Source organism: Pseudomonas sp. B8(2017), assembly GCF_002113575.1.
In the GTDB taxonomy this organism is placed as follows: domain Bacteria; phylum Pseudomonadota; class Gammaproteobacteria; order Pseudomonadales; family Pseudomonadaceae; genus Aquipseudomonas; species Aquipseudomonas putida_Z.
Map to the genome: position 1 here is coordinate 56,538 of NZ_NEIO01000017.1, position 57,525 is coordinate 114,062.

The following is a 57,525-nucleotide window of genomic DNA, read 5'->3' on the forward strand; positions in this document are numbered from 1 at the left end:
GGTCATCCCGCTGCTGGGCCCGAGCACCGTGCGTGACGGCGTGGCCAAGTACCCGGATACCTACACCAAACCCTACCGCTACATCGACCATGTGCCGACGCGCAATTCGATCTTCGCCCTGGACATCATCGACACCCGCGCCGACCTGCTGTCGGCAGAGAAGCTGATCCAGGGTGACAAGTACATCTTCATTCGCAATGCCTACCTGCAGAACCGCGAGTTCAAGGTCAAGGATGGCGAGGTCGAAGACGACTTCTGATCCTGCGCGTGCTTGGTCCTGCGCAGTCCCCGTGTAGGAGCGGCCTTGTGTCGCGATAGGGCCGCAAAGCGGCCCCGGCAATTCATGCGGCGAAGCTGAATCCGGGGGTGCTGCGCAGCCCATGGCGACACAAGGCCGCTCCTGCAGGGGGGCCCAGCAGGCCCATCAATGCATCGCCAGAATCCGCAACCCGAACTTCTGCTGCCCGCCCGGCTGGTCGGCAATCCACACCACTTCGGTGCTGGCGTGCAGCCCCTTCAGCGCCGGGTGGTCGGACTCGATCCGTACCTCGATATGGTCTCCCACGTGGAAGCGCTGCGGTGCCTGCACCTGCATGCCGCCGCTGGACAGGTCCAGGCACACTGCCGCGATCACCTGGCCTTCGTGCAGCAGGCTGACCTCGGTGTCGATGCGCATGCGGATGAAATCGCGTTTCTCGCCATGGCTGGAGGGCGTGTGGGGCATGCTGCATCCTTCCCATCGGGTTGCGCTGGTCGACTTTCTTATAACTCCCGGTGATTTGCCCTGTAAAGTGCGGCGGGGTCGACCCTTGCATGCTTGAAACGCCTGCCGGATGGGAGTACCGTCTGCGCCTTACAAGGTAGCTCTCACAGTTGCCGGACAGTTGCCGGGCAGGTGATCTTGTCCTACAACTCAAAGTAGAGTGTGACCACAAAGAATTCCCGTAGCTGGCCGTCTGCCTTGCCGACACCGCTGCACCAACCTAAATCGGCGCCGTTCGCCCACATGCAGAAAACCAGTGCAACGCTGCTGATCATCGATGACGACGACGTGGTCCGTGCAAGCCTCGCCGCCTATCTTGAAGACAGTGGCTTCAGCGTCCTCCAGGCCGGCAATGGCCAGCAGGGGCTTCAGGTCTTCGAAGAACACCAGCCCGACCTCGTGATCTGCGATCTGCGCATGCCGCAGATGGGCGGCCTCGAACTGATCCGCCAGGTCAGCGAGCGCGCCCCGCAGTTGCCGGTGATCGTGGTGTCCGGTGCCGGCGTCATGAGCGATGCGGTGGAAGCGTTGCGCCTGGGCGCTGCCGACTACCTGATCAAGCCGCTGGAAGACTTGGCCGTGCTCGAGCATTCGGTGCGCCGCGCCCTCGACCGCTCGCGCCTGGTGCTGGAAAACCAGCGCTACCGCGACAAGCTCGAAGCCGCCAACCGCGAACTGGAGGCCAGCCTGCACCTGCTGCAGGAGGACCAGACCGCCGGTCGCCAGGTGCAGATGAACATGCTGCCGGAAAGCCCTTGGGTGGCCGGCGAGTTCGCCTTCGAGCACCAGATCATCCCGTCGCTATACCTGTCGGGTGATTTTGCCGATTACTTCCGGGTGGACGAACGGCGCATCGCTTTCTATCTCGCCGACGTCTCCGGGCATGGCGCGTCGTCAGCGTTCGTCACCGTGCTGCTGAAGTTCATGACCACGCGGCTGTTGTTCGAATTCAAGCGCGGCAGCAAGATGCGCGAGTTCAAACCCTCGCAGGTGCTCAGCCACATCAACCGCGGGCTGATCAACTGCAAGCTGGGCAAGCACGTGACCATGGTTGGCGGGGTGATCGATGAAGACACCGGCCTGCTGACTTACGCCGTTGGCGGCCATCTGCCGCTGCCGGTGCTGCACACCCCCGAGCACACCCGCTACCTGGAAGGCCGCGGCCTGCCGGTGGGGCTGTTCGACGAGGCCACCTACCAGGACCTGGTGGTGGAGCTGCCGCCGCAGTTCAGCCTCAGCCTGATGTCCGATGGCATTCTGGACCTTTTGCCGGGTGACACGCTCAAAGATAAAGAAACCGCCCTGCCGGAAATCGTCAGGGCAGCAGGTGGCAGCCTGGATGGGCTGCGTCAACGATTTGGATTGGCTACGCTTGGGGAGATGCCGGATGATATCGCCCTATTGGTGTTGAGCAGGAACCTTCAATGAGTACCGGTAGAATCCAGTTCGCCGAGCAGAGCGGTACCTTCGTCCTGAAATTCGTCGGTGAAGTGCGCCTGACCCTGTGTTCGGCGCTGGATGCGACGATCGAGAAGATTTTCACCGCGTTGAACTTCTCGGCGATTGTCATCGACCTGACCGAAACCGAGAGCATCGACAGCACTACCCTGGGCCTGCTGGCCAAGCTGTCGATCCTGTCGCGCCAGAAGGTGGGCCTGTTGCCGACCGTGGTCACCACCAACCCGGACATTTCCCGGTTGTTGCAGTCGATGGGCTTCGATCAGGTGTTCAACATCGTCGATCGGCCGATCCCGTGCCCGGAATGCCTGACCGACCTGCCGTCCCAGGACCAGAACGAAGACGTGGTGCGCTCGAAGGTGCTGGAGGCGCACAAGATCCTCATGGGCCTGAACGACTCTAACCGCGAAGCCTTCCATGACCTGGTCAATGCGCTGGAGCGGACCTGATCTTCAGCCTGTACCGGCCTCTTCGCGGGCACGTCCGCTCCTACAAGTACTGCGCTGCATTCGAAACCTGTGGTGATCCTGTGGGAGCGGGCATGCCCGCGAAGAGGCCGGCAAGGCCAACAAGCATTACCTGCCTGATCACCCCCGCCGCGCAAACTCGGTAGCCTCACCCCCACCCGCATCCAGCTGATACACCCGCGCCGGCCGTCCCTGTTCATCGAAGAACACCTGCCCCAACCCCGCGCCATTCCACAACCGCTCGCCAGCCTTGCTATGGCTGGGCGTACGCGGCACCACCTCCATTTCCCGCCGTTTGGTAAACCAGTTGAGCGGCGAGCGTGGCGCATACAGCCAGCGGTTGAGCCGGTCGAGCACATCCAGCAAGCGCCGCGGGAATTCGTTCTTGATCCCGCTGCTGGTCACCTGCCACAAGTGCGGGCTGCGCTGGCGGTGGCGGATCAGCACTTCATAGACGAACGAGTAATGCACGTCGCCGGACAGCACCACGTAGTGCCCCGGCGTGCGCGAGTGGCGGAAGATGTTGAGGATGACCTGCGCTGCACCGCGATGGGCCATCCAGTTCTCGGCATCCACCAGCAGCGGGTAGCCCAGCCAGCTGAACAGCTTCTGCACCGTCTCTATCAGCTTCACGCCAAAAATCGGCGCAGGCGACACGATGATCGCCGACGGGTGGTCCAGCAATGCTTGCTGCAACTCGCTCAGCGCCTCCCAGTCGAGCAGGCCGGACGGCTTGGCCAGGCTGCTTTCGCTGCGCCAGCGGCGGGTGCGGGTGTCCAGCACCAGCAAGGGTGGGTTGGTGGGCAGGCTGAACTGCCAGCCCTGGAAGCGCAGCAGTGCGCCGATCAGCTCATCCTGGGTCTGGCTGTTCAACGCCTGGCATTGCCCGACCAGGGGCTTGCAACCCTGCGGGTCGTTACCCCAGGCCTGGCACAGCAGGTAGCCGAGCAGGGCATTGCCGATGATGCGCCGCGAGAAGGGGTGGCCGTAGGCGGTTTCTTCCCACAGCGCCGAGAGGTTCCAGTCGTCGGTGATGTCGTGGTCGTCGAAGATCATCAGGCACGGCAGGTGGGCCATCACTCGCGCTACCTGGCCGAGGTTGTCGGCAAACGCCTGGATCAGCGGCAGCTCCTGCCGGTAACGGGCCTGGCGCGGTGCGGTGAGCCCGTTGGGCATGTCCAGGTTCACCAGTTGCCAGGGCACCGGTGACCACACCAGCAGGTACATGGCCATGACCTCGGCGAAGGTCACCAGATGGTTGTCGGCGTTGCTGGACGAGAAGATCGGCTTGCGCTTGCCGCCGAAAAAGCGCTCGCGCAGGGTTTCGTTGCGTTCCTGGGCCGGCAGCAGGTCGGCGCGGTGGTAATAGCAGGCCGGGTGCTGGTACAGCGCCTGGCTGTCGGGCACCACCGCGCCCTCCAGTTGCTCGTCGAACAGGCCCAGGCGCGCAATCAGGCTGTGGATGGCGCGCAGCATCGGGCCGGCGACGTCGTCGGCATAGACCTGGTCGCCGGTCATCAGCAGCACGGCGGGGCGGTCCGCGGGGCTTTCGCAGGCCTGCAGCAGGCGGTCGGCGCAGAGCAGGCCATCGGCGGCCGGAAAATGTGGCTTGCGGCAGGAGCCGTGCAGCAGGTGGTCGAGCCGATCGCGCAGCACCAGGCTTGGGCGCCGGGCGCCGGGGTAGAGCAGGTGCGGCGCCCAGCCGGCGATGCCCTGGCCGTTGATGAGCAGGTCATAGTCGAGCAGCTGGTTGCAGGGCAGCGGCTGGGCGAAGTGGATGTCCAGCAGATGGATGAAGGCGTGTTGGCCCACCGCCACCACCAGGCAATCGACCTGGGCCTCGCTTGCCGGGAAGATGAATTCGGGTTGCAGCGGTTGCGTGGCGACCAGCCAGATGGCCAGGCGCTGAGGTTCCAGGCGGCGCAGTACCGGGCCGGCGAGTACGAGGGGCAATGGGGTAGAGGAGGTCATCGACAGCTCTGAGGGCTAACCGGCCCTATCGCCGGCAAGCCAGCTCCCACAGGTACAGCGCTGATCTCGAAGGCTGTGCAGTAACTGTGGGAGCTGGCTTGCCGGCGATAGGGCCATTGAATTCAACAAACTGCTAAAGCCCGGCACTTGATGGGGGCCAGACGAAAAACGGGCGGAAAATGCTGAACACTTCCCGCCCGTCAGGCAATCCCGAAATGTATCAGGCCTTTTCAGCCATCAACTTCTCCAGCTTCTCCTGGTCCCGCGCGAACTGGCGAATGCCCTCGGCCAGTTTCTCGGTACCCATGGCATCTTCGTTCATGGCCCAGCGGAACTGGCTTTCGTTCAGCTGTTGCTTGGGCTCGCCGGCATTGCCCGGCTTCAGCACTTGCGGCAGGCTGCCCTGGTCGTCGCTGAGCTGCTGCAGCAGCTCTGGGCTGATGGTCAGGCGGTCGCAGCCGGCCAGCTGCTCGATCTGGCCGATATTGCGGAAGCTGGCGCCCATGACCACCGTGTTGTAGCCGTTGGCCTTGTAGTAGTTGTAGATGCGAGTGACCGACTGCACGCCCGGGTCTTCGGCACCCACGTATTCCTTGCCGGTGCTCTTCTTGTACCAGTCGTAGATACGGCCCACGAACGGCGAAATCAGGAACACCCCGGCATCGGCGCAGGCCTGGGCCTGGGCGAAGGAGAACAGCAGGGTGAGGTTGGTCTGGATGCCTTCCTTCTCCAGCTTTTCGGCGGCGCGGATGCCTTCCCAGGTGGAGGCCAGCTTGATCAGCACGCGGTCGCGGCCAATGCCAGCGGCTTCGTACAGCTCGATCAGCTTGCGTGCCTTGGCCAGCAGCGCGGGTTCATCGAACGACAGGCGGGCATCGACCTCGGTGGAGATACGCCCCGGGATGACCTTGAGGATGCCCGAGCCCACGGCCACTGCGAACTTGTCGCAGGCCAGGTCGACATTACCCTTGGCATCGGCCTTTACCTGCTTGAGCAGATCGGCGTAACCAGGGATGGCCGCAGCCTTGAGCAGCAGCGACGGGTTGGTGGTGGCATCGACCGGTTTCAGGCGGGTGATGGCGTCCAGGTCCCCGGTGTCGGCGACCACGGTGGTGAACTGCTTGAGTTGTTCCAGCTTGGAGGTCATGGGCGTGCTCTGTCCTGTGCAATGACTCGACATTACCCGAGCCCCGACGGCCACTCAAGGGCTCGCGAAGCGCGGTGCGAAAGGTGAGGTTTCGAGTCGCAAGCGGCCCCGAGGTTCCGTATGCACACGTCTGAAGCTGTCGCGACCCCTTGTAGGAGCGGCCTTGTGTCGCGAAAGGGCTGCAAAGCAGCCCCAGGGCTTCGCCGCTGATGCACAAATTGCCGGGGCTGCTTTGCAGCCCTTTCGCGACACAAGGCCGCTCCTACACCCGACCGCGTCAGATGCTCGGGCCGGGTTACCGCCCCTGCAACAACTCCACCGCCTGGTCGAACACCGCCAGCGGCTCCGCCGCCTTGTGGATATCCGCCGACAGCAACTGGCGGAAGCGCCGCGCCCCCTTGAACCCTTGGGCCAGCCCCAGAATATGCCGGGTAACGTGGTGCATCGCGCCACCACTTTCCATGTGCGCGACGATATAAGGCCGCAACTGCGCCAGCGCCTCGCTGCGGCTGACCACCGCCGCCTCGCTGCCGAACAGCTGCTGGTCCACCTCGGCCAACAGGTAAGGGTTGTGGTACGCCTCGCGCCCCAGCATCACCCCATCGAAGGTTTCAAGGTGTGCCTGGCACTCGTCCAGGGTCTTGATCCCGCCGTTGAGCACGATCTCCAGGTCCGGGAAGTCCGCCTTCAACTGCGCCGCCACGTCATAGCGCAGCGGCGGAATCTCACGGTTCTCCTTCGGCGACAAACCTTCCAGGATCGCGATGCGCGCATGCACGGTAAAGCTCCGGCAACCTGCCTCGCGCACCTGGCCGACGAAGTCGCATAGCTCGGCGTAGCTGTCGCGGCCATTGATGCCGATGCGGTGCTTGACCGTCACCGGGGTCGACACCGCGTCACGCATGGCTTTCACGCAATCGGCCACCAGCGCCGGGTGGGCCATCAGACAGGCGCCGATCATGTTGTTCTGCACCCGGTCGCTCGGGCAGCCGACGTTGAGGTTGACCTCGTCGTAGCCAGCCTCCTCGGCCAGGCGGGCACAGGCGGCCAGGTCGGCCGGCACACTGCCGCCCAGTTGCAGCGCCAGCGGGTGCTCGGAGACGTCGTGGCGCAGGAAACGGTGGGCGTCGTTGTGCAGCAGGGCACCGGTGGTGACCATTTCGGTGTACAGCAGGGTGTTTTTGGAAAACAGGCGCAGGAAGAAGCGACAGTGGCGGTCTGTCCAGTCCATCATAGGTGCAACGCTGAAGCGACGGGAAGGCTCAGGGCGCGTGGTTGCTGGGTTAGAGCCTGGGTTTGTGGTCATATCGTTCAACGTGTCTTGTACCAAATTCAGCAATTTCGAGGGTGTTTGTAGCAAACCGAGGGCGCGACGTAGCAAAAGTCGGCGGCAGGAGATCGGTGATTGCCAGGGCAGGCGGCTAGTTTACCAAGAGTGCAGGGCATGCGTCTGGACTCGATCTATACGCAGACCTGCAGCCTTCTGCCGGATCAACTTGACCCGCGTGACTGCGCGACGTTATAGCGGTTGATACGTTCATTGGTCATATCCATTGATCACCAGGTCTAGGGCCAGCTGGTTGAGGTAGACATCCATTGCCTCGTAGAACGATTACTTTCCGCACCTACCAACCCTCTCACGTTTATCGGGATCCTCTTGCTCCGACATTGACCGCAGCGTGATCTATCAGTTAACTGTATGTTTATACAGTTTGCCGAGCCGTCCATCATGTCCATCACATTTCTAGGAGCGCCAATCGGTGGCCCCACGCAGTTGCCGGTGTATTCGTTCCGCGTGCCTGCAGGCTTTCCTTCGCCGGCGGCGGATCACCTCGAGCGGCACATTTCCCTGGACGAGCTATTTGATCTCCGGGCGCCGCATAGGTACCTGGTGCAGGTTGAGGGCGATAGCATGCAGGGCGCCGGCATTTATTCCGGGGATTTACTGATCGTAGACCGTAGTCGCGATGCCGAGCACGGTGACATCGTAATCGCGGCCATCAATACAGAGCCGGTGTGTAAGCGGCTGTATCGGCGTAATGGTGTGGTGATCCTGCAGTCTGAAAACCCGGCCTATCCGCCGAGGTATGTTATGGAAGGTGATGACCTGGTGATCTGGGGCGTGGTCCGCTATAGCGTGCGTGACCATGCGCAGTGACCAGGTGTTCGCGTTGATCGATTGCAACGCATCCGGACCCTTACTAACCGTTAGTATTGATTTTATTCCTGTAATTCAATGTCTTACTGTTTGTAACTATTTATAGATTTTTCGAGCTCCGCATTCTACTGAATCCAGCCAATGGCAAGGATCTGCATGGCACCACACGAAATGCTGCTTCCTTAAGGCGACGATGGCTACTCACAGGCAGGATCAACGTAACGCAAGACCCCGAAAGCGGCATAGAAACCATTCATGCCCATTTTGAGGGGCATGGGCTAGCTTGCGGGGTGAGCGAGTGCAATGGCTCCCTTCTGCGGAGGGCCGTGGAATCGGTGTCCGAGTCAGCGTGGAATCCGCAATGAGGACGATGGATTTACTTCAGTTGGCTAAGCACTACACGCTGGATTTCCTCGACCCAAGGCTCGTTTCCAGCAGCCCTGCCAAGCAATTTTGCGCCTATGAGTGCGGTAAACAGGAGCAACACCTGATCTCGCGAACGGTCGAGCGAGGTCTCGCCGGCCGAAGCCTCCAGTAAGGTATCAAGCAGCAGCCTGGCACCCTGTTTATAAGCCTCGACTATTAAATTGTTATGGATAGTGGCTGCATCATGATTGAGGCCAACAATCGGACAGGTCGTTTCCTTGGCGGTTTCTGCGAGGTACCACTGCGCCAGATTTCGCAGCGCTGGAGCCGAATCTGGCGAGCTACCTGCCAGGACCGTGCTCCAGGTTTTCTGTGCCTTGAGAAAGGATCGGGCGCAGGCCTCCGCGGCCAAAGCCTCCTTCGACGAAAAGTGCTTGTAAAAGCCTCCTACAGTCAGCCCCACGGCAGCCATAACGTCGCCTACGCTCACACCTGAGTAGCCATGCTTGCGGAACAGGCTTGATGCCGTTTCGACAATCCTTTCTCGCGTAGCTTCAGCCTTGGTGCGGGTGGACAGCCTCATATGCTTATTTCCTCTTGGTATGGCCTTCCTGAGAAAATTGGCTCGCCTGTTAAAGGGGGCGCCCGGGCGGTTTGCACTGCAGCTGTTGAGCCAACAAAGCCAGGGCGGCCGCAACTCGTTTGTTTTTATCTAGATGCCACCTCGGTAGGATGAGGAGACCAACCCCCACCCAGTGCCTTGAACGCCGCGACGGCGGCACGGGCCGATTCGGTTTGCGCCTGGGCTCTCGTATCGGAGGCGCGCAGCAAGCTCTCATCCGCTTGTAGAACTTCGATCAGGCTGACGACGCCTTGCTGGTAGGAGGCAAAGGACGCCTGTCGTGCACGGGCGAGCGAATCCACACCTTGCTCAAGCAGGCCCGCCTGCTCTTCACGCTTGACCAGGGCTGAGAAGGCATTTTCCACGTCTTCGGTGGCACGCAGGGCGGCCAGTCGGTACGCCGCCAGGCTCTCGGCTTCCCGGCCCTTGGCCAGGTCGATCTGCGCGTCGATGCGGCCGAAGTCGAACAGCCGCCAACGCAGGCCTAGCACACCGGAGGCCTGGCTGGCGCCGCTGCCGAACAGGTTGCCGGACGACATCGAGGTCGCGCTGCCGATCAGCCCGCTCAGGGAGAGCTTGGGGTAATACTCGGCGATGGCGGCGCCAATCCGTGCGTTCGCAGCGACCAGGCGGCGTTCGGCCGCAATCAGGTCGGGCCGGCGTCTGAGCAGTTCGCCCGGCGATCCCACTGCTGCAATCTGCGGGGCGAGCGGAATGGCTTTCACCTTGGCAAGTTCTGCGCGGTGCGTGCCTGGCGTTGAGCCCAGTATCACATCCAATGTGTTCATCGCCGTGTCCAGGCCCGTTTCCAGCACGGGGACGGATGCCCGCACCTGGGCAAGCGCGCCCTCGACCTGATGCACCTGCAACTCGGCTGCCAGCCCCTGGTCATGCAGCAGGTGTACGGTCGCCAGCAGCTCTTCTTGCGTCTGTACCTGCCGACGTGCAACGGCGATGCGAGCTTGTAGCCCGCGGATGATGATGTAGATATCGGCAGTCTGCGCCGCCACTGCTAGTCGTGTGGCGGCAGCGCCTGCCTTCGAAGCCTGGTAATCGGCCAGTGCCGCTTCGCGCTCACGGCGCAGTCCACCGAACACATCCAGCTCCCAACTGGCGCCTAGATTAGCTTCATAGGTGTTGCCGTAGCGGTCAAAGTCAGGTGTCGAGTTCAGTACCTGGCCCAACGGGGTCTCCACCGACTGGTAGGCTCTGGCTGCTTGGCTGCCGACAGAGCCGGATGGCACTAATGCTGCTTTTGCGGCCTCTAATCCTGCACGAGCCTGAGACACGCGGGCAGTGGCTTGGGTGAGATCGAGGTTCTGCTCAAGCGCCAGGGTCACAAAGTGGGTCAGTTGCGGGTCGCCGAACCCCGCCCACCAGGCAGCAAAGTCGGCACTGGTGCTGGCCTGCCGTCGATCGACTGCCGCCTGGCCCTGGTACTGCTGCGGCAGCGGCGTGTCCGTTTGAGCGTAGTCGGGGCCGACGGTGCAGCCGGCCGAGAGGCTGGCGAGGACGAGCAGGGCAAGCGGGCGTTTGGGTGGCATGGTTTGTTCCCGGACAGGCGACGGAGAAGATATGTGACCATATTACAGTTTGGTCACTTATTGTCTATCACCGAATCGGCCTGTAGGCTATGCCCATGAACAAGACACCTTCCCCTAAAACGGCATCCCGTGGTCCGGTCGATCACGAGGTACGCAACCAGATCGTGGTCGCGGCTACCGAACACTTTAGCCTCTATGGCTACGAGAAGACGACGGTCTCCGATCTGGCCAAGGCTATCGGTTTTTCCAAAGCCTATATCTACAAGTTTTTCGAGTCCAAGCAGGCCATCGGCGAGGCAATCTGTTCGAACTGTCTGGGCCAGATCGAAGCCGAAGTCAGGGCCGCCGTCGATGAGGCCGAGCGCCCGCCGGAGAAGCTGCGGCGCATGTTCAAGGCGCTGGTCGAGTCGAGCCTGCGGCTGTTCTTCCAGGACCGTAAGCTCTACGAAATCGCCGCTTCTGCGGCGACCGAGCGCTGGTCGTCGGCACGCGCCTATGAGGGGCGCATCCAGCAGCTGATCCAAGACATCCTGCAGGAGGGACGGCAAAGCGGAGATTTCGAGCGCAAGACCCCTCTCGATGAAGCCGCGATGGCGATCCATCTGGTCATGCGCCCCTATCTCAATCCATTGCTCCTGCAGCACGGCCTCGACTACACCGACGGGGCTCCACAACTGCTGTCCAGCTTGATACTGCGTAGCCTGTCGCCCTGACAGTTGTGACTATTGACTAAATTGGTCACTAGATTCAAAGTGAGAGTCCCAACCCACTCGCCAATGGGACTCTCATGCTTTTGCGCCGCTTCACCTCATCCCTCGTCATCTGCGCATTGCCCCTTGCGCTAGTCGCCTGCGGCGAACAAGCGCCGTCCGATCCACGTACCGATGCGCCCTTGGTGCGAGTCGCCCTCGCTCAATCGGCGGCACCCGCGCCGCGCTCATTCACCGGCATCGTCGCAGCCAGGGTCCAAAGCGATCTGGGCTTTCGCGTAGCCGGCAAGGTGCTGGAGCGGCTGGTGGATACCGGACAATCGGTCAAGCGCGGCCAGGTTCTGCTGCGCCTCGACCCCGTCGACTTGAAGCTTGCCGCCCATGCGCAGCGCGAAGCGGTCGCCGCGGTGCGAGCGCGGGCGCAGCAGGCTATCGACGATGAAGCCCGCTATCGCGCGTTGCGCGGCACCGGCGCGGTATCGGCGTCGGCCTACGACCAGTACAAGGCTGCGGCGGATGCGGCGCGGGCCCAGCTCAGCGCGGCCGAGGCCCAGGCGGAAGTCGCCGGTAATGCGACACGCTACGCCGAGCTGTTGGCCGATGCCGATGGCATTGTCATGGAGACGCTGGTCGAGCCCGGTCAGGTCGTCAGTGCCGGCCAGCCCGTGGTGCGAGTGGCGCATGCCGGGCCTCGGGAAGCCGTTATCCAGCTACCGGAAACCCTGCGCCCTGCGGTCGGCTCTGTCGCCCAGGCCACACTCTTCGGCAAAGACAACATCAGCGTTGCGACCCATCTGCGCCAACTCTCGGATGTCGCCGACCGCCTGACCCGCACCTTCGAGGCGCGCTATGTGCTGGAAGGCGAACTCGCCAGAGCGCCCCTGGGTACCACCATCACCGTGCAGGTAGCGAACGGGCAGGCCGATCAGCAATTCAACCTGCAGGTACCGATCGGCGCCTTGTACGACGCGGGCAAGGGGCCGGGTGTGTGGGTCATCCGGGGAGAGCCCGCTCAGGTAGCCTGGCAGCCGGTCACTGTGCTGCACCTGGACGACGAGCATGCCCGCATCACTGGCCAGCTCAAGCAAGGCGAGCAGATCGTCGCGCTCGGGGCACACCTGCTGCGTGAAGGTCAGCACGTTCGGGTCGACGGTCAGCCAGCTGTTGCGGTGGCCGAAGGAGGCCGCCCATGAGCGACGGTCGGTTCAACCTCTCGGCGCTTGCCGTGCGCGAGCACTCCATCACCCTGTTCCTGGTCTGTCTGATCTCGCTGGCGGGGCTACTCGCCTTCTTCAAGCTGGGGCGGGCAGAGGATCCGGCCTTTACGGTCAAGGTGATGACCATAGTCACCGCCTGGCCCGGTGCCACGGCCCAGGAAATGCAGGATCAGGTCGCCGAGAAAATCGAAAAGCGCCTGCAGGAGCTGCGCTGGTACGACCGCAGCGAAACCTACACGAGACCCGGCCTGGCTTTCACCACCCTGTCGCTGCTCGATACCACGCCTCCCTCGCAAGTGCCGGAGGAGTTCTACCAAGCCCGCAAGAAGATCAGCGACGAGGCGAAGACGTTGCCGTCCGGCGTGATCGGGCCGCTGGTCAACGACGAATACTCGGACGTCACCTTCGCCCTGTTAGCGCTCAAGGCCAAGGGCGAGCCACAGCGCCTGCTGGTGCGCGACGCGGAGGCGCTGCGTCAGCGGCTGCTGCACGTGCCGGGAGTGAAGAAGGTCAACATCATCGGAGAGCAGGCCGAACGCATTTTCGTTGAGTTCTCCCATGAGCGCCTGGCAACGCTAGGGATCGGTCCGCAGGAGGTATTCGCCGCGCTCAATGCGCAGAATGCCCTGACGCCGGCCGGTTCCGTGGAGACCAAGGGGCCGCAGGTGTTCCTGCGCCTGGACGGCGCCTTCGATGAGCTGCAGAAGGTTCGCGACACGCCGGTGGTGGCCCAGGGGCGTACCCTGAAGCTGTCGGACGTCGCCACGGTCAGGCGCGGCTATGAGGACCCGGCGACCTTCCTGATTCGCAACGGTGGTGAACCGGCTTTGCTGCTGGGCATCGTCATGCGCGAAGGCTGGAACGGTCTCGACCTGGGCAAAGCCCTGAACGACGAAGTGAGTGCAATCAACGCCGAGCTGCCGCTGGGCATGAGCCTGAGCAAGGTCACCGACCAGGCCGTCAATATCAGCGCTTCGGTCGACGAGTTCATGATCAAGTTCTTCGTCGCGCTGCTAGTGGTCATGCTGGTGAGCTTTATCAGCATGGGCTGGCGGGTGGGCGTGGTGGTCGCGGTGGCCGTGCCGCTGACGCTGGCGATGGTCTTCGTGGTGATGGCGGCGACCGGCAAGAACTTCGACCGCATCACTCTGGGCTCGCTGATCCTGGCCCTGGGCCTATTGGTGGATGACGCCATCATCGCCATCGAGATGATGGTGGTAAAAATGGAAGAGGGCTACAGCCGGATCCAGGCCTCCGCCTACGCCTGGAGCCATACGGCGGCGCCGATGCTGTCTGGAACCCTGGTCACCGCTGTGGGCTTTATGCCCAACGGTTTTGCCCGCTCTACGGCCGGCGAATACACCAGCAACATGTTCTGGATCGTCGGCATCGCGCTGATCGCCTCGTGGCTGGTTGCGGTGATCTTCACGCCCTATTTCGGCGTCAAGCTGCTGCCCGAGATCAAAAAGATCGAGGGTGGGCATGAAGCCATCTACGATACCCCGCGCTACAACCGTTTTCGTCGTCTGCTGGGCCGCGTAATCGCACGCAAGTGGCTGGTCGCCGGTTCGGTGATCGGCCTTTTCGTCACGGCGATACTCGGCATGGGGTTGGTGAAGAAGCAGTTTTTCCCGATCTCCGACCGACCCGAGGTGCTGGTCGAGGTACAGATGCCCTACGGCACCTCGATCGCCCAGACCAGCGCCGCCACGGAGAAGGTCGAAGCCTGGCTGGCCCAGCAGGAAGAGGCCAAAATTGTCACGGCCTACATCGGCCAGGGCGCGCCACGCTTCTTCATGGCCATGGGGCCGGAGCTACCGGATCCGTCGTTCGCCAAGATAGTTATCCGTACCGACAATCAGGACGAGCGCGAAGCATTGAAGCATCGGCTGCGCCAGGCGATTGCCGAGGGTCTGGCCAGCGAGGCGCGGGTGCGCGTTACCCAGCTGGTGTTCGGCCCGTACTCGCCGTTCCCCGTTGCCTATCGGGTCACCGGCCCCAACCCGGACAAGCTGCGCGAAATCGCGGCGGCGGTACAGCAGGTGATGGACGCCAGCCCGATGATGCGCACGGTCAATACCGACTGGGGCACGCGCGTGCCGACGCTGCACTTCAGCCTGCAACAGGATCGCCTGCAGGCCGTGGGACTGACCTCCAGCGCCGTGGCCCAGCAACTGCAGTTTTTGCTCAGCGGTGTACCCATCACCGCCGTGCGCGAGGACATCCGCACAGTTCAGGTGATGGCACGTGCGGCTGGCGATATTCGTTTCGATCCGACCAAGGTTATGGACTTTACCCTGGCAGGTGCCAACGGGCAGCGTATCCCACTGTCGCAGGTCGGCGAGGTGGAGGTGCGTATGGAAGAGCCGATTATGCGCTGGCGCGACCGTATGCCGACTATCACCGTACGCGGCGATATCGCCGAGGGTCTGCAGCCGCCGGATGTGTCGACGGCCATTAGCCGACAATTGCAGCCCCTGATCGAGCAGCTGCCGAGCGGCTACCGTATCGAGCAGGCGGGCTCCATCGAGGAGTCGGGCAAAGCGAGCAAGGCGATGCTGCCGCTGTTCCCGATCATGCTGGCCGTCACGCTGATCATCATCATTCTGCAGGTGCGCTCGATCTCGGCGATGGTCATGGTGTTTCTGACCAGCCCATTGGGGCTGATCGGGGTGGTGCCCACGCTGATTCTGTTCCAGCAGCCATTTGGCATCAACGCACTGGTCGGGCTGATCGCGCTGTCGGGCATCCTGATGCGCAACACGCTGATCCTGATCGGGCAGATCCGCCACAACGAACAGGCAGGCCTGGACCCGTTCCGCGCGGTGGTCGAGGCTACCGTACAACGCGCCCGGCCGGTGATCCTCACCGCACTGGCGGCGATTTTGGCCTTCATCCCGCTGACCCACTCGGTGTTCTGGGGAACGCTCGCCTACACCCTAATCGGCGGCACCTTCGCCGGCACCGTGCTGACCCTGGTGTTCCTGCCGGCCATGTATTCGATCTGGTTCAAGATCAGGCCCGGCAACGGCAACGATGGCAGCCTGGCCGGCGTGGACAGGGTGCCCCCAGTGCGGCAGATGGCAGACCTTAAACTTCCCTGAACGAGAGAAACCACCATGGCGAACTCAAAAGTTGTGCTTGTTACCGGCGTGTCATCGGGTATCGGCCGCGCCGCCGCGGAGCGCTTTGCCCAACGCGGTTGCCGGGTATTCGGCAGCGTGCGCAACACTGCAAAGGCACAGCCCATAACCGGCGTCGAGCTAGTCGAGATGGATATCCGTGACGAGGCGTCGATCAGGCAGGGCGTTCAGCACATCATCGCCCAGGCCAGCCGCATCGACGTGCTGGTCAACAGCGCGGGGATGACCCTGCTCGGCGCGACGGAGGAGACTTCGATTGCTGAAGCCCAGGCGCTGTTCGACACCAACCTGTTCGGCATCCTGCGTACCACCCAGGCAGTACTGCCGCATATGCGCGAGCAAGGCGCCGGGCGCATCGTCAACGTCAGCTCGGTGCTGGGTTTCCTGCCGGCGCCGTACATGGGACTTTACTCGGCCTCCAAGCATGCCGTGGAAGGGCTGTCCGAGACCCTGGATCACGAGGTGCGCAAGTTCGGCATTCGTGTCGCCCTGGTCGAGCCGTCCTTCACCAAGACCAACCTGGACCTCAATGCGCCCCAGGCGGCTTCCAGGATCGCGGCCTACGACAGCGAGCGCGGCGTCGTTGCCCAGGCCATACAAAGGAATGTCCAGAAGGCGCCGCAGCCCGAGGGGGTCGCCTCGACCATGGTCGAGGCCGCCTTGGGGGCCTGGAAAATGCGCCATACGCCCAAGGGCGAGGCCGCCCTGCTGAGCAAGCTGCGCCGTTTCATGCCGACCGGCCCAGTCGCGAAGGGCCTGAGGAAAACGTTTGGCCTCGCCTGACATCCCGTCCGGGCGTCACATCGCATTTGAACAGACACGCATGTATTAAGCGAGAGACTCCATGAACGCCCCCGACAGCCAGACCATCATGCCCTCTCCTGCCAATAAGGCACAGGCAGCGCCGAGCACGCATACCAGCAACGCCTCACCTTGGCGGGTATTTGGGGTGGTCAGTTTGGCGGTGTTTCTGGTGTCGATGGACGGCACCATGCTGTTCGCGGCCTTCGGTTCCTTGCGAGAAGGTTTTCCTCTGGCAACTCCGGCGGATCTCTCCTGGGTGCTCAATGCTTACACGATGGTCTATGCCGCGATGCTGATCCCGTCCGGTGGCTTGGCCGACAAGCATGGGCGAAAAAAGGTGTTTCTCGGCGGCGTTGCGCTGTTCCTGGCGGCATCTACCGCCTGTGGTTTGGCAAACAACGTGGGATGGCTCGTTGCGGCAAGAGTACTGCAGGCTATCGGCGCTGCACTGCTGACACCCGCATCGCTCTCACTCGTACTGGCGGCGTTCCCGCAAAGCCAGCGCGCCGTGGCGGTCAGCCTATGGGGGGCCGTCGGTGGCCTGGCCGCGGCGGTGGGGCCCAGCCTGGGGTCGTTCGTGATCGCATCGGTCGGCTGGCAGTGGGCGTTCTACCTGAACCTGCCTGTGGGCCTGCTTGCACTGTGGCGCGGCGCAACGCTATTGACGGAAGCAACCCAGCAAGCCAGGCCCCGTCCACTGGATCTGCTGGGCATGGGCCTGCTGATTATCGGCATCGGTGCCCTGGCGCTGTCCATCGTGCAATCGGAGTCGCCTGCCTGGTCACGCCATGAACTGCTGAGCGTTGCAGGTATCGGCCTAATGGGCATCGTCGGATTTGTCGTCTGGGCACGGGTCGCCAGCGCGCCGCTGGTGGATTTGAGCTTGTTTCGCAACCCTACTTACCGCTACGTCAACCTCGCAAGCTTGAGTTTCAGCATCGCGTTTTCGATGATGTTTTTCGCTTTCTTCTTCTACATGAACTCGATTTGGCACTACTCGCTGCCACTGGCAGGCCTGGCAATTACACCTGGTCCACTGCTGGTGACTCCGGTCGCCGCTCTGTCCGGTCGGCTCGCGAGTAGGCATGGCCACCGCCCACTGCTGCTGGCGGGCTGTCTGGTCTACGCGGCCAGTGGACTGTGGTTTTTGCTGGTACCGGGAGCCGAGCCGGCGTACCTGACGCAGTGGCTGCCGGGCATGCTGCTCAGTGGGATTGGTGTGGGCATGGTAATGCCGTCGCTGTCGGGAGCTGCGGTCAGCCGCTTACCTGCGAACCAATACGCCGTGGGCGGCGCTATCAACCAGGCAATCCGGCAAATTGGTTCCGTCATGGGCGTCGTCCTCACCGTGCTGCTGCTCGGCAGTGCCGGTTTGCAACGCGTCGACTTCGATGCCGTTTACCTGTGCCATGTCGGCTTGGCGCTGTTGACCGCAGCCTTGTGCCTGCCCGTCAACACGCGGCCAGCAACCCTCGTCAAACCCAATGACTCGGACGCAAGCCGAGAAACTACCAGGTAAAAAATCTGTACCTGCCCTGTCGGAGAGATCTATGGACATCGAGCAGAAATCCTTTGTCTGGACAAGCCAGCAGTCGGACGCAATGCAGCGCATGCGCGAAGGCGGCGGCAAGCCGGGGCTCGCCCGGATGGAACAACTCGCCGGCAAGAGCGGCCGCGAAATTCTCGAAGCCATGATGTCCGGCGAGCTGCCGTACCCACCCATGAACGAGACCATGAACATGACGTTGTTGGCGGTGGAAAACGGCCGTGCCGTGTTCCAGGGCATCCCGCTGCCGCAACACTACAACCCGCTGGGCACGGTGCACGGCGGCTGGCTCGCCACATTGCTGGACTCAGCCCTGGGCTGCGCAGTGCAAACCACGCTGCCGGCCGGACGCTCCTACACCACGGCCGAACTCAGCATCAACATCGTGCGATCTGCCTCCCACAAGATCGGCCCGTTACGGGCGGTCGGCACGCTGATCCACGGCGGGCGGCAGATCGCCACGGCCGAGGCCCGTGTCGAAGACGAGACAGGCAAGCTCTATGCCCATGCGACCACTACCTGTTTCGTCTTCGACGTGCCGACGGCTTGACGGCGAAGTGCGCATGGCCGGAACCGAGCGTATAAGCGACTAGAAAGCAACCGGGCGGTGCGCGTTGCGAGGCGCCGACCCTGTGACAAGCGAGGTGAGATTATGAGTGTCCGCAATGCAGTTCGAATCGTGGTGACCGGCACAGGTGTGGTCAGCCCCCTGGGCTGCGGCACCGAGACTGTCTGGTCACGCCTGCTGGCAGGGCAGTCGGGCATTCGAGCGTTGCCCGCCAAGTTGAGCGAAGGTACTGGCTGCGCGGTGGGTGGCCGGGTCCCTACCGTGGAGGACGATCCGCATGCGGGTTTTGACCCTGAGCGAACCATCGCCACCAAGGAGCGCAAGAAGATGGATCGCTTTATCGAGTTCGCCCTGGTCGCCGCCGATGAAGCCCTGGCACAGGCTGGCTGGCAGCCGACAGACGAAGCGCAGCGACAACGAACTGCGACCATCATTGCCTCCGGTGTCGGCGGCTTCGGTGCCATCGCCGAGGCGGTTCGCACCACGGACGAACGCGGCCCGCGACGACTGTCGCCATTCACCGCACCTTCCTTTCTGGGCAACATGGCCGCCGGGCAGGTTTCCATCCGCCATGGCTTCAGCGGCCCGCTCGGGGCTCCGGTGACTGCCTGCGCGGCCGGCGCGCAAGCCATCGGCGATGCGGCCCGGCTGATCCGCAGTGGCGAAGCGGATATCGCCGTATGCGGCGGAACCGAAGCCGCGATCCATCGCGTCACGCTCGGCAGCTTCGCGGCGGCGCGTGCCCTGTCCAGCGGATTCAACGACCGGCCTCGGGAAGCATCGCGCCCGTTCGACCGCGACCGGGATGGCTTCGTCATGGCCGAGGGCGCCGGCCTGCTGGTGATCGAATCGCTGGAGCATGCCCTGGCCCGCGGCGCCCAGCCGCTGGCGGAACTGGTCGGCTACGGCACCAGCGCCGATGCCTATCACCTGACCGCCGGCCCGGAGGACGGCGACGGCGCCCGCCGGGCCATGCAGCAGGCGTTACGCCAGGCCGATATCGCGCCAAGCGAGGTGCAGCACATCAACGCCCATGCGACCTCCACGCCGGTGGGCGACCGCGGCGAACTGGCCGCCATCCGCTCGGTGTTCGGCAGCGAATCGGGCGTGGCGATCACCTCGACCAAGTCCAGTACCGGCCACCTACTGGGTGCCGCCGGTGGCGTCGAGGCCATCTTTACCGTCCTGGCGCTACGCGATCAGGTCGTCCCGCCCACGCTCAATCTCATCCATCCCGACGAAGCGGCTGAGGGGCTAGACCTGGTCGCCCTGAATGCCCGGCACATGACGATCCGTCATGCGCTGTCGAACGGTTTCGGCTTCGGCGGCGTCAACGCCAGCCTGTTGTTTCGCCGCTGGGAGTCTTGAGCATGAGCCACCTCACGCAGAAGGACAGGCGCCGTGATAAACGTCGGCGCGAGATACTGGGGGCGGCGAGCGATGTGTTCACCGCATTCGGCTACGACCTGGCGAACATGCAAGCCATTGCCGACTCCGCCGGGGTGACTAAGGCCACCCTGTATGCGCACTTCGGCGACAAGGAGCAGCTGTTCCGAGCCGTCATCGATCACTGGTTGGAGGAGCTGCCGGAGCCGAAGCTGCCGTGTCAGGCAACGGGCGGGTTGCGCGCCTGTCTGCAGGAAGCCGCAGGTGAACTGCTACAGCAAAGCACGCATCCGGCCTTTCATGCTCTCACTCATATACTGCTGCGATCCAACCGAATTCCGCAGAAGCGCTGGCGCCAACGCCATCGCCCCTACCAGGCCTATCTTGAAAGGGCTTTGTCCCAGTCCAGACGCTGCAACGATCCCAGGCAGGCCTCCATCCAGTTTCTTCTGCTGGCGGTCGGAAGCATCGATTGCAACAACCTTATGGCGGTGAACGAATCGCGCGTTAGCGCCGCAGTGGAACTGTTCGTCCAAGCCTATGCGTGAGGCAAAGATCACCCGATCCGTTGGCATTGAACGCAGCGCGTAAGGTTGCTTTAGGTAACTACCAGAGCAACCTCAAGCTGGGTAGAGATCCTAGCTAGCGATGATGATCGACTGCTTTTGGCCGATTTCTGCCCGAACTGGAAGCACCAGGTCGTTCCCTGCCAGTTTAGGATCATGAAGCATGCCGGTCAGATTCGATGCAAATGACTGGTCAGATCGAGTGCTAATGGCTGGGCAAAGGCTGTGCAACTACTCAATCTGGATCGTCGGAAAGCGCATAAATGGCGGTGCTATGGGAGCATTATCAGTAGCGGGTTTAGAGAATGACTGCTATCGGGGTTACGTCAGAATATGCACGGGGGCAGGTCGATCACCTTGGAGTCGCTCTGCTTCGCCTGTAGAAGTCGGTTCTCGGCTAGCAAAACCTCGTTGATGGAGGCAAGGCTGGCTACCTTGGCGCGCAGTCCCTCTATCTCCCGGCGAAGCGCGCGATTCTTCTCACGCTCCGCACAGAGATCTTGGTGTTTCACGTCGCGTTGGGCGCGACTGGAACGCCCTTGAGCATCGCGGATCGCCTCAGCGATTATGGGGTAGTGGTTGTGAATCAGCGCCGTCGAAACGCCCGCCTCGCGCGCCACAGAGGCGATAGTGACCTTGGATTCTCCGGTATGTGCCCGGCCACGCTGGATGCGGGCGAGCGCGAGTTGCAAATCCCGCTCACGAGCGTCCGAGGGCTTGCGTTTGGTCGTCATGCTAGGTTCATCTCCGGGGCGTATCCAAGCTGCACGAGCACGTCACGGCAACGCTGCAGGTCGCGCACGATGCGCTGGCGGCCACCGTCCCCAATGTCGTTACAATCCAGCAATCCCTTCAGGTTGTCGTAGAGACGCTGGTATACGCCAATGTGGCTGCGCCCAATTACTGCGTTGTGGCAGTCGCCGCAGCGAGTCCGCTCTAATGTGTTGCCGATGCAACGGTCGTCGCTGGCGGTGCACCAGGCGTGGCCATTGCTGCGGATCGCGGTGCTCTCGGAAATTGAGGTCACCATCGATGCATGACTCTCGAAGATGGCGAGGTTCGCCGGATCGCGCCGCCAGCGCTTGATCGAGCGACCGTAGCCTCCGGCCAGCGGTTCGTCCTCCATCCAGGTGTCAACGACGCCGAACTTGATGTCTTCGAGTTCTGCCTGGATGTCGCTGTACAACTCGATGTCGAGGTGCTGACCCCAGTCCTCGTCCATGGAGTAGCCCAGCGTCATGTCCATGGACCAGTGTGCGAAGTGCTCGCGCATGTAGCGCAAGTCGCCGAATTGGCTGTGCGCCGCGTAGTTGGCGAATTTGCGGCGGAATTGATGGCTGGCGAGGTTCCAGTCCACCCCACAGCCCTGCACGAACGCTTTGAGGGCATGGTTCCATGTAATGCCCGACAGGGTGCGAACTAAATTGCCCTTTGCAGGGCACACCCCGAGAAAGAGTGCATGGTGATGCTTATGCGCCGTGGCGATTTCTGGGTCGCGCAGATTGACCCTTCGTCGCTCGGCAATCTCGGCGGCGATCATAGCCTGATACGGCTCGGCCCAACGCTCCATCATGCGCAACACGCGCACGGCGACTTCGGGGATCATCCAGTCGTGTACCCCAGTGTCGGTCTTATCCGACCTGGAGCGCATCCAGTGATAGATCGTTCCCTCGTCGTCCTCTGTGCAGCGGTGCGCGCCCGACTGGATGTTGGCCAGTTCGTGGTTGCGGCAACCGGAGGTGCTGGCCAGCACGATGTAGCAGGCAGTCCGTAGATCAAGGATCGCCTGATTAAATGCCCCCAAGCCGCCATCCCAGCCCAAAGTGGCGAGGTGGCGGTTTTTAGCCTCTATGACTGTTCTGGTAACCTGCCTTCTCCGTTGTGCTGCGACGGCATTGAGGGCATCGCGTAAATCGAGTAGCGCCTTGCCGTGCTGAACCTGTTGATAGGCTCTCTCGAACAGGGCGCAGAACACCTCATCCGGCATCAGCGGTGTTTTGCCACCCTGTTTACGAGCCGTGCCGCTGCCGGCCAGCGCATTCGCGGAAGTATCAGGCCAGGGATGCAGAGGGATCGGATCGTGGGTGTACTGGCTCAATTCATGAAGCGCCTCGACTGCCATGAAGCGGCGCTCAAGGGCGCTCTGAGACAGCGGCTTACCCTGGTTCCGGCTCGTCTGCTTGTACGCCCGACACTCGGCAACGTAGTTCGCGCAGACCATGGGTGTCACCGCGCCGAAGTGATTGAGCTTGAGCGCGTTTAGAAACCGTAGGAAGGGCAGCGCATTCTCAAAAAAATTTCGCAAAGTGCTCGCTTTGGGGCGCTTCTGCCCCGCGCGACCGCGCCGCAGGTAGCGGTACAGCAGAGCCTTCATCACGTCCTTAAACGCACGGGGCACGCGGCTGAAGTCCTGGCGCCGCAAGTTGTCTGGCACGTTGCTGGTAAAGCCGTCCAGCTGCCAAATATCGTCGCCGTAGCGGCTGAGGATGACCCAGTGCCCCTCGACCTGGATGGCGCTCACGATGAGTGCGTCGCGATCGCTCTTGGGTAGGTCGCATATTTCCCCCGGCTGGGACTCGATGTTCGCCCAAGATAGCGTGACTAGGTTATTGCCGCTCATGCAAAGATCTCCAGCTTTTCCACCACATCGGACGACCAGAACGGGTGCGGCTCGCGGCGCGCACGCTCGCGGGCGGCTTCGACGGCCGCCGGCTTGAAAGTCCCGCGCCGCAGCCCCTCAGCTACAATGTAGTCGTCAATCAATCGAGGAATGTGCGCGTATTCCTGTGTCCAACGCCGCTTGTCTATGCGTGTGCGCTCCGTGAATACACGGAAGTAGAAGCTGAATAGGCGGTGCAGATCTTCCTCCGTCACTGCGTAATGCTTGCAGCGCAGACAGTTGAGGAACGAAAAACACGCTGCCCCTTCACGTTTCGGTGCGTACTGGCCATTCATCGGGTCGCCGCAGCGCCCCATCGGGGTGGTCTGGTAGGTCGCGCCGATGGTGCGGGTCAGTAATTCTTGAACAAGTATCTCGCCCATAAATTTCCAGTTGCGCCTCGCGTCCCCGCTAGGTGCCAAATAATTTCGCCCGGCCACCTGTGGCGTGTTGCCAAGCGCGATGGCCGTAGTCACCAGGTCGCCCCCTAGTAACTCGAAAATTCGGTTGGCGAACGTTTTGCGGAGGCGAGAGATGTTGATGCGCAGCGGTTGGCCGTCGATATCGGTAAGCCCGTGGTCGGCCACGAGTTTTTTGATCGCCAGTTTCAACGTCCCGTCAGTCAGTGCAATGACCCGGCCGGGGCCTGGGCCGCGATGCACGCGATACAGCCACACGCGATCCTTGAGTTCGTCTGGGGCCTCCGCGCACAGCGGCTCGCTGTGGGCAAGGATGCGTCGTATCAGGCGCTCGACATTGGTCTTGACGGTTGGCGTGGATTCCAACAGATGTGCAGTCGTGTTCTCGGCGCGCAGCGCCACCTTGTGGCTGGTGTGGCCGCGGCGCTTCCAAAGGACCAGGAATACGCTGTTGTCCTTGGGATGGGCGCGCAGGCAATTGCGCTCCATCTCCAGCAGCGGCGTGGAGTTTCGCCCGGTGTGCAGTGCTACAGTCAGCAGGGCATAAGCCAACAATTCGCCAGTTACTGGGATATCGTCGTGCCAGATCGGCATGACCGCTTGCCTGAGTGCGGTGGTGAACGCCTGCCGCTGACGCTTCGGCAGCGGCGTTTCGCCCTTATGCTTGCCACTGTTTGGAAACGGATTTCGTGGGAAAGTCGCATCGTCCCCCGTGGAGACTAACGAAATAAGGCTACGCTGGCCCAACGCATGAAGGACGGACTTCGCGCTGGTGTAGTGGCCCCTCTGGCTAAGGGTGCTGATGCCCAGTCCAGCGAGGTGGCCAAGAAAGCCGTCAATTACAGCGCGATTAATATCGTCCAGGGTCAGCCCGCGCCCGAGCGCGGTTGCGCGCAGTGCAATGTAGTTTAGAAAGTGACGTAAACCACCTTTACAGATACTCGCCACGGAACTGGCCTCGAGCCCGCCGTCCTGCCGGGCCAGGAAGCGTTCGATCTGCCGCTGGCAGGCATAAGTGATCGGATCAATGCCCGTGCCGTACCAAGGGGCGAAGTCGATGCCCCGGGAGCGAGTGGCATTGCGCTCGAAGGCCACTACAGTAGTGGCCGGCGGAATCGCCTCCGGGAGAACGACAACATGACCCGCCGCATCGCGGCTGTGCTCGACATGTGGGACGCTGAGGTCGGTCCTATTGAATACCTTGCGTTTGCCCATTAGACCGCTCCAGCCCTTCATTCAATTCATCGTCGTAGGCCAGCACCGCGTCGTCGGCCAGTTCGTTGACCAAGTGCAGATAAACCATCGTCGTCTGAATGGAGCTATGGCCAAGCTGCCGCTGCACGAACACCAGCGGATCCGCCCCAGCGCGGTTTCGCTGGAGCGTGACTAGGGTATGGGTGGCGTAGGTGTGTCGTAGCATGTGGGTATGGACCCTGATACCGGCTCGCTTGCCGGTTTCCCGGACGATACGTGCGACGCGCTTGCCATCATCAGAGTAGGGCTCACCAAACTGGTTCAGGAACAGCGTCTCATGTTTGGTGCGGCTCAATGATGCCCGCTCACCGCGAACCTGCACTACATAACGATGCAAATCAGCGAGGAAGCGGCGACTGATGTAGATGTCGCGTGGTTTGCTGCCCTTGGTGCGCATGCCATGACCATCGTGTGGATCGAGGCGAATCCGGATGTTGCGCTCGCGCCTACCGGCTTTATCCGGATCGAAGATGTAGGCAAGCGGGAAAGAGGCGATTTCCTCCCGGCGCAGTCCCGTCTGAAGGCCGAGCCGAATCATCATGCGGTGATGCGGATTTTCCTGCGTCGCCAGCAATGCCTTGATCTCATCCATGCTTAGAAACTTCGGAAGCGCCCGATGCTTGCGCGGCATGACGTCGTTCACCATTGCTTTGGCGCCGCCGGCATCAACGTGGGCAAGGAAGCCGAGGACGCGTTTGACCGTTCGTTCCTCATAGCCAAACGGCAGTCTGCTCACCCATCCCTGCTGCTGTGCATACTCGTAGAACTTGCACACATAGTGCAGCCGTTGACGTGTTGTTGATGAAGCCAACTTGCAATCCACCAGGGAGTAGTCCCGGTAGGCCCCTACGACACTCTTGGCCTCGCCACGTTCCACGTCGCGCCAGTCAAGGTCATGAACTTGGAGGAAACTAAAAAAGTCATACAGCGCACGCCCTGTGCTTGGCCATGACTTTCGTGACCCAATAGCGCCACGCAACAGGTAGTGGCGAAAGAATTCATTGGCCGGGACGCAACTGTCCATCGTGTCCCAAAGCAGGATCGGAAAGCCTGGATAAGGACGACCGGCAATCACCAAGTCCTCGGTAGCCCACACAAGCTCCATCAACATCCCTCCGTCTCTGACCATCCCCATTGCTTCTAAAGCTGTTTTTAGATCTTTCTTAAATCATTGTTTATAAGCCTATTTCATTCCTAACCTTTAGCAAGCCCCGGAACAACTCGTTCTATGCGAGCTGTGAGCGTGTGTTCCGGCCGGATCTGGCCAAGACCCCCATCGTGGTCCTGAGCAACAACGACGGCTGCGTGATCGCCAGGTCGTACGACGCGAAGCCGTTCGTCAAAATGGGTGAGCCTTACTTTCAATGCAAGGACACGCTGCAGCGGCACGGCATTGTGGCCTTTTCATCAAACTATGCGCTCTACGGCGACATGAGCGAGCGCGTAATGTCGCTGATTGAATCAATGGTTCCGGCGGCGGAGGTGTATTCGATCGATGAGTGCTTTGCCGATCTGACTGGGGTTCAGGGCAGTCTCACCGAGTTCGGCCGCCAGGTGCGGGCCAAGGTGCTCAAGTGCACCGGCATCCCAGTAGGGGTAGGTATTGCCCCTACCAAGACACTCGCAAAACTGGCCAACCATACCGCGAAGCGCCTGCAGGCGCAGACCGGAGGCGTGGTTGATATTTGCGACCCGTTCAAGCGGGACTGGGTGTTGCGCAACACCGAAGTCAAGGAAGTCTGGGGGATCGGCAGGCGGATGACGGTGCACCTTGAGGCGATGGGCATTCGCACCGCGATGGACTTGACCAAGACGGACCCGTGGACGCTGCGCCAAAAGTTCAGCGTTGTCGTTGAGAAGACAGCCCGGGAGCTTGCCGGCACACCGTGCCTTGACCTCGAGGAGACTGCCCCGCCCAAGCAAGAGATTTGCTGCAGCCGTATGTTTGGCAAGCGCCTGACTGAATTGGCGACGATCAAGCAGGCGGTGGCCAGCTATGCCGGCCGAGCGGCCGAGAAACTCCGGGCGCAGGGATCTGTGTGCAAGCGTATGCGAGTAAGCATCCGCACGGGCATGTTCAACCCGGACGAAGCCAAGTACGCCAAGGGCGTGCTGGTGGAGCTACCGTATCCCACCAACGATACGTTGCTGCTCACCAGGGCGGCCACCGAGGCGGTGGAGCAGGTCTACCGGCCAAGGTATCGATTCAGCAAAGCCGAGGTGCTGTTGATGGATCTACGGCAGCCGGGCGAGTTCACCGATGACATGTTCGCGGTCACGCAGCCGGTGGCATGCGACCGACTGATGTCGGTGCTGGACGAGATAAATGGGAAGTACGGCCGGGGAACGATGCGTTCGGCCAGCGTCCCCCGTACCCCCGATTGGGGGATGCGCCGAGAGATGATGAGTCGTTCCTACACGACTCGGATCGATCAGCTATGGCGGGTACGCTGAATCCATATGAGCTTCTACTGGAATGAAGTGGGAACTCTCTTCATAGGGGCTTGTTCTGATCTGGCCTCTGCGTCAATCTCTCCTTATCTCAACCGCTAATTGGGTTGATCGATCTGAAGTCAGAACTCAGGAGAACCTATGCTTTTTGAAAGTACGCTGCCCTACAAAGGCTTTTTCTTAGAGAATCCTGTAGAGATTGATAGTCCTGTCGCGGTGCTCACAGGAAAGAACGGCGCAGGAAAAACCCGATTTCTAGAGGCAGCTCGGAGTGCTATGCAGGTAACTGATGGTGGACGGTTTATTCCTTCTGCGAACATAGCTTATGTGCCCTCTACAACGATGCAAGGCCGCATCAGCAACGGCTATGCACGCGACGAACACCATACTCGGCTGGCCATGGTGGTTGGCTGGTTTAATAGCCAAAAGGAGGTTTTCGCGTCCCCTTATCGGGATGAGCCGCATTATAATCAAATGAATCCTGGGGCCCCCTATAATTTTGAGCAAATGTATAAATGCTTTGCATCCATTGCGCGAAAGCTAGGGAAAAGCGTTGGGGAGCTTACTGAGGAAGAAATTAAGTTTAATTTTGAGGGCGGGTTTCAGATTTTCGATGGCCTGGATATTGGGAATGTCTGTAATGATTACATAAGGCGAAAGAGAACCAACTTGTTTGAGAAGTGGCGCGGAGAAAATTACGGCGGAAAGAGTATTTATTTGGAATTGCCAGAATTTGTTAGGTCTTTTGGTGAGCCGCCGTGGTTGTTGTTTAATGATGTGCTAAATGAGATATTTGACGGCAAGATCGGCATTGATCCGCCAAATGATGAGATGGGTGATGATGTTTTTAATCCGGTCTTGAAAGATGTATCTACCGGGCAGGAAATACCATTAGATGGACTGTCGTCGGGAGAGAAAAGTCTTTTATGGCTTGCGACGGTAATGTTTAAGTTGAAATATAGGTCGGAATTGACTTCTGGGGTTCCTGAGTTGATTCTGCTGGATGAGCCGGACGCATTTCTGCATCCAAAAATGGTTGTAAAGTTTTATTCCGTAATTCAGCGAATCGCAGAGTCTTTTCATTGTAAAATAATTTTTACTACGCACTCTCCGACAACTGTGGCATTGGCGCCTGATGAATGTGTATATCGGGTTTCCTCAAAGGCAATTGTTCTGACGGAAAAAGATGAAGCTCTAGCTGACTTGCTCGATGGCGTAACCCAGATTTCGCTGAACTCTCGTAACAGACGTGAGGTGTTCGTCGAGAGTAAAGGAGATATGGATGCGTATAGATACATATATGACAAAATAAAGTCTCGTTTTCCGAGTGTTGATTCGAAAATATCGCTGTCATTCCTCGTGGCAGGCCCCAAAATGCCACCTAGCCAAGTGGAAGTGAAAGTAGGACAGTATCTGCGGGGGATCGAGAAAGAGGAGTTGCGACGATTCACGGAAGAGCTAAATGGCGTCGGTGATTGCGGTCAAGTTATAGCGATGGTTGAATCACTTTCTTTTGCTGGAAATTCTACAGTGAGGGGCATAGTAGATTGGGATCTTAAAAACAAACCAGTCCGGAATGTGGTGGTGGCTGGTTGTGGGCTTTACTATACGATAGAAAATATAATGCTTAACCCGCTCTATGTGTTGCGTTTGCTTTACGGGCACTCACCGCATAAGTATGACTTGGCTAAATATTGTGGCGTACAGGTTAGTGTTCGCGAGTGGATGGAGCGCGTAGAGCTTCTTCAGGCCTCAATTGATAATTTTATACTTGAGTTTAGAGGTTCGCCAAATGCACAGGATGTAAGCATTGAACTTCTCGGTGGTTATGTTTTGAAACTGGATTTGGAATATCTTACATGTAATGGCCATGAGTTAATGGCGCGGGTGATCGCTCGTTATCAAGAGCTAAAATCTTTAAATGGCAGGGAGGGGGGAGTTCTTTTTGCTTTGGTGAAGTCGATGGTTGACGATTTCGGGTGGGAGTTTGTTCCTGCTTGCTTTGATAAAATTTTTAGTTCCTTGCAGAAGTAGATTGTTGCAAGCTGTTGACTTTGCTGGCCTATGGAGCTTATTGGAATATTGGGGCGGGTTTGAAACGCTAATCCTGGTCGAAGCTGTCGTATGGTCGGGTCAGCCCTCCCGGGGGGAATGACGTACCTTAGGGGGGCAAAGAATGGGACAGAACGAGGACAATTTGAGACATAGTGCATGCAGTGATTGCGGCTTTCTCGTCCATGTCGGTCTCATGGGCCGGTTGTAAGGGCTCAGGCGAGGATAGTCGGTTCTCGGAGCTACAGCGCCTTGTCGAGCGTGTCGGATCACTTTTTTCAGGCGAGTTGAGCTTACGTTACCTCGAATGGTAAAAAATGGTACTACGCCTGTTCGCTAGCCCGAAAAACGGGCGGCTAGGAATAAACTATGCCCAATCCATCCCAGGAGCAACCACCAACCGAGTTCCTTGGAGGAGACGATTGCTCCAGGTTCTTAGCCGAGCGCGATTCGCTGTCCGCTGGCGTTGGGCGTGCGGCGCCAAAATTGCAGCTCCTTTTTGCGTCGTCTCGTACTGTTCCACACAGGACGTATTCAGAGTCTTACCCCATAGCTTGAAGTCGATTGGGATAGGCTGCCTCGATACCTGCCTTATGATCGTCGCTCATTCCGCGCTCCAGGTCATCAATCCACTCAAAGAACTCTGTCAGGTTGTTCAGGCTGAAAACGCGTACGCCATAGCGACCCTCGAGATTCACGCTTGGCTGGCGGACTAGGTCGGCCATTGGTTGGTCCATAAAAAACGCGTTGCAGTACGGAGCGTAAAGCGAAATGTGCTTGACATCCTCAAAGAAACCATTCAGTCGTTTACGAGCCTCTTCGCGGTTAGCATAAGCGCCTCGTTTCACCATAGCCTTCAGTGTTGCGTACATTCGAGCCGAGATATACAGATTCGGCACTTGTCGGAAGTGTTCCGACCTGAAGAACTCAGCGCATTGTTTAAGGCGCTCAGTCAACCCCTGGTCTTTCGGTAGCCAATGCAGCATTTGCTCGACAACCTGACTCACAATCGGGGAGTCCAGCATTGCTTGGGCGTCACCTCGGGCGAGCCGCTGTATCATAGTGATGTACGTGCTCAGGTAGTTATCGGCAACCGCCTGTACCTCTTGGGCGACGTCTTGGTCGAACGTTTGAGTGGAGGCTTGCCATCGATCAAACAGATCGATCAAGCCATCGACAGATTGCCCCTTCAAGAACCTATTGAGTTCGACGTCTTTGAAGTAATCAGGCACGTCAATACGGAAGTAATCGTCCCACTGGTCTAGTGGGCCTTCTATAGCGTCGTCATCCTCAAGTACATACCCCGAGGGCTCACCCTTAAGGAAAGCGCTCCAGGCCTTCGTGACCTGGGTGGTTTCGACGTCATAGTCCTGCTGGAACTTCGCACCACCCGATACCTCTTTGATGAACGCCAAGAGGTCGGTTTTATTGAATTCCTTATAACCTCGCCACTGATGGGTTTCGTCCTCGTGAATAGAGGAGTACGGCGCAACCAAAAGCTGCAGGCTCGCCGCTTTCTTCACTCGATCTGCCGCCTCTACAAATCGAGGGTCTCCGCCACGGAATGCGCTAGAAAAGAAGAATTGGTCCAGGTACAGGACCTTTTTTCGAATTTCCGGCAGCCAAACACTGATGTGATGCTTACAACGGAGGCATCCACGAAGAACGTGGTCGTCGCGGACGGACACGTTTCCGAAGCAGCTTTTCCCGTTGCAGCCGGGGCAATCTCCGAGAATATGGGTAACCAGCATCGTTGCCTCCAAGACGGTTTTCCGAAGATTCTGACACCAATGTGTTGGACATACGACTGAACACGCGGTTGCAATCGTTACTGCCTTCTGGTCGAGCTGGTACAAAAGTGGTACGGCAAGGATTTATTTTAGCTGTAGGCCTTTAAAACAAAGGCGTGTGAGATGAGTCGGTGCAATCCATTACTTACAGCTTGGCCACGGCAATCTTCGATGCTGATGCGGAATTCAGCTGGAGCTGCTGGGAAGGTCCGCTTTTGGCACGTAGCGGACGGTAGGCGCTACGGCGCAGGCGCACCATTTCGCTAGCGAGGGCATTTGTGAGGCGTCCATGTCAGCGCTACCCATCACAATTAGGTCATCCCGTCTAGGCGATGCGACGGCATCCAGCCCGCTAAATAAAGTCCAGAGCCCTAGCTGTCTAGGTATTCGTCCATGTCCAGTTCGGGAAACTTGCGCGTCATGAATTGCAGCGCATCCGGGTCACGGTTGTCCCGATAACGTCGTACGGCATTCAGGAAATCGATTCCGCTCCACATCTCAGTCCATAGGATTTCAGGTTTGTGGCGCAGTAACACCTTCAGCGCTTCCAGAGAAGTACCGCCAAAATTGGTTACATGTCTTGCCGCTGAACAACCTTGACGGTCGACAGCGTCAATATCGGCTCCCGCCTGCAACAGGCGCTCCATGATCTCGGGGTGACGTCTGTTGGTCGCCCACATCAAGGGTGTCATTCCATGACAAAGCGGGTCCTTGAAGGGTTCGTCCGGATGCTTCCCGGCTGATAACAGCGCTTCGACCACTATCAGGTCACCCTTCATCGCCGCTAGGGCCAAGGTGCCATCCTCTGCATACATCCCGCCACGTCGCACTAGCTCCACAGCCAGGGCGGATTGATTGTAGCCGATGGCACAACGGACAGCGGATTCTCCCCATTCGCCACGCAGATAACGCAACCTCCACGGCTGCGCCAACTGCAACGCGGCTTGGTGATTGCCAAGTTCGATCTCTTGAAAAAGTCGAGAACGAATGGTTCGGCGAAACCAATGGTTCAAATGGTAAGAGTTCCAGTTTTCAGGAATAGTGAAAACGAAAGTTCTCCACCCAGGGATCCGTATAACGAAAACACTTGCCATTATGCACTCGGCGCTGAAATAGGTGGCCAGATGCTACCGCCGCACGTTGCAATCCAGAACCCTCAGCTTTTACACGCACTCCTGAAACACCTCATGTGTGCCGACGCAGCCGACGCGATGACGCATTACCAAAAGCGCAGGCCGATAGCAGCATCAGCGAGTTCATCTAAAAGTGTCGGCAGTTAGGCCGAATGGAAAAATGGTTGGTACGAAATTGGTACGAAAATCGTTGGCTTAGGATGAAACCCCTGTAAACGTTGGGTCGGGTGAAGAACCAGCCCAATCCATCATGGGTGCAACGCTGAAGCGACGGGAAGGCTCAGGGCGCGTGGTTGCTGGGTTAGAGCCTGGGTTTGTGGTCATATCGTTCAACGTGTCTTGTACCAAATTCAGCAATTTCGAGGGTGTTTGTAGCAAACCGAGGGCGCGACGTAGCAAAAGTCGGCGGCAGGAGATCGGTGATTGCCAGGGCAGGCGGCTAGTTTACCAAGAGAGCAGGGCATGCGTCTGGAAACAGATCGGATGGTCCTGCCGAACGAGCGGGCATCTCAGCTGGCTGCTGGGAGCCTTGTAGGAGCGGCCTTGTGTCGCGAAAGGGCTGCGTAGCAGCCCCAGGGATTCAGCGCAGAGGCTCAAATTGCTGGGGCTGCTGCGCAGCCCTTTCGCGACACAAGGCCGCTCCTACAGGGGGCCGCGCTGGCAGCCCCGGTCAGTGGTGCGTGCTATCCACTGCGATGCTTTCGCCGGAAACCTCAAGGTATCTGGCGCTGCGGTTGGCGAGGGCATAGTGGATCAGCCCGCCCAGGCCCGCGCCGAAGAACCAGGAGAACTGCGACAGCGTTTCGAACGCCGGTACCAGCGCCAGCACGATGGCGATCAGCGACGCCGGGATGAAGGCCGCTACGGCGCGCAGGTTGACCCCGCCACGATAGTGATAGGTCGCCTCGCTGCTTTCGCTATACAGCTCTGGCAGGTTCACCCGGCTGCGGCGAACCAGGTAATAGTCGGTGACGATGATCCCGTACAGTGGGCCGAGCAGGGCGCCCAGGCCGCCAAGGAAATACACGATCACGGACGGGCTGTTGTACAGGTGCCAGGGCAGGATCAGCACGGCGATGGCGGCGCTGAGCAAGCCGGCGCGGCGGAAGTTCAGCAGGTTCGGGGCCAGGTTGGTGAGTACGTAGGCCGGGGCGACGAAGTTGGCCATGATGTTCACCGCCACGGTGACGATCAGGAAGGCCAGGCAGGCCAGCACCAGGCCGGCGGTGTTCGGGATGGCTGCAACGATCTCGGTCGGTCCCTGCACCAGTTTGCCGTCGATGCTGAACTGCGCACCGGCGAGCACCACGGCGATCAGTGCGAAACCGAGCATGTTCACCGGCAGGCCCCAGAAGTTGCCCACGCTGATGGTACGCCGGTCCGGGCAGTTGCGGGTAAAGTCGCAGAAGTTGAGGATCATGGTGCCGTACAGCGAGACCCACAGCGCGGCGGCACCCAGCACCTTCAGCCACATCGTGGAGCCGGTCGGCGCGTTGCCGCTGGACCAGGAAATTGACAGGCCGCTGCGCCAGTACATCCAGCCCGCCAGGCCTGCGAAGGCGACCAGGATGATCGGCCCGGCGAAGGATTCGTAACGGCGCACCATCTCCATGCCATAGGCGAAGATCGCCACCTGCACGCACCAGATGCCGAGGAAGGTGATCCAGCCCAGGGTCGACAGGCCGAGGATCGAGTTCTGGTCGTAGGGCTTGAGGTCGGGAGCGATGGCGGTAAGCAGCACGCGCAGCACTACCGAAGCGAGGTAGGTCTGGATGCCGAACCAGGCGATGGCGATTACCGCGCGGATCAGTGCCGGGATCTGCGCACCATGGATGCCGAAGCTGATCCGGCACATGACGGGGTAGGGCAGGCCGGTCTTCTGCCCCATGTAGCCGGACAGGTTCATGAGGCCATAGATCACCAGTGCGCCGAGCGCGAAGGCTGCGAGGATCTGTGCGCCGCTCATGCCCAGGGCGAAGAGGCCGATGGCGAAGGAGTAGTTGGCGATGTTGTGCACATCGTTGGTCCACAGTGCAAACAGGCTGTAGCGGCCCCAGGTGCGATTTGCCGCGCGGGTCGGTGCAAGGTCGGCACTGTAAAGGCGCGGGCTCAACTCCAACTGAGTGGGCCCAGCCGTTTCGGCAGGGAGAACATCAAGCTGGCTGACACCGGAACGTGAAATTGACGCCATCGGGACTCCGTAACTCTTGTGTACTTTTATTTTTGGTTTTGTATACAAACAAGATTCGTACCAACCCACCGAGCAGTTGGAGTTGGCGGTTCTCGGGCTTTTGTATCCTCTTTATTGGTCGTAGTCACCTCTGATGCGAGCCTGCAGATGGGAAATTTGTACACACATATTGTGCGCATGTGTTACTGGCTGCGCCAAATATGGATACTTGTTTGGCGCCGCTGCCGGGCATCGGCAGCGAGCGCCGGCTGGGTCAGAACGCGTACACCAACGTGGCCGTGGCGCTACGTGGGCTGCCGTACCAGCCACGTGAGCCGATCGCCGTGTAGTAGGTCTTGTCAAACAGGTTGTCGAGGTTCAGCGAGACGCTGGTTTGCGGCGTGAAGGCATATTGCGCCATCAGGTTGACCACGCTGTAGGCACCCTGGGTGAAGGTCTCCTTGTTGGGGCCTGCGTTTTTCTCGTACTCCGATCCTTGCCAGCGCACACCGCCGCCCACTTTCAGTTGCGGCAGTGACTGCAGGCGGTAGCTGGTGAACAGTTTGAGGGTGTCGCGGGGCACTTCGGTAAGCAGGCGGTCGCCATCCGAGTTCTTGCTCACGGCATAGGTGTAGCTGGCCGATACTTGCCAGTCAGGCAGGATCTCGCCCGCCATTTCCATTTCGAAACCGCGGGTCTTGGTGCCGGACTCGGCCCGGTAGGCCTGGTTGCCGTCTGGCGCCTTGTTGGCACCGTCCTTCACGGCCAGGTTGTCCTGGTGCACTTCGAACACGCTGAGTGCAGCAGTCAGGCGCTTGTCCCAGAACTCGCTCTTCAGGCCTAGCTCGTAGTTCACGCCCTCCAACGGGTCGATGTAGCTGCCCGATGCAGTCTGTTTGTCTTGCGGGTTGAAGATGGTGGTGTAGCTGGCATAGGCCGACCAGTTGTTGTCGATGTCGTAAACCAGCCCGATGTAAGGGGTGACGACCCCGGTTTCGCTGCGCGAGGTGCGATCGGTTTCACCGCTCGCCAGTGTCTCGTGGGTTTCGTCACGTCGCCAGTCGATCACCCGAGCGCCGGTAATCAGCGACAGGTCATCGGCCAGGCTCCAGCGCACCGAAGCCACCAGGCCGTCCTGGGTTTCATCCAGCGCATCCTCCGTCGTCTTGTTGTAGATGGCGTCGGGTATTGGCAACGAGCCATCCCAGTCATGGATGTTGTCGATATCCTGATACGTCCACAGATCGTAGCCGTCGTTGCGGTAGTAGGCCCGGTAGTGGCTGAGCCCGACGTACGCCTGGTGCTCGCGCGACAGCACTTCGAACGGGCCCGTAGCCGACAGGTCGAACGAGGTCTGCCGAGGTTCGCCTGCCCAACGGCCAGTCCAGGTCTGGATGCCGCTGCCATCAGGTTTGACGGTGCCGCTGGCGGCGGTGGCAAATACGTCGTCATAGCTTCGGCGACTGTGCTCAGCATTGAATTTCAGGTGCCAGCCGTTGGCCAGGTCGTGATCCAGGGTGGTGAACAGGGTCTTGGTGCGACGCTTGTGGTAGCTCCAGTCCGAGGCCGAGTTGAACGAGCGGGAAGGGCTGAAGTGACTGCCATCGGAGTTGAACATCGGGAAGCCGTGGTTACCGGCGCCGTCGTTGTCCATTTCCTGATACTCCGCCCCCACGGTCAGCATCGTGCTGTCGGTGATGTCCCATTCCAGCACCCCATAGCCCACCTGTCGCTCCAGGGACTGGCGGTCGACGTAGCTCTGGCTGTCGGTGTTCGAGGCCACGAGGCGCCCGCGTACATTGCCGCTTTCCGACAGCTTGCCAGACACGTCCAGCTCGGTGCGGTAGGTGTCCCACGAGCCTGCTTTCAGGGTCAGCTTGCGTTGCGTTTCAAAGGTCGGCTTCTTGCGGATCAGGTTGACGGTCGCACCGGGGTCACCGGTGCCGGACATCAGCCCCGTGGCCCCGCGTACCACCTCGACCCGGTCATACGACACCATGTCGGCAAGGTCATCGCGAAAGCCAAAGCTGTCAGGCCGGTTGAGGCCGTCGACCTGGATGGTGCCGACCTCGAAACCACGTACATAGATATGATTGGCGTCGCTGCCGGCCGGCCCCATGCTGTCGACGACCACGCCTGGGGTTTGTTCCAGTACCTGGGCAACATCGTTCAGGTTCTGGTCTTCGATCTGCTGGCGGGTCACCACGCTGATCGACTGTGGTGTCTCGCGTGCCGAGAGGCGCAGCCCGGTTGCCGTATTGGCCGAACCTGTGGTGTAGCTGCCGGTGCCTTCGGTGGTGGCACCCAGCCCCACGCTGGAGACCGTCGTTGCAGCGAGTTCCATCGTGCCATCCTGGCTCGGGCGGGCCAACATGTAGTGCTTGTCTCCCGCTTGCAGCACCTGCAGGCCACTGCCTTGCAGCAGTTGCGCGAGGCCTTGCTCCAGCTCGTAACTGCCCTGCAGTCCCTCACTGCGCAGGCCAGCGATTTCTTCGTTGCTGACGCTGACAGTCACCCCGCTTGCCGTGGCGAACTGATTGATCGCGGCCCCCAGCGGCCCGGCCGGGATGCTGTAGCTGACAGGCACGGCCCAGGCATTGGCACTGGCCAGCAGCGAGCCAGAAAGGCTTGCTACCAGTGCGGCTTGGCGAATGCTGAAGGCGGGGGGAGAAAAACAGGCGGACATCCATTGGCTCCTTTCGATGGACTATGCGGGTGCAATGATGAGAAGCGTAGTGATAATGATAAAGCTTCGCATAAAGGCGGCCGGATAGTTGTCCTTCCTCCTGCAGTTGTCAATCGGTGTGTTGTGTTTTTGCGGGTGGGGGCAAGCGATTACCCGGTGCTTGAAGCAGCACTTCATGCAGAAAGCCACTCGAGTAAACCAATCTGATTTACAATTGCGTCCCTTTTGCCGAGGCTGACGTTTCGTGGATGCCCTGTCGCTTGCCTATGAGCACCTGACCGATTGGGTGATCACGCCCGTTACCGACCAGTTTCTCGGCATTTTCAATTTGAACGGCCGTTTCGGGGCCTTGTTCCTTTGCATCTCCTATGGCGCAGCCTATGGTCTGTTCCGCTTCAGGAAGCGGCGCGGCCTGAGCGACGCCCAGTCGTTCTGGCAATTCATCGGTGGCGCCCGGGTACATCTGCATCCCTCGGCGCTGCTGGACTACCGCTACTACTTCGTGCGGGCCATCCTCAAGGTTGCGCTGGTGCTGCCCGTCGTCCATCTGGTCGACCCCTACATCCTGCGCTCCGGCGATTACCTGGCCTTTTTCAGCAACCTCTGGGGCGCGCGCCCGCGCCTGGGCGAAAACCTCGCACTGTCCCTGCTCTACGGGTTGGGGGTGTTCCTGCTCAAGGACTTCATCCATTACTGGGCGCACCGGGCCTTTCACTCCCGCTGGCTCTGGGCCTTTCACAAGGTCCATCATTCGGCGCCCGTGCTGGTGCCGGCGACGGCGAGCCGGGTGCATTTCGTGGAAAAGATCGTCGAGAAACTGAGCACCGGCATTTGCATCGGTTTCTACGCCGGATGCTTCTGGTACCTTTGCGGCGGTGAAGTCAGCCGCTACACCCTGTTCGGTGTGACCTACCTGGTTTTTATCTTCAACAGCCTGGCGGCCAACCTGCGGCATAGTCATGTCTGGCTGTCGTTCGGCCCGGAGCTGGAACATGTGTTCAACAGCCCGGCCCAGCACCAGATCCATCACCGCGACGCCCCGCGCCATTTCAACCGTAACTTCGGCACCAACCTGTCCCTCTGGGACTGGATGTTCGGCACGCTCTATGTCACTACATCAACGCCCGAAAGCATCCGCTTCGGCACCAACGAGCAGGACCACCAGCGTTACCTGACGGTCTATAGCCTGATCGTCACGCCCTTTGTCGAAACCGGCCGCAAGTTCCTGGTGAAGTGCCAGCGCAAGGCTGTGCTCGGCGCGTCCGGCAGGGCAGGCCGTTAGCTGATCTCGTGTTTGTTGCGAACGACTGACCGCTCAGGCGGGGAACTGGGCTATCCAGTGCCTGGCAATCTCTTCGCGCCGGCAGACCCACACCCCGTCGTGGCCTTGCACGTAATCGAGAAAGCGCGCCAGCGCCATCGCACGACCAGGATGGCCACTGATCCGCCCATGCAGGCCCACGCTCATCATCTTCGGGTGGTGCGCGCCCTCCTGCCACAACAGGTCGAAAGCATCCTTTAGCAGCCGGAAGAAGTCTTCACCGCAAGCGAAGCCATTGGGCAGCAGATAGCGGGCGTCGTTGTTGACCAGTGTGTACGGAATCACCAGGTGGGCGGGCGAGCCTGGGAGCCAGTAGGGCAGATCATCGTTGTAGGCGTCCGAGCTATAGAGAAACCCACCTTCCTCACGCAACAGGCGGCGGGTGTTCTGGCTGACCCTTCCTGTATACCAACCTACGGGGCGTTTACCGCAGATCTGCTCGATCACGTCGATGGTGAGGCGGATATGGCGCCGCTCCTGGTCTTCAGGCATGTCGCGATAGTCCAGCCAACGGTAGCCATGCCCGGCAATCTCATGCCCGGCAGCGCAGAGCGCATGGCCAATCGCCGGGGTCAGTTCCAGTGCTCGGCCAACGGCAAAGGCGGTCAGCGGCAGGCCCCTGGCGCCGAACAGCTCCAAAATGCGCCATACACCTGCGCGCGATCCGTATTCGTACATGCCCTCGACGCTCAGGTCCGGTTCCCCCACACGCGGCGGGCGGCCCGGTAGCTCATGAAGCCAGGCCTCCGACTGTGCGTCACCATTGAGCATGCATGACTCCGCACCCTCTTCGATGTTGAGTACGAACTGGACCGCAACGCGCGCCCCACCGGGCCATCGCGGGTGGGGTGGGTTGCCGCCATAACCGATCAGGTTGCGAGCGGACATCAGCCCAGCTCGAAGGTCGTGACGGCGAACACACGTTCGTGTGCGATCGCCGGAGGTGGGCCGAGGTACATGCGTGCGCAGCCGAAAACCTCGATCATGCCCTGTTGGCGCACAAGCGCCATCGCAGCGGGGTTATTCTCGGGGGCATCCAGAAACAGCGGGCAACCTTGCGCAAATTCTGCCAGGCGCGCGTAGAGGGCATTGGCTGCCAGGGCGTCATCGGCGAACAAGGGGCCGATCTTGTAGCCTTCCCGGCAGCGCCTTGCCACGCCATAGCCGCTAAGCCTGCCCTCGCGGCGGCAACCCACGGCAAGTGCATCGGCCTGGGCTATCCACCCGCTCAGGAAGGCTGCGCGCGCGGCAGGGAAGCAGGTGCGGTCGTAATCGACCACCTCATCGAACGGGAAGGTGGCCAACGGGACGATGTCCTGGTTGTCTACCTGCGAAGGCGCAGGGCGTTCGGTGGCCTTGGCACGAAAACGCATGTTGCGATGGGAGAAGACGAACCCACCCTTGGCGTAGTAGTCCTGCATTGCGAAGACGCCATCCATGCCAATGCTCGCGCCTGGGCGCAGGCGGGCGAGGAGTCGCTCGCGGCGTGCGTGCCAGAGGGTATTGCCCAGGCCTTGACCGCGATACTCAGGCCGGACGATGAAAAAGCCCATGAAACCGAATTCGCCGTTGTAGGAAGTGATTGCACCGCCACCGATCAATTCGCCGTCCTGGGACGCTGCAATGAAGGCGGCAGGGTCCGTGGCCCAGAACAGCTCGGCATCGTGAACGCCGGGATTCCAACCCTCACGGGCAGCCCAATCGACGAGCTCGTCCAGTTCGGGACGGGTCATGTTGCGTATGACCAGCTGATTTGACACCGCGAAGTTCCCCCGGTCGATAACAGGGCGGATGGTCCATCGTTACTGTGAACCCTTTGGGTATAGCTTCAACACGAGTATTGATCCAGGCCGTTACGACGCCTGCAGAACAGGCCCCAGTTATCTCTTAGCGTCTGCTTGGGTCGAAAGCAGTCACTCGCGACTGGCAGCTTTCGACCCAGAGCGGACACTGATCCAAAGCTCTGTTGTCAGTACCGGCCTCATCGCCGGCAAGCCGGCTCCCACAGGAATATCACCAGCTTTCAGGCATGCGCTGTACCTGTGGGAGCCGCGCTTGCCGGCGATGGGCCGCGAAGCGGCCCCGGTTACAGGTGTCCGCAATGGGTCGAAAGCAGTCATTTAAAACTGATCGCTTCGGCCTCCCAACAGCCTTCACGCCTGCCAAAAAAATCGATCTGGCCTGCATGGACCAAGAACACTGGAAACCTCGCCACCGATAATCTCCTCGCTGGCAAGACGCCCCACTATCGCCGCCAACGTAATGCCAGGGTGCACTGCACACACATAGACGCCATCCACTTTTGGTAGATAACCGATGATGGGAATACCATCGGCAGGCATAGGCCTGAGCCCGACACAAGCCCATTCCAGCTCTATTGAAGCAGCCCCGTGGAGCTCGTTCTGAATCGCCTTGGCCGTTCGCAGCGCTAGCGCTACCGGCTGATTCTCCACTGCGTCGCCCAGATAATCTTCTGCTGCCAGCAACGCACCATCCGTGGTTTGCCTCACTTCCATCTCAGGGCTGGAGATGATCGTGCGCACAAGGTTGGGTTGTGCCTTGTAGCGGATGAGGAGGGCAGGTGAGGCGTCTATTGGAAGTGATACTTCCAGCCTGTCCGTCAGTTTCGTGATGCCTGTCCCTGCTGCCACTACGACAACATCGGCATCGATGATGCCCCTCGTTGTTTCAACTCCGCCCACCTTTGCACGCTGGATTGCAAAACCGAGCACTGGCGTTTGAGTGAGCACTTTCGCCCCATAGGCCTCGGCACCCGTTATCAACGCATGCACAGCGGCCACCGGGTCCAGCGCCTCCTCTGCTGGCGCATATGAAGCAGACCCAGGTGGGTGTTTGAGATTGGGCTCAAGCTCGAGAATCCGTGATCGGGAGACCCTGTCAGGCGCAGACGGATTACCTGCAACCGACGGTGCTTCGCTCGACATCTCGTTGTATGACAAGGCGCCAGTCCATCGCACCGTCAAGCCCGGCAGCTCGGTTTCGAGTTGGCGCCCACGATGCCTGCACCAATGACAACGACCCGTTTGCCCTGACCAGTTGTCATACCAACCTCTGTTCTGTCGACGTGCCAATGGTAAGGCAGCGGGGGTAATGCCTGTCAGTTAACCAGTTTGGGGCCGCTTTGCGGCCCATCGCAGGCAAGCCAGCTCCCACAGTGATCGCACAACTTCTGAGTTTTACGCGGTCCCTGTGGGAGCTGGCTTGCCTGCGATGGGCTGCATGGCAGCCCCCTTCCAACACGGCCTCTACAGGTCAGAAGCGCACGCTCACTCAACCAAGGTCAGCCACGGCCAACGTGCCTGGTAGCTGGCAGCTTTTTCCCTGAACAAGCCTGGTCGTGGGTTCAGCTCGTTCATCCTGAGCAGGTCGTTCTGCAGGTCGTCCAGGCCATGCGTGCTGTAAAGCTCGCCAGTGCCGACATCGACCCCCAGGCAGGTCGACCGGATCAGATACCGGTCGATGCCATCCGTGACCTTGTTCAATGGCGAATAAGTGCCGCCGAACTTCGCCTCGTACCACAAGTGAACACGGGCCTGGTTGCGCACTTCCACGTTGACGCCCAGGTGCGCGCACGCCTGATGAACCCGGGCGATGACACGGTCCTCTGCCTCCCAGGACAAGTCGGCGTCGAAATAGGCGATGTCATAGTCCTTGATGCCCCTCTCCGAAGGTAGCCCGGCGCGGTGGTTCCAGAATGTCTGGAACAGGGCGCCTGCCGTCAACATGCAGTGCGGGATATCCAGCGCTGGCAGGGCGGCCAGCAATGCCCGGTTTATCGGGTTCTCGTGGATGATTGCGAGCACTTGTTCGTCAGTCAGTGAATGCATGGGTACCGTCCGTGGTGGTTGCATTGCGCTGGGCTGAGCTTACCTGAATGACGCCTCGGTTATGTGTTCGTGGGAGCAGGTTTTGCCCTCGAACGGGCAGTCGGAAAAGGCCATGAAAGCGTTGGTTACATTGCTCTACGCCGTCCTGCGGTCGATGGGACCATAGTTCATGCGTGTTCCGGATCGCTGTCTTGAGCTGGCCGGGGTGCCATTGGTCGCCCGGGCTCGGCAAACGGTAGATTTGATTCGGGTTTTGTACGATGATTTTCGTATTGGCAGGGATGAGCTATGAAATTCGGCTTCAGGGAGGCCCAGCGAGCGGTGATAGCGGCGCTTGAGTCAGGGGAGTATCAACACGTTTCACGCAGGGATATCGACGTAAAGAACCTGCTGGCTACAGGGGAAGTGTCAGCCGGCGAGGTTGCCGAAGTCGTTCGCTCATGCAGGGGTATTCATCACGCCAGCACCCCTCACCATGCCGTCGCAGCCATCGAGGTGCATGTGCTCAAACGGGATGGTTGGTACATAAAGTTCTTTTTCATCGAGCCAGACACCTGGTTCATCAGCGTTCACCAGTGAGTATCCAGATCATGAAGATCTTTTTCGAAGGCGACAGAGGAAATGCGCTTTGCGAGCATTGCCAGGCAGTGGTGCCCACGCACTATGCTCGCCGGGATGTGCCGTTTAGCGATGGCCAAGGTGTGGCCAAGGACATTCTGGTGGGCGTGTGCGCTCGTTGTGATGGTGTGGTCGCCATTCCATCGCAATCCACGCCGGCCATCCGCGAGGCGCGCAAGCAGCAGCTCAAGTCGATCGAGGCGCGTTTGCCGGCGGTCTATCTGGATGTGCTCGATGCGGCCATGCATGCGGTCAGTAATGAGGCGGGGGCAAATTTACGCAAGTTGTTTCTTGCCCACTATTTCCAACAGTTGGTGCAGGCGCAGCAGTGTGGGCAGTTGCATGCGGCGCATCAAACGTTCCTTCAGGCGCTGGATGAACAGCGAGAGCAGCGCGGGCTTGCGCGTTCCAATGTTACTCGGCGGTTGTCGATGAAGGTCAATCCGTACATGGCGCAGGACATGCTTGCGCTTCAGCAGCATACAGAGATGAACCAGACCGAATTGCTGAAGGCTGTGATCGCGCGTATTCAGGCGGATGTGCTGGAGAACCGGGATCAGGAGGTGATTCGAGCTTTGCAGCGACTGGCGCGGTTGGCGTTGTAGTGAGCATTTGAAAGAAGCACGGCGTACCGCCAAGCGCTGTGCTTCACACTCGGATCTTCGAGTCTTTTTAGAGAAACTCATATCAGTTCCTACAAGAACTAATCAGATTTTTCCCCTTCCTCGTAGTCCATTTCTGAATCATCCTTTTCAAGCCGTTTCACCATTGCGATGGAAACCTGAGCCCCCTAGTCTCGCCCTGTCGTTGCAAATTCAACGACCGGGTCTGCAAGCCTGGGGAAGTATCGAAAGCGTGCTCATCATCGAGCCGTTGGTCTGTGCCAATGGTTGTGCTTAATGGTGGCTGCGTACGGGTGACCTTTGGGTCAGCCGGGTTTTTCTCGATCTTCCCCGGTCTTGCAGGCCCGTACGCAGCCGCCACCCATTCTCTGCAAGGGATGGGGTGTGGTTTTCTCTCACGAAATCGAGATGTGACCATGCTCAAAATAGTCCCGGATCCCCCCATTTCCGACTCACCCCATCACTTGGAAGACACCCTGATCCAGGCCACGGAATACGTGCTCTGCGCCTTGTCCGTAGGCCATCACGCGATAGCCTCGCTCCCAAAATCTCCCGCCACGATCATGACCCTGGCGGTCATGCATGAAATGGAGGCTGTGCGCACGCTGCTGGAGTCGGCGATTGCGCAGGTGCAGCTCCGGGGCGGGCAGCCGGTGCATACATTGCACTGATGGGCTGATTTTCAAATTTTGCCAGCTTGGGCGGTGTGGTTTTCCTGCCAGGGACTGCAACCGGGAAATCGCACTGGCCGGCAGATTCAAAAGAGGGTTTCAGATGGACAAGGAATTGGATGACGACACCGGCACACTGGGCCTGACCGTAGGTGCGGCCACGTTCCTGGATGGTGTGCTGGACGGCAGGAAACTGTTCCGCGTAGAGGCGGGAAACTGCTGCGACCATGCCATCGAACAAGCGTCGGTCTTGATGGACTGCTCACGGCGAGCCTCGTTTATCGGGGTTATGGACAACGAACCGGTGCTGGTCTGGGCTTCGCACTTTCTCTGCGACATGGCCAAGGCGCTGATGGATGACGCGCATATGGGCATGCGCAAGAACCGCTGACCTGCCCCGGGGCGGCGATGTTGTGCAGGCAACAGCGATCCAGCAGCTTGTTCGACCGCATGCAGCCAACATCGCCGCCAATTTCAGCTAACTAATTGAAATAAAAACACTTTAAAGCCTGGCATGTTTGCTGCTCCTGCCTCCTTGAACCCGAGGATCACCAAGGAGCCTTACCATGAGCCACGCCCCGATCAAGTTCGCCTACTGGGTCCCCAACGTCAGTGGTGGCCTGGTGGTCAGCACCATCGAACAGCGCACCAGTTGGGACATCGACTACAACCGCAAGCTCGCGCAAATCGCCGAGCAGGCCGGTTTCGACTACGCCCTGTCGCAAATCCGTTTCACCGCCGGCTACGGCGCCGACAACCAGCACGAGTCGGTCACCATCAGCCACGCGCTGCTCGCTGCCACGGAAAAGCTCAAGGTCATCGCCGCCATCCTGCCAGGCCCGTGGAACCCGGCGCTGGCGGCCAAGCAGCTGGCGAGTATCGACCAGTTCACCAACGGCCGCATCGCTATCAACGTGGTCTCGGGCTGGTTCAAGGGCGAGTTCCACGCCATCGGCGAACCCTGGCTGGACCACGACGAACGCTATCGCCGTTCCGAAGAATTCATCCGCGCGCTGAAGGGCATCTGGACCCAGGACAACTTCACCTTCAACGGTGACTTCTATCGCTTTCGCGACTACAACCTCAAACCCAAGCCGCTGCAGCAGCCGCACCCTGAGATTTTCCAGGGCGGCAGCTCGCGTGCCGCACGGGACATGGCGGCGCGCGTGTCGGACTGGTACTTCACCAACGGCAACAGCGTGGAAGGGATCAAGGCGCAGGTCGACGATATCCGCGCCAAGGCGGCGGCCAACGGCCATTCGGTAAAGGTCGGAGTCAATGCCTTCATCATCGCCCGCGACACCGAAGAGCAGGCGCGTGCGGTGCTGCAGGAGATCATCGACAAGGCCAACCCCGAGGCGGTGCGGGCGTTTGGCCAGGAAGTGAAGCATGCCGGTTCTGCCAGCCCGGAGGGCGAGGGCAACTGGGCCAGGTCCAGCTTCGAAGACCTGGTGCAGTACAACGATGGCTTCAAGACCAACCTGATCGGTACACCGCGGCAGATTGCCGAGCGCATCGTTGCGCTGAAGGCGGTGGGTGTGGATCTGATCTTGTCCGGGTTCCTGCACTTCCAGGAGGAAGTAGCGTACTTCGGCGAACATGTGCTGCCGCTGGTGCGTGAACTGGAGGCCGGGCGCAGCGTGGACAAGGCGGTGGCCTGAAGCCGGGGGCAGGGTGGGCTTGGCACCCTGCCAGTATTGTCTGATTGTCATGCAGGGGTTAGGTTGCTGAGCTCTTTTCAAGGAAGATGACCGATGAAACGGACCCTGCCGCTGGTATTCGCCTGCGCGCTTTTCCCCCTGCAAGCCTGGTCGGCGCTGGAAGTCGGCCAGTTCACCCTGGGCATGCCCAAGCCCCAGGCCATGGCCATTCTGCAGCAGCAGTTCGGCGAAGTTGAGCATTTCACCGGCTATCACTACCAGGTGCCCACCGAGTTCTTTCAGGGGAGCAACCCGAAGGGCGATTACAACCTGGGCGGTATTGCCATCACGCAAGTGAAGGCGTCGTTCAACGAGGCCGACCAGCTTCGCCAGGTGGAGGTGCGGCTGGCCAGCACCGACGAGGCCCGGGTCCAGCAACTGCTGCCGATGACCAGGCAGGCCAAGCCTGTGCCGAACAGCGGTGGCCGACTCGAGGCGTTTTCCGCTGACGGTGAGCTGGTGTACTGGGTGGCCAAGGACCGGGACTGGACGGTGGTGACCATCGCCGACAAGGCCAGCTCGGACCAGAACGTCAAGGCGCGGGCCAAGAGCGATGAGCGCTTTGCCCAGCTGAACCGCAAGTTCGACAAGCTGATCGAGACGGCCAAGGCGGTGGAAGGCAAGCACTGATCGACAAAGCCGCGCAGCTTTGAAGCTTGCGCATACCATGCATTCATGGGACTGCACATAACTCATTGAATTAGCAGGGACCCTGTGGGAGCGGCTTTAGCCGCGAACACCGGCGTAGCCGGTGCCATGCACCGCGTTGGATTCTTCGCGGCTAAAGCCGCTCCCACAGGGTACGCGGACCGCTTGCGAATTCAGTTCTCTAAGCGACAGCGCAGCAGACTGTATAAGGCCAGAAACAACCCGCGTCGGTTTCAGGATGCGCCTGGTCGTTCGCACGCAACCCCCCGGCGCCACAAGTGCCATGCTTGCAGGATGCCTCGGACCAGCGCGCGCAGACGTGCGGCCGCAGGCAAGGAGGCCGCTGGCACCACGCAACCGTGACGTGGCCGGCGCGCCGCAGCAGAACACGCCGGATACCTGCCCTTACAACAATTCAGGCAGGGTCCGTGATGCCGAGGTCCGCTGTATGCCTGATGAATTGCTCCACCTGCCTGTGATCCACCGCATTCTGGCCCGTGACAAGGATACCCCCGGCGCGCTGTTGCCGATCCTGCATGCCATCCAGCACGACATCGGCTACATCCCCGATGCCGCTGTCGCCGAAATTGCCCATGCCCTGAACCTCAGCCTGGCCGAGGTGCGTGGGGTGATCAGCTTCTACCACGATTTCCGCACCACGCCACCGGCGCGCCACACCCTGCGCCTGTGCCGCGCCGAGTCGTGCCAGAGCCGGGGCGCCGAGGCGCTGGCCGCGCAACTGCGCGAACAGCTGGCGCTGGACGACCACGGCACCAGCGCCGACGGCACCATCAGCCTGCGCCCGGTGTACTGCCTGGGCGCCTGTGCCTGCTCGCCAGCGCTGGAACTGGACGGCCAGGTGCATGCGCGTCTTACCCCTGAGCGCCTGCGCGCGCTGGTCAACGCTTGCCAGGAGGACGCAGCATGCTGAGGCTGTACATCCCCTGCGATTCGGTAGCCCGTGCCGTGGGCGCCGACCAGGTCGCCGATGCCTTGCAACGTGAAGCCGAGCGCCGCCAGCTGCCGCTGGACATCCAGCGCACCAGTTCCCGCGGGCTATACTGGCTGGAACCGCTGCTGGAGTGCGACAGCGCGCAAGGGCGCCTGGGTTTCGGCCCGGTCACCCCGGAAGACGTGCCGTCCTTGCTCGACGCCTTGACCGGTGAGCCCGGTGAACCTGGTGGCCACTCGCTGGCCTTGGGGCCGGTCGAGGACATCCCTTACCTCAAGACCCAGCAGCGCCTGCTGTTCGCCCGCGCCGGCATCACCCGCCCATTGTCGCTGGACGACTACCGTGCCCATGGCGGTTTCGCCGGCCTTGAAGCGGCCGTGGCCCTGGACGGTGCCGAGGTGGTCGCCGCCGTGCTCGATTCCGGCCTGCGCGGCCGCGGCGGTGCGGCGTTCCCGGCCGGCATCAAGTGGCGCACCGTGCGTGACGCCGGGGCCGGGCAGAAGTACGTGGTGTGCAACGCCGACGAGGGTGACTCCGGTACCTTCGCCGACCGCATGCTGATGGAAGGCGACCCGTTCCTGCTGATCGAAGGCATGATCATTGCCGGCCTAGCCGTGGGTGCCGACAAGGGCTACATCTATGTGCGCTCGGAATACCCCGACGCCATCCGCGTGCTCGACCAGGCCTTCGCCATCGCCCGTGACGCCGGCTATCTCGGCAGCGACGTGGCCGGCAGCGGCCAGGCCTTCGACCTGGAAGTGCGGGTCGGCGCCGGCGCCTATATCTGCGGCGAAGAAACCGCGCTGCTCGAATCAATCGAAGGCAAGCGCGGCATCGTCCGCGCCAAGCCTCCGCTCCCCGCGCTGCAGGGCCTGTTCGGCCTGCCGACGCTGGTGCACAACGTGCTTACCCTGGCCTCGGTACCCATCATCATGGCCAAGGGCGCGGCGTTCTACCGCGACTTCGGCATGGGCCGCTCGCTGGGCACCATGCCGTTCCAGCTGGCCGGCAACATCCGCCAGGGCGGCCTGGTGGAACGCGCCTTCGGCCTGACCCTGCGCGAGCTGGTGGAAGGCTATGGCGGCGGCACGGCCAGCGGCCGGCCGCTGAAGGCCGCGCAGGTTGGTGGCCCGCTCGGTGCCTGGGTACCGCCCAGCCACTTCGACACGCCGCTGGACTATGAAGCCTTCGCCGCCATGGGCGCGATGCTCGGCCACGGTGGTGTGGTAGTGGCCGACGACACCCTGAACATGGCCAGCATGGCGCGCTTCGCCTTGCAGTTCTGTGCCGAGGAGTCCTGTGGCAAGTGCACCCCGTGCCGCATCGGCTCGACCCGCGGCATGGAAGTGGTCGACCGGCTGATCGCCACCAGCGACATGACCGAACGGCATGACCAGGCCCTGTTGTTGCGCGACCTGTGCGACACCATGCAATACGGCTCGCTGTGCGCCATGGGCGGCATGACCGCCTATCCGGTGGCCAGCGCGCTGAAGTACTTCCCCGCCGATTTCGGGCTGACCCACACGGAGGCCGCGCAGTGATCAATTTCTTCGACCCCGCTTCTGATAAAAGCAGCGACCTCGGCACCCCGGCCCGTGACAGCGAGGTACAGGTCAGCCTGAGCATCGATGGCCGTGCCATCACTGTGCCCGCCGGTACCTCGGTAATGCGTGCCGCGGCCATGCTCGGCACCAGCATTCCCAAACTGTGCGCCACCGACAGTCTCGAAGCCTTCGGCTCGTGCCGCATGTGCATGGTGGAAATCGAAGGCATGCGCGGCTACCCGGCCTCCTGCACCACCCCGGTCAGCGAAGGCATGGTGGTGCACACCGAAACCCCGCGCCTGGCCGGCCTGCGCCGCAACGTGATGGAGCTGTACATCTCCGACCACCCGCTGGACTGCCTGACCTGTTCGGCCAACGGCAACTGCGAGCTGCAGACCGTGGCCGGCCAGGTGGGCCTGCGCGAGGTGCGCTACGGCTACGACGGCGCCAACCACCTGGCCGAGAAAAAGGACGTATCCAACCCGTATTTCGACTACGAGCCGAGCAAGTGCATCGTCTGCAGCCGCTGTGTGCGCGCCTGCGAGGATATCCAGGGCACCTTCGCCCTGACCATCACCGGGCGCGGCTTCGAATCGCGGGTGGCGGCGGCGGGTGGTGAAAACTTCCTCGCCTCCGAGTGCGTGTCGTGCGGCGCCTGCGTGCAGGCCTGCCCGACCGCGACCCTGACGGAAAAGAGCCTGGTACAGCTGGGCCAGCCCGAGCGTGCGGTCATCACTACCTGCGCCTATTGCGGCGTCGGCTGCTCGTTCCGCGCCGAAATGAAGGGCGACCAGCTGGTGCGCATGGTCCCCGACAAGAACGGCGGCGCCAACCACGGCCACGCCTGCGTCAAGGGCCGCTTCGCCTGGGGCTACGCCACCCACCCGGACCGCATCACCAAGCCGATGATCCGCAAGCGCCTGGAAGACCCATGGCAGGAAGTCAGCTGGGACGAGGCGGTGACCTACGCCGCCAGCGAGTTCCGCCGCATCCAGCTGAAGTACGGTCGCGATTCCATCGGCGGCATCACCTCCAGCCGCTGCACCAACGAAGAAGCCTACCTGGTGCAGAAACTGGTGCGCACAGCGTTCGGCAACAACAACGTCGACACCTGCGCACGGGTATGCCATTCGCCCACCGGCTATGGCCTGAAGCAGACCCTGGGTGAATCGGCCGGTACGCAAAGCTTCGACTCGGTGATGCAGGCCGACGTGGTGCTGGTGATTGGCGCCAACCCCACCGACGCCCACCCGGTATTCGGCTCTCAGCTCAAGCGCCGCCTGCGCCAGGGCGCGCGACTGATCGTGATCGACCCGCGGCGCATCGACCTGGTCGATTCGCCGCACGCCCGCGCCGAGCTGCACCTGCAACTGCGCCCCGGCACCAACGTGGCCATGCTCAACGCCCTGGCCCACGTGATCGTCACCGAAGGCCTGCTGGCCCAGCGCTTCATCGATGCCCGCTGCGAAACCGAAGATTTCGCCCGCTGGCGCGACTTCGTCAGCCTGGCGGAAAACGCCCCCGAAGTGCTTGGCCCGGTCTGCGGCGTGCCTGCCGAACAGATCCGCGCCGCCGCCCGGCTGTACGCCACCGGCGGCAACGCGGCGATCTACTACGGCCTGGGCGTGACCGAGCACAGCCAAGGCAGCACCGCGGTGATGGGCATCGCCAACCTGGCCATGGCCACCGGCAACATCGGCCGCGAAGGGGTAGGGGTGAACCCGCTGCGCGGGCAGAATAACGTGCAGGGCTCGTGCGACATGGGTTCGTTCCCTCACGAATTGCCCGGCTACCGGCACATTTCCAACGAGGGCGTGCGCGCCGAGTTCGAGCGTGCCTGGGGCGTGACCCTGCAGCCCGACCCGGGCCTGCGCATCCCCAACATGTTCGAAGCGGCGCTGGACGGCAGCTTCAAGGCCTTGTACTGCCAGGGCGAGGACATTGCCCAGAGCGACCCCAACACCCAGCACGTCACTGCGGCCCTGCTGGCCATGGAATGCGTGGTGGTGCAGGACATCTTCCTCAACGAAACAGCCAAGTTCGCCCATGTGTTCCTGCCGGGCAGCTCGTTCCTGGAGAAGGACGGCACCTTCACCAACGCCGAGCGGCGCATTTCGCGGGTGCGCAAGGTCATGGAGCCGCTGGCCGGCAAGGCCGACTGGGAGGCGACCGTGGCCCTGGCCAATGCCCTGGGCTACCCGATGAACTACCGCCACCCGTCCGAGATCATGGACGAGATCGCCCGCCTGACGCCCACCTTCCACCGCGTCAGCTACGCCGAGATCGACCGCCACGGCAGCCTGCAGTGGCCGTGCAACGACGCAGCGCCGGATGGCACTCCGACCATGCACATCGACCAGTTCGTACGTGGCAAGGGGCGCTTCATGCTTACCGGCTACGTGCCCACCGAGGAGAAGGTCAACAACCGCTACCCGCTGCTGCTGACCACCGGGCGCATTCTCAGCCAGTACAACGTCGGCGCCCAGACCCGGCGTACCGGCAACGTCGCCTGGCATGACGCCGACCGCCTGGAAATCCACCCGACCGACGCCGAAAGCCGTGGCATCCAGGACGGTGACTGGGTCGGCATCGGCAGCCGCGCCGGGCAGACGGTGCTGCGCGCCAAGGTCAGTGCACGGGTGGCGCCGGGGGTGGTGTACACCACCTTCCACTTCCCCGAGTCGGGGGCCAACGTGATTACTACCGACAACTCCGACTGGGCCACCAACTGCCCTGAGTACAAGGTGACGGCGGTGGAGGTGGTGAAAGTGTTCCAGCCGTCGCAGTGGCAGAAGCGCTACCAGGACTTCAGTGACGAGCAGCGGCGCTTGCTGAAGGAGCGCCGTATTGCGGAAAAAGCCGAGGTGCGCCGATGAGCAGTGAGAACCTGGTCAAGATGGCCAACCAGATTGCCCATTACTTCGACAGCGAGCCAGACCGGGCGCTGGCGGTGCAAGGGGTACGGCAGCATCTGCAGAGCTTCTGGACACCGGCGATGCGCCGGCAGCTGGCGCAATGGATCGAGGCCAATGCAGGGGAGGGGCTGGACCCGAAGGTGCAGGAAGCGTTGGCCTAGCGTTTGGTGTTGAATGGGGCTGCTATGCAGCCCATCGCCGGCAAGCCAGCTCCCACAGGTACTGCACATGACTTGAGGCCAATGCGGTCGATGTGGGAGCTGGCTTGCCGGCGATAGGGCCCTGACAGATTGACTCAGCCGCGGGCCAGTTCCGCCTGATGAGCAATTGCCTCCTCGCTCTTGAGCACCAGCACATCCCCTTCCAGCGAATCCAGCACCACCTCCGAGGTATTACCAATCAACGCCCCGGAAATCCCCGTGCGGCACACCGTGCCGATCACCGTTACCACGGCATCCAGCTTCTTCTCGGTATGCGGTATCAGCACATCCGCCGGCCCTTCGGCCACATGCAAGCGGTCTTCGCTGATGTCGTACTCTGCCTGGAATGCCTTGCACGCCTCGCGGTAGCGCTTTTCGATGGTCTCGCTCAGCTGGTACACCGGGTCCGACGCCGACAGCATCGGCGACGGATGGGCGCTGATGACGTGCAACTCACCCTTGGCCAGCGCAGCAATGGCATAGCCATGGTCGATGATGCTGGCATGCAGGCGGCGGTGGTCCTCGTCCTGGTTGCCCACATCCACCGCGGCCAGGACGTTGCCGCCGGTCCACGGCCGCTCGCTCTTGACCATCAGCACGGCACACGGGCACTGGCGCAGCAGCTTCCAGTCGCTGGGGGTGAGCAGGGCCTTTTTCAGCGGGTTGTCCGGGCGGTGTTCCTTGATCACCAGCTCGCAGCCCTCGGCCTGCTGCACGTAGATGATGGTGTCGTGCAGGTTGTCGCGCCAGGCCTCTTCATGGGTGACGTTGTCGTACCCGTCATCATGCAACTGGCTGCTCAGCAGGCTCAGCAGCGCGCTGTGGTCATGCCTTTTGTCGCACATCAGCAGGTGCAGGCGCGCGCCGGTGAGGCCGGCGATCAGCTTGGCCCGGGTCAGTGCCCGGCTGTGGGCGTGCTCGGGGTCGAGGACGACGAGGATGCTGCGGACGGCTTGCATGGGCGTTAACTCCCTTCAAAGGTGGCGACCAATGCCTGACTATAGTCGGCGCTTCCCCCGCTGGCGCTTGATGTACATCAAGCATAGTCACTGGCGCCGCCCGCCGCCGCCGGTATAATCGCCGGCCCTGCCTGTTCTTTGTGGTTGCACGCTCATGTCCCTGATCCCCGAAATCGACGCCTTTCTTGGTTGCCCGACACCAGACGCCTGGATCGAAGCGGCGCTCGCCGACCAGGAAACCCTGCTGATCGACCACAAGAACTGCGAATTCAAGGCTGCCAGCACCGCCCTGAGCCTGATCGCCAAGTACAACACCCACCTCGACCTGATCAACATGATGTCGCGCCTGGCCCGCGAGGAGCTGGTGCACCACGAGCAGGTGCTGCGCCTGATGAAGCGTCGCGGCGTGCCGCTGCGCCCGGTGTCGGCCGGGCGTTATGCGTCGGGGCTGCGGCGCCTGGTGCGCGCCCATGAGCCGGTCAAGCTGGTGGATACGCTGGTGGTGGGGGCGTTCATCGAGGCGCGCAGCTGCGAGCGCTTTGCCGCGCTGGTACCGCACCTGGACGAGGAGCTGGGCCGCTTCTACCACGGCCTGCTGAAGAGCGAAGCGCGCCACTACCAGGGTTACCTGAAACTGGCGCACAACTACGGCGATGAAGCAGACATCGCCCGCCGGGTGGAACTGGTGCGCGCAGCGGAGATGGAGCTGATCCAGTCACCGGACCAGGAGCTGCGCTTCCACAGCGGTATCCCGATGGCGCAGGCCGCCTGATTCGCACCAGGCGGCCCAGGCGTCAGTGACGGCGGCCCAGCAGCAGGCCGACCACCAGCCCGAGGCCGGCGGAAATGGCCACGGTCTGCCACGGGTGGCCGCCGATGTAGTCCTGGGTAGCCTCCACCACCGGTTGCGCCTTGCTACGCACCTTGTCGGCGGCATGGCGCGCCTGGCGTAGCTTGAGGCTTACCTGCGCGCGCAGGGTTTCCGCCTCGTCACCCACCAGGGCGGCGCTGTCGTTCAGCAGCCTTTCCGATTCTTCGATCAGCGCCTGCAGTTCGCTGAATACCTGGTCCTTGATCTGATCGCTGTCGGCCAGCGCGGCGTTTTTCCGGGCCATGAACTCGTCCTCGTCGATGGTGTGGTTTGAACAATGGATGCCGGCGCGTCGGGAAAGTTGCGGCGGCTTTGGGCTGTTGCAGTACCTGGGTGTAAGATAGCGGCCATTTTCAAACCTGCAGGTACCTTCATGAGTTTCAATCTGGCCAACATGAGCTTCGAGGAACGGGCGCAGATCGAGGCAGAGAAGGCCCGGCTGTTCGAGCTGTGGCAGAACAACCTGGGCAAGGCCAAGGGCGAAGCGGCGCGGCTGATCGCAGAAAAACCACGGCGCAAAGGCAAATGGGCCGAGTGGGTGCGTGCCGAGCTGGATGGCATGTCGCCGCCCGAATACGCCAACATGGTGCGCAGCGAGGTCAACAAGCTGATGGCCGCAGCCAGCGCCAACCGCTGATCACACCCCGCCAGGCGCCTACCAGTAGGCGCCCTTGGGCAGGTCCAGCTTGCCCTCGTCGGTAAAGCGCACGGTCCCCAGCAGCCCGCCGGCCAGCTTGCCGCGCAGCACATAGGGCAGGCCCTGCAACGAGTCCACTCGGCCCAGCCCATAGGCCTGGCGCAGGAAGGAAAACGCCGTGATGCTCACCGGCACCACGACCACCGCTTCGCCATAACGGCCGATGTGCCCCTGCTGGTCGCTGACCCCGGCAGCCAGCGGCTGGCCGTTCACTTCCAGGTTCAGGGCGATGCCGTTGTAGTCGATCGGCGTCTCGTTGGGGTTTTGTACCCGCATCTTCACCGCCATGCGCAGTTCCAGCTCCTGCCCGGGCAGCGGCTCGATACCGATCACGCTGATATTGACCGGGTCGCGTGCCTGGAACAGCGCACAGGCCCCCAGGCCGCAGGCCAGCAGCAGGACCAGGAACAGGCGGGCGTAGCGGTGCAGACGGGCAGCCATGGGGTGCGACCTTGCCAGAGTGGGCGAATGGGCAGTGTGGCAAATACGCGTCGGCGTTGAAAGTCTCCGCCCAGATGAAAGATACTGTTTCTCATTAACGCCCGATAACTTCTCCTACTGGCCGTTCCCAAACCCATGCTGACCTCTCCCGCGCCGGGCCTGCTGGCAAGCTTCCAGGAGCACTACGACGACCTGCTGCAATTCCTGACCCGGCGCATGAGCGACCGTCAGCGCGCTGCCGACGTCGCGCAGGAAACCTACCTGAGGCTGGTGAACATCGACCAGCAGGCGGTGCCGGTGCTGCACGCGCGCAGTTTCATCTTCCGCGTGGCCGGCAACCTGGCGATCGATGCCTTGCGCCGTGAGCAGCGCATTGCCGCCAGCCACGACGACAGCGAGCGGGCAGGTGAGGTGGCCTGCCCGGCCCCGGCACCCGAAGCGGCCTTGCTGGCCCGGGAGCGCCTGCAGATCCTCGACCAGGCGCTGCTGCAGCTGTCCGACAATGCCCGCCAGGCTCTGTTGCTCAACCGCGTCGATGGCCTGACCCAGGCGCAGATCGCGCAACGCCTGGGGGTTTCCGAAAGCATGGTGGCGAAATACATCGGCCAGGCCTTGCGCCATTGCCGTAACTGGCTCAAACAGGCGGGCGTGGCTGCGGCCCTGGTGTTGGCCGTTGCTGTGGCGGGTTGGCAGCAGGCGCCGGTGCTGCTGGCGGATTACCACACCGGGGTGGGTGAGCGACAGGTGATTACCCTGGCCGATGGCACGCGGGTGACGTTGAACAGCGCCACTGCCCTGAGCGTGGTGTTCAGCGACCGTGAGCGGCGGGTGGTGCTGGAGTCTGGTGAAGCCTTGTTCGAGACCACCGATGATTCACGGCCCTTTGTGGTCGACACGGCCGGTGAGCGGGTGCAGGGGAGTGCGGCTACCTTCAGCGTGCGTCGCGATGGCCGCGTGGTATTGGCACATGGCGAAGCCAAGGTTGGCGAGCATGAACTGGCAGTAGCGGCCGATGCCGGCACGCAGATGGCCTGGCAGCGCGGCAAGTTGATCTTCAACGGCAAGCCGCTGGGGCAGGTGCTGGCGGAGCTCGAGCGTTACCGGCATGGGCGGATCGTGTTGTCCGATAGCAAGCTGGCGGCGATGGAGGTCAGCGGGGTGTTCGACCTCGATGAGCCGGAGGCCCTGTTGCGGACCCTTGAGCAGCGCTATGGGCTGAAGGTGACCTACCTGCCGTGGTTGGCCGTGGTTCATTGACTCGCCTGTGCCGGCCTCTTCGCGGCTGAAGCCGCACCCACAGGTACTGCACAGGTCTGGAAGGCTGTGGAGATCCCTGTAGGAGCGGCTTTAGCCGCGAAGAGGCCGGCACAGGAAAAATTTTTTATCTTGCACTGCAAGTTCCTGCCAGCCAGATCGTCGTAGTGGGACTGATCAGCAACCAATTCTCATTTACGACTTGTCAGGAAGCTCATTCGTGCCTCTGATGCTCAAGCCCTTGCACCACCGCCGCGGTCCGCTTCACCATGCCCTGATGTCCTGCAGTGCCCTGGCCATGCTGGTCGGCCCGCTGCAGGCGTTTGCCTCGACCGCCACCGAACAGGCCCAGACCCAGGCCCGCCTGGTCCAGCTCGACCTGCCGGCCCAGCCGCTGGACCAGGCCCTGACCACCTTCGCCGACCAGGCCGGCCTGCACCTGCTGTACACCACCGGCGACGTCGCCGGCCAGGCCAGCCCGGCCTTGCAGGGCAGCTACAGCATCGAGCAGGCCCTGCAGCAGTTGCTGGCCGGCAGCGGCATGAGCTGGCACTTCAGCGATGCCCGCACGGTGACCCTGCGCAAGGCCGACGCCGCGCCGCAGGCGGTCAATCTCAAGCCGATCGAGGTCAGCGTGGCCTCGCGCACCAGCACCGCGATCAGCGAAATCCCCGGCACCGTGTGGGTGGTCGACCAACAGCAGCTGCGCGAGCAGATCGACAGCGGCGTCAGCCTGAAGGAAGCCATCGGCAAGCTTGTACCAGGCCTCGACCTGGCGCCGGAAGGCCGTACCAACTACGGCCAGAACATGCGCGGGCGCAACGTGCTGGTGATGATCGACGGGGTCAGCCAGAACAGCTCGCGCGGCCTGTCGCGCCAGTTCGACAGCATTTCGCCGTTCAACGTCGAGCGCGTCGAAGTGCTGTCTGGCGCCAGCGCCATCTACGGCGGCGGCGCCACCGGCGGTATCATCAACATCGTGACCAAGAAGGGCGAACCCGGCCCGGCGCGCTTCGAGACCCAGCTCGGCGCCAGCAGCGGTTTCAACAACAGCGACGACCTGGCCACCCGCTTTGCCCAGTCGATCAGTGGCGGCAACGAGCGGTTCAACGCCCGCCTGGGGGTTTCCGGCGAGCAGAACGAAGCCTTCTACGATGGCGCCGGCGACCAGATCTTCATCGACAACACCCAGACCGACCTGCAGTACAACCGC

The 57,525-nt window shown here is 61.4% G+C and carries 49 protein-coding genes and 1 pseudogene (2 of these 50 running past the window's edge); 29 read left to right on the plus strand and 21 right to left on the minus strand.

Going from position 1 to position 57,525, the window contains the following annotated elements; translation table 11 throughout:
• Window positions 1-259: the 3' end of a VacJ family lipoprotein gene (locus tag CAG22_RS20820; protein ID WP_015269550.1), read on the plus strand. Its footprint begins 449 nt before the window's first position; 259 of the gene's 708 nt are visible here — the last part of the coding sequence; its start codon lies beyond the left edge, outside the window; the stop codon is at window positions 257-259.
• A 165-nt stretch (window positions 260-424) separates the two neighbouring features.
• Here the strand turns inward: CAG22_RS20820 and CAG22_RS20825 are convergent, their stop codons facing one another.
• On the minus strand, window positions 425-724 hold the full coding sequence (locus CAG22_RS20825) for a PilZ domain-containing protein (protein WP_025338339.1): 300 nt from the start codon (window positions 722-724) through the stop codon (window positions 425-427).
• Between the two features lie 282 nt (window positions 725-1,006).
• Between CAG22_RS20825 and rssB the strand changes: the two genes are divergently transcribed.
• Both rssB and rssC read left to right on the plus strand, forming a co-directional pair.
• Window positions 1,007-2,191 (plus strand): two-component system response regulator RssB, encoded by a 1,185-nt coding sequence (rssB, locus tag CAG22_RS20830; protein ID WP_015269551.1) that lies wholly within the window; start codon window positions 1,007-1,009, stop codon window positions 2,189-2,191.
• Entirely contained in the window at window positions 2,188-2,670 is a 483-nt protein-coding gene (rssC, locus tag CAG22_RS20835; RefSeq protein ID WP_013971741.1) for an anti-sigma factor antagonist RssC, read from the plus strand. The genes rssB and rssC overlap by 4 nt, the downstream gene beginning before the upstream one ends.
• 138 nt (window positions 2,671-2,808) lie before the next feature.
• Here the strand turns inward: rssC and CAG22_RS20840 are convergent, their stop codons facing one another.
• The 3 genes from CAG22_RS20840 to dusA form a co-directional block, all read right to left on the minus strand.
• On the minus strand, window positions 2,809-4,659 hold the full coding sequence (locus CAG22_RS20840) for an alkaline phosphatase D family protein (RefSeq protein ID WP_085706062.1): 1,851 nt from the start codon (window positions 4,657-4,659) through the stop codon (window positions 2,809-2,811).
• A 220-nt stretch (window positions 4,660-4,879) separates the two neighbouring features.
• Window positions 4,880-5,806 (minus strand): transaldolase, encoded by a 927-nt coding sequence (gene tal / locus CAG22_RS20845; protein WP_085589466.1) that lies wholly within the window; start codon window positions 5,804-5,806, stop codon window positions 4,880-4,882.
• A 295-nt stretch (window positions 5,807-6,101) separates the two neighbouring features.
• Complete coding sequence (gene dusA / locus CAG22_RS20850) at window positions 6,102-7,112, minus strand: tRNA dihydrouridine(20/20a) synthase DusA (protein ID WP_085706063.1); 1,011 nt, start codon at window positions 7,110-7,112, stop codon at window positions 6,102-6,104.
• Window positions 7,113-7,535: 423 nt separating this feature from the next.
• Here dusA and CAG22_RS20855 point away from each other — a divergent pair, with 423 nt between their 5' ends.
• The gene (locus CAG22_RS20855; protein WP_085706087.1) at window positions 7,536-7,964 is read left to right on the plus strand and encodes a LexA family transcriptional regulator; all 429 of its coding nucleotides are present in this window, start codon (window positions 7,536-7,538) and stop codon (window positions 7,962-7,964) included.
• A 376-nt stretch (window positions 7,965-8,340) separates the two neighbouring features.
• On the opposite strand, the gene CAG22_RS20860 is transcribed toward CAG22_RS20855, so the two are convergent.
• The gene (locus CAG22_RS20860; protein WP_085590664.1) at window positions 8,341-8,913 is read right to left on the minus strand and encodes a TetR/AcrR family transcriptional regulator; all 573 of its coding nucleotides are present in this window, start codon (window positions 8,911-8,913) and stop codon (window positions 8,341-8,343) included.
• 125 nt (window positions 8,914-9,038) lie between these two features.
• Entirely contained in the window at window positions 9,039-10,496 is a 1,458-nt protein-coding gene (locus CAG22_RS20865) for an efflux transporter outer membrane subunit (RefSeq protein ID WP_085706064.1), read from the minus strand.
• 95 nt (window positions 10,497-10,591) lie between these two features.
• Here CAG22_RS20865 and CAG22_RS20870 point away from each other — a divergent pair, with 95 nt between their 5' ends.
• The 8 genes from CAG22_RS20870 to CAG22_RS20905 all read left to right on the plus strand — a co-directional run bounded on the left by CAG22_RS20870 (window position 10,592) and on the right by CAG22_RS20905 (window position 20,418).
• A complete protein-coding gene (locus CAG22_RS20870) occupies window positions 10,592-11,209 on the plus strand; it encodes a TetR/AcrR family transcriptional regulator (protein WP_085590660.1) in 618 nt (205 codons plus the stop codon).
• Window positions 11,210-11,283: 74 nt separating this feature from the next.
• A complete protein-coding gene (locus tag CAG22_RS20875) occupies window positions 11,284-12,399 on the plus strand; it encodes an efflux RND transporter periplasmic adaptor subunit (protein ID WP_085590658.1) in 1,116 nt (371 codons plus the stop codon).
• Complete coding sequence (locus CAG22_RS20880) at window positions 12,396-15,527, plus strand: efflux RND transporter permease subunit (RefSeq protein ID WP_085590656.1); 3,132 nt, start codon at window positions 12,396-12,398, stop codon at window positions 15,525-15,527. The genes CAG22_RS20875 and CAG22_RS20880 overlap by 4 nt, the downstream gene beginning before the upstream one ends.
• Window positions 15,528-15,542: 15 nt before the next feature.
• On the plus strand, window positions 15,543-16,349 hold the full coding sequence (locus tag CAG22_RS20885; RefSeq protein ID WP_085590654.1) for an oxidoreductase: 807 nt from the start codon (window positions 15,543-15,545) through the stop codon (window positions 16,347-16,349).
• Between the two features lie 61 nt (window positions 16,350-16,410).
• Entirely contained in the window at window positions 16,411-17,889 is a 1,479-nt protein-coding gene (locus CAG22_RS20890; protein WP_085706065.1) for an MFS transporter, read from the plus strand.
• 31 nt (window positions 17,890-17,920) lie between these two features.
• Entirely contained in the window at window positions 17,921-18,466 is a 546-nt protein-coding gene (locus CAG22_RS20895; protein ID WP_085706066.1) for a PaaI family thioesterase, read from the plus strand.
• A 102-nt stretch (window positions 18,467-18,568) separates the two neighbouring features.
• Window positions 18,569-19,852, plus strand: a complete 1,284-nt coding sequence (gene fabF, locus CAG22_RS20900) for a beta-ketoacyl-ACP synthase II (protein WP_085706067.1) — start codon at window positions 18,569-18,571, stop codon at window positions 19,850-19,852.
• Between the two features lie 2 nt (window positions 19,853-19,854).
• Window positions 19,855-20,418: a TetR/AcrR family transcriptional regulator gene (locus tag CAG22_RS20905; RefSeq protein ID WP_085706068.1), complete on the plus strand. Its 564-nt coding sequence runs from the start codon at window positions 19,855-19,857 to the stop codon at window positions 20,416-20,418.
• A 344-nt stretch (window positions 20,419-20,762) separates the two neighbouring features.
• Here CAG22_RS20905 and CAG22_RS20910 read toward each other — a convergent pair whose 3' ends face one another.
• The 4 genes from CAG22_RS20910 to CAG22_RS20925 are packed head-to-tail and all read right to left on the minus strand — an operon-like array spanning window position 20,763 to window position 25,873.
• Window positions 20,763-21,170 carry a TetR family transcriptional regulator gene (locus CAG22_RS20910; RefSeq protein ID WP_085706069.1) on the minus strand — a complete coding sequence of 136 codons (408 nt, stop codon included), beginning with the start codon at window positions 21,168-21,170 and terminating at the stop codon, window positions 20,763-20,765.
• Window positions 21,167-23,056 (minus strand): integrase, encoded by a 1,890-nt coding sequence (locus tag CAG22_RS20915; RefSeq protein WP_085706070.1) that lies wholly within the window; start codon window positions 23,054-23,056, stop codon window positions 21,167-21,169. The genes CAG22_RS20910 and CAG22_RS20915 overlap by 4 nt, the downstream gene beginning before the upstream one ends.
• Window positions 23,053-24,729 (minus strand): hypothetical protein, encoded by a 1,677-nt coding sequence (locus tag CAG22_RS20920; protein ID WP_085706071.1) that lies wholly within the window; start codon window positions 24,727-24,729, stop codon window positions 23,053-23,055. Before CAG22_RS20920 ends, CAG22_RS20915 begins: the two co-directional genes overlap by 4 nt.
• A complete protein-coding gene (locus tag CAG22_RS20925; protein WP_085590784.1) occupies window positions 24,704-25,873 on the minus strand; it encodes a tyrosine-type recombinase/integrase in 1,170 nt (389 codons plus the stop codon). The genes CAG22_RS20920 and CAG22_RS20925 overlap by 26 nt, the downstream gene beginning before the upstream one ends.
• An 80-nt stretch (window positions 25,874-25,953) precedes the next feature.
• On the opposite strand from CAG22_RS20925, the gene umuC reads away from it, so the two are divergent.
• Complete coding sequence (gene umuC / locus CAG22_RS20930; RefSeq protein ID WP_085706072.1) at window positions 25,954-27,222, plus strand: translesion error-prone DNA polymerase V subunit UmuC; 1,269 nt, start codon at window positions 25,954-25,956, stop codon at window positions 27,220-27,222.
• A gap of 138 nt (window positions 27,223-27,360) precedes the next feature.
• Window positions 27,361-29,253 carry an AAA family ATPase gene (locus tag CAG22_RS20935; RefSeq protein WP_085706073.1) on the plus strand — a complete coding sequence of 631 codons (1,893 nt, stop codon included), beginning with the start codon at window positions 27,361-27,363 and terminating at the stop codon, window positions 29,251-29,253.
• 560 nt (window positions 29,254-29,813) lie between these two features.
• Here CAG22_RS20935 and CAG22_RS20940 read toward each other — a convergent pair.
• The 4 genes from CAG22_RS20940 to CAG22_RS20955 all read right to left on the minus strand — a co-directional run bounded on the left by CAG22_RS20940 (window position 29,814) and on the right by CAG22_RS20955 (window position 37,050).
• Window positions 29,814-31,022 carry a hypothetical protein gene (locus CAG22_RS20940; protein ID WP_085706074.1) on the minus strand — a complete coding sequence of 403 codons (1,209 nt, stop codon included), beginning with the start codon at window positions 31,020-31,022 and terminating at the stop codon, window positions 29,814-29,816.
• 410 nt (window positions 31,023-31,432) lie between these two features.
• Window positions 31,433-32,074, minus strand: coding sequence for an ankyrin repeat domain-containing protein (locus tag CAG22_RS20945; RefSeq protein ID WP_170929324.1), 642 nt, complete (start codon window positions 32,072-32,074; stop codon window positions 31,433-31,435).
• Between the two features lie 790 nt (window positions 32,075-32,864).
• Window positions 32,865-34,385 carry an NCS1 family nucleobase:cation symporter-1 gene (locus CAG22_RS20950; protein WP_085706076.1) on the minus strand — a complete coding sequence of 507 codons (1,521 nt, stop codon included), beginning with the start codon at window positions 34,383-34,385 and terminating at the stop codon, window positions 32,865-32,867.
• Window positions 34,386-34,638: 253 nt separating this feature from the next.
• Window positions 34,639-37,050, minus strand: coding sequence for a TonB-dependent receptor (locus CAG22_RS20955; protein WP_085706077.1), 2,412 nt, complete (start codon window positions 37,048-37,050; stop codon window positions 34,639-34,641).
• Window positions 37,051-37,294: 244 nt separating this feature from the next.
• Between CAG22_RS20955 and CAG22_RS20960 the strand changes: the two genes are divergently transcribed.
• Entirely contained in the window at window positions 37,295-38,332 is a 1,038-nt protein-coding gene (locus CAG22_RS20960) for a sterol desaturase family protein (RefSeq protein ID WP_085706078.1), read from the plus strand.
• A 33-nt stretch (window positions 38,333-38,365) separates the two neighbouring features.
• On the opposite strand, the gene puuE is transcribed toward CAG22_RS20960, so the two are convergent.
• From puuE to CAG22_RS20980, 4 genes and pseudogenes are all read right to left on the minus strand, one after another.
• Window positions 38,366-39,259: an allantoinase PuuE gene (puuE, locus tag CAG22_RS20965; protein ID WP_061302810.1), complete on the minus strand. Its 894-nt coding sequence runs from the start codon at window positions 39,257-39,259 to the stop codon at window positions 38,366-38,368.
• Window positions 39,259-40,131, minus strand: coding sequence for a GNAT family N-acetyltransferase (locus tag CAG22_RS20970; protein ID WP_085693021.1), 873 nt, complete (start codon window positions 40,129-40,131; stop codon window positions 39,259-39,261). The genes puuE and CAG22_RS20970 overlap by 1 nt, the downstream gene beginning before the upstream one ends.
• 393 nt (window positions 40,132-40,524) lie before the next feature.
• Window positions 40,525-41,382, minus strand: a pseudogene (locus CAG22_RS20975) (NAD(P)/FAD-dependent oxidoreductase); the annotation flags it as partial.
• 276 nt (window positions 41,383-41,658) lie between these two features.
• Entirely contained in the window at window positions 41,659-42,219 is a 561-nt protein-coding gene (locus CAG22_RS20980; protein ID WP_085706080.1) for a nucleotidyltransferase family protein, read from the minus strand.
• Window positions 42,220-42,507: 288 nt separating this feature from the next.
• Here CAG22_RS20980 and CAG22_RS20985 point away from each other — a divergent pair, with 288 nt between their 5' ends.
• The 10 genes from CAG22_RS20985 (at window position 42,508) to CAG22_RS21035 (ending at window position 52,051) form a co-directional block, all read left to right on the plus strand.
• Entirely contained in the window at window positions 42,508-42,798 is a 291-nt protein-coding gene (locus tag CAG22_RS20985; protein ID WP_015269619.1) for a hypothetical protein, read from the plus strand.
• A gap of 11 nt (window positions 42,799-42,809) precedes the next feature.
• The gene (locus CAG22_RS20990; RefSeq protein ID WP_085706088.1) at window positions 42,810-43,442 is read left to right on the plus strand and encodes a hypothetical protein; all 633 of its coding nucleotides are present in this window, start codon (window positions 42,810-42,812) and stop codon (window positions 43,440-43,442) included.
• Between the two features lie 434 nt (window positions 43,443-43,876).
• Window positions 43,877-44,131 (plus strand): hypothetical protein, encoded by a 255-nt coding sequence (locus CAG22_RS20995; RefSeq protein ID WP_085706081.1) that lies wholly within the window; start codon window positions 43,877-43,879, stop codon window positions 44,129-44,131.
• A 103-nt stretch (window positions 44,132-44,234) separates the two neighbouring features.
• Complete coding sequence (locus CAG22_RS21000) at window positions 44,235-44,522, plus strand: DUF3077 domain-containing protein (RefSeq protein ID WP_025338348.1); 288 nt, start codon at window positions 44,235-44,237, stop codon at window positions 44,520-44,522.
• Window positions 44,523-44,697: 175 nt separating this feature from the next.
• Window positions 44,698-45,792, plus strand: coding sequence for a dimethylsulfone monooxygenase SfnG (sfnG, locus tag CAG22_RS21005; RefSeq protein WP_025338349.1), 1,095 nt, complete (start codon window positions 44,698-44,700; stop codon window positions 45,790-45,792).
• Window positions 45,793-45,885: 93 nt separating this feature from the next.
• Window positions 45,886-46,461: a hypothetical protein gene (locus tag CAG22_RS21010; protein ID WP_085706082.1), complete on the plus strand. Its 576-nt coding sequence runs from the start codon at window positions 45,886-45,888 to the stop codon at window positions 46,459-46,461.
• A 466-nt stretch (window positions 46,462-46,927) separates the two neighbouring features.
• On the plus strand, window positions 46,928-47,410 hold the full coding sequence (locus CAG22_RS21020) for a formate dehydrogenase subunit gamma (RefSeq protein ID WP_085706089.1): 483 nt from the start codon (window positions 46,928-46,930) through the stop codon (window positions 47,408-47,410).
• Complete coding sequence (locus CAG22_RS21025) at window positions 47,404-48,972, plus strand: NADH-quinone oxidoreductase subunit NuoF (RefSeq protein WP_085706084.1); 1,569 nt, start codon at window positions 47,404-47,406, stop codon at window positions 48,970-48,972. The genes CAG22_RS21020 and CAG22_RS21025 overlap by 7 nt, the downstream gene beginning before the upstream one ends.
• Entirely contained in the window at window positions 48,969-51,851 is a 2,883-nt protein-coding gene (fdhF, locus tag CAG22_RS21030; RefSeq protein WP_025338352.1) for a formate dehydrogenase subunit alpha, read from the plus strand. Before CAG22_RS21025 ends, fdhF begins: the two co-directional genes overlap by 4 nt.
• Window positions 51,848-52,051 (plus strand): formate dehydrogenase subunit delta, encoded by a 204-nt coding sequence (locus tag CAG22_RS21035; protein WP_015269628.1) that lies wholly within the window; start codon window positions 51,848-51,850, stop codon window positions 52,049-52,051. The genes fdhF and CAG22_RS21035 overlap by 4 nt, the downstream gene beginning before the upstream one ends.
• Window positions 52,052-52,185: 134 nt before the next feature.
• Here the strand turns inward: CAG22_RS21035 and CAG22_RS21040 are convergent, their stop codons facing one another.
• Entirely contained in the window at window positions 52,186-53,049 is an 864-nt protein-coding gene (locus CAG22_RS21040; RefSeq protein ID WP_085706085.1) for a universal stress protein, read from the minus strand.
• A gap of 154 nt (window positions 53,050-53,203) precedes the next feature.
• Between CAG22_RS21040 and CAG22_RS21045 the strand changes: the two genes are divergently transcribed.
• Window positions 53,204-53,821: a tRNA-(ms[2]io[6]A)-hydroxylase gene (locus tag CAG22_RS21045; protein WP_085589504.1), complete on the plus strand. Its 618-nt coding sequence runs from the start codon at window positions 53,204-53,206 to the stop codon at window positions 53,819-53,821.
• Window positions 53,822-53,843: 22 nt separating this feature from the next.
• Here the strand turns inward: CAG22_RS21045 and CAG22_RS21050 are convergent, their stop codons facing one another.
• Window positions 53,844-54,164, minus strand: coding sequence for a YqjD family protein (locus tag CAG22_RS21050; RefSeq protein WP_025338355.1), 321 nt, complete (start codon window positions 54,162-54,164; stop codon window positions 53,844-53,846).
• 129 nt (window positions 54,165-54,293) lie between these two features.
• Between CAG22_RS21050 and CAG22_RS21055 the strand changes: the two genes are divergently transcribed.
• Window positions 54,294-54,557, plus strand: coding sequence for a hypothetical protein (locus CAG22_RS21055; protein ID WP_025338356.1), 264 nt, complete (start codon window positions 54,294-54,296; stop codon window positions 54,555-54,557).
• An 18-nt stretch (window positions 54,558-54,575) separates the two neighbouring features.
• On the opposite strand, the gene CAG22_RS21060 is transcribed toward CAG22_RS21055, so the two are convergent.
• The gene (locus CAG22_RS21060; RefSeq protein ID WP_085589507.1) at window positions 54,576-55,058 is read right to left on the minus strand and encodes an LEA type 2 family protein; all 483 of its coding nucleotides are present in this window, start codon (window positions 55,056-55,058) and stop codon (window positions 54,576-54,578) included.
• Between the two features lie 135 nt (window positions 55,059-55,193).
• Between CAG22_RS21060 and CAG22_RS21065 the strand changes: the two genes are divergently transcribed.
• Both CAG22_RS21065 and CAG22_RS21070 read left to right on the plus strand, forming a co-directional pair.
• On the plus strand, window positions 55,194-56,315 hold the full coding sequence (locus tag CAG22_RS21065; protein ID WP_085589510.1) for a sigma-70 family RNA polymerase sigma factor: 1,122 nt from the start codon (window positions 55,194-55,196) through the stop codon (window positions 56,313-56,315).
• Window positions 56,316-56,541: 226 nt separating this feature from the next.
• Window positions 56,542-57,525, plus strand: the start of a protein-coding gene (locus CAG22_RS21070) for a TonB-dependent receptor (RefSeq protein WP_085589512.1). Its footprint extends 1,443 nt past the window's final position; 984 of the gene's 2,427 nt are visible here — the first part of the coding sequence; the start codon lies at window positions 56,542-56,544; its stop codon lies beyond the right edge, outside the window.

Coding starts and splice junctions, on each gene's coding strand:
- CAG22_RS20920 (WP_085706071.1), bottom strand. CDS start 24,729: ATGGGCAAACGCAAGGTATTCAATAGGACCGACCTCAGCGTCCCACAT.
- CAG22_RS20935 (WP_085706073.1), top strand. CDS start 27,361: ATGCTTTTTGAAAGTACGCTGCCCTACAAAGGCTTTTTCTTAGAGAAT.
- CAG22_RS20825 (WP_025338339.1), bottom strand. CDS start 724: ATGCCCCACACGCCCTCCAGCCATGGCGAGAAACGCGATTTCATCCGC.
- CAG22_RS21065 (WP_085589510.1), top strand. CDS start 55,194: ATGCTGACCTCTCCCGCGCCGGGCCTGCTGGCAAGCTTCCAGGAGCAC.
- CAG22_RS20980 (WP_085706080.1), bottom strand. CDS start 42,219: ATGCATTCACTGACTGACGAACAAGTGCTCGCAATCATCCACGAGAAC.
- CAG22_RS21055 (WP_025338356.1), top strand. CDS start 54,294: ATGAGTTTCAATCTGGCCAACATGAGCTTCGAGGAACGGGCGCAGATC.
- rssB (WP_015269551.1), top strand. CDS start 1,007: ATGCAGAAAACCAGTGCAACGCTGCTGATCATCGATGACGACGACGTG.
- sfnG (WP_025338349.1), top strand. CDS start 44,698: ATGAGCCACGCCCCGATCAAGTTCGCCTACTGGGTCCCCAACGTCAGT.
- CAG22_RS21045 (WP_085589504.1), top strand. CDS start 53,204: ATGTCCCTGATCCCCGAAATCGACGCCTTTCTTGGTTGCCCGACACCA.
- CAG22_RS20925 (WP_085590784.1), bottom strand. CDS start 25,873: ATGGAGCTTGTGTGGGCTACCGAGGACTTGGTGATTGCCGGTCGTCCT.
- tal (WP_085589466.1), bottom strand. CDS start 5,806: ATGACCTCCAAGCTGGAACAACTCAAGCAGTTCACCACCGTGGTCGCC.
- rssC (WP_013971741.1), top strand. CDS start 2,188: ATGAGTACCGGTAGAATCCAGTTCGCCGAGCAGAGCGGTACCTTCGTC.
- CAG22_RS20995 (WP_085706081.1), top strand. CDS start 43,877: ATGCTCAAAATAGTCCCGGATCCCCCCATTTCCGACTCACCCCATCAC.
- CAG22_RS20950 (WP_085706076.1), bottom strand. CDS start 34,385: ATGGCGTCAATTTCACGTTCCGGTGTCAGCCAGCTTGATGTTCTCCCT.
- CAG22_RS20990 (WP_085706088.1), top strand. CDS start 42,810: ATGAAGATCTTTTTCGAAGGCGACAGAGGAAATGCGCTTTGCGAGCAT.
- CAG22_RS20895 (WP_085706066.1), top strand. CDS start 17,921: ATGGACATCGAGCAGAAATCCTTTGTCTGGACAAGCCAGCAGTCGGAC.
- CAG22_RS21060 (WP_085589507.1), bottom strand. CDS start 55,058: ATGGCTGCCCGTCTGCACCGCTACGCCCGCCTGTTCCTGGTCCTGCTG.
- CAG22_RS20860 (WP_085590664.1), bottom strand. CDS start 8,913: ATGAGGCTGTCCACCCGCACCAAGGCTGAAGCTACGCGAGAAAGGATT.
- CAG22_RS20870 (WP_085590660.1), top strand. CDS start 10,592: ATGAACAAGACACCTTCCCCTAAAACGGCATCCCGTGGTCCGGTCGAT.
- CAG22_RS21040 (WP_085706085.1), bottom strand. CDS start 53,049: ATGCAAGCCGTCCGCAGCATCCTCGTCGTCCTCGACCCCGAGCACGCC.
- CAG22_RS20905 (WP_085706068.1), top strand. CDS start 19,855: ATGAGCCACCTCACGCAGAAGGACAGGCGCCGTGATAAACGTCGGCGC.
- CAG22_RS21010 (WP_085706082.1), top strand. CDS start 45,886: ATGAAACGGACCCTGCCGCTGGTATTCGCCTGCGCGCTTTTCCCCCTG.
- CAG22_RS21035 (WP_015269628.1), top strand. CDS start 51,848: ATGAGCAGTGAGAACCTGGTCAAGATGGCCAACCAGATTGCCCATTAC.
- CAG22_RS20910 (WP_085706069.1), bottom strand. CDS start 21,170: ATGACGACCAAACGCAAGCCCTCGGACGCTCGTGAGCGGGATTTGCAA.
- fabF (WP_085706067.1), top strand. CDS start 18,569: ATGAGTGTCCGCAATGCAGTTCGAATCGTGGTGACCGGCACAGGTGTG.
- CAG22_RS20840 (WP_085706062.1), bottom strand. CDS start 4,659: ATGACCTCCTCTACCCCATTGCCCCTCGTACTCGCCGGCCCGGTACTG.
- CAG22_RS20855 (WP_085706087.1), top strand. CDS start 7,536: ATGTCCATCACATTTCTAGGAGCGCCAATCGGTGGCCCCACGCAGTTG.
- CAG22_RS20955 (WP_085706077.1), bottom strand. CDS start 37,050: ATGTCCGCCTGTTTTTCTCCCCCCGCCTTCAGCATTCGCCAAGCCGCA.
- CAG22_RS20915 (WP_085706070.1), bottom strand. CDS start 23,056: ATGAGCGGCAATAACCTAGTCACGCTATCTTGGGCGAACATCGAGTCC.
- CAG22_RS21050 (WP_025338355.1), bottom strand. CDS start 54,164: ATGGCCCGGAAAAACGCCGCGCTGGCCGACAGCGATCAGATCAAGGAC.
- dusA (WP_085706063.1), bottom strand. CDS start 7,112: ATGACCACAAACCCAGGCTCTAACCCAGCAACCACGCGCCCTGAGCCT.
- CAG22_RS20885 (WP_085590654.1), top strand. CDS start 15,543: ATGGCGAACTCAAAAGTTGTGCTTGTTACCGGCGTGTCATCGGGTATC.
- CAG22_RS21020 (WP_085706089.1), top strand. CDS start 46,928: ATGCCTGATGAATTGCTCCACCTGCCTGTGATCCACCGCATTCTGGCC.
- CAG22_RS20875 (WP_085590658.1), top strand. CDS start 11,284: ATGCTTTTGCGCCGCTTCACCTCATCCCTCGTCATCTGCGCATTGCCC.
- CAG22_RS20985 (WP_015269619.1), top strand. CDS start 42,508: ATGAAATTCGGCTTCAGGGAGGCCCAGCGAGCGGTGATAGCGGCGCTT.
- CAG22_RS20940 (WP_085706074.1), bottom strand. CDS start 31,022: ATGCTGGTTACCCATATTCTCGGAGATTGCCCCGGCTGCAACGGGAAA.
- CAG22_RS21025 (WP_085706084.1), top strand. CDS start 47,404: ATGCTGAGGCTGTACATCCCCTGCGATTCGGTAGCCCGTGCCGTGGGC.
- CAG22_RS20880 (WP_085590656.1), top strand. CDS start 12,396: ATGAGCGACGGTCGGTTCAACCTCTCGGCGCTTGCCGTGCGCGAGCAC.
- CAG22_RS20865 (WP_085706064.1), bottom strand. CDS start 10,496: ATGCCACCCAAACGCCCGCTTGCCCTGCTCGTCCTCGCCAGCCTCTCG.
- CAG22_RS20890 (WP_085706065.1), top strand. CDS start 16,411: ATGAACGCCCCCGACAGCCAGACCATCATGCCCTCTCCTGCCAATAAG.
- puuE (WP_061302810.1), bottom strand. CDS start 39,259: ATGTCCGCTCGCAACCTGATCGGTTATGGCGGCAACCCACCCCACCCG.
- CAG22_RS21000 (WP_025338348.1), top strand. CDS start 44,235: ATGGACAAGGAATTGGATGACGACACCGGCACACTGGGCCTGACCGTA.